Raw genomic sequence first — 55,004 nt, 5'->3', positions numbered from 1 at the left:
CGGGTGGTGCGTGGGGTGGTGGTCATCCCGTCGGCTGGGGGCGTCTCGACCGTGCCGGTGTCGCACCTGCAAACACGCTTTTTCGTTTGCGGGTGTGGCGGCGGTGCGGTAGCCCTCGGCCGGGTCGACGGGATGGCTGCCGCCCCTGCCGGGGTGGTGTGGGGTCGATCCTGGAGGCTGCCGGGGGTGTGGGGGCGGCGAGCGCCCCACGGTTTTCCCGCCGCGCAGCGGCGGGGCCGGCCGGGGGCCGGCTACGCCCCCGCATTGGCAGGTGCCGCGGGCTCGAGCTCACCCGACGCCCGGTCCGGCGGCGGTGAACCTGACAGGTGCTCGCTGGGTCGAGAGCCGGCGGGAGCTGCCCAGGGCGAGCACGTGCAGGAGTGCGCCCCGAAGTCTTTGGCTTTTCGGTTTGACCTGGCGTTTCGGGACGTTCGTACACCGTCAGGTAAACTGTCCGCAGAGCCATCTCGCATGGCTGATCCCGAGTTCAGCGGCGCCCGCATCGCCGAAGAACGTTTGAGGGCAAGGTCCTACGGATCTGCGAATGTTTAGTCCTATCCATGCACTGACCGTGCTCGGAGGATGCGGGGCAACCCGGGCAACGATTCCAGTGATGGAGGACATTCTCATGACCAAGAACGCTGCTCAGAAGCGTGACGCTCGCGCGTATCAGGCTGCGCACCCCGGCGTGACGTTCCACGACGCCATGCGTGCCGTCAAGCGCCCGGCCAAGGGCTCATCTCCCCGGACTTCTCCGGTGTTGAGCGCGATCTCCGGCAGTCTTCGCTCGCTCCAGGGCAAGCGGCTGACGAATGATCCCGAGGAGATCAAGTTCGGCGCGTGGACGCTCGATCTCGACAGCGACCTCGAGTCGGCGGAGGTCTACAACGTCGAGATCGACGACGACACCCTGGATGTTCGGATCCACGAGGTTCTCCCCGACGGCGGCAAGCTCGGCGAAGCGCGCATCAACGCGGTGCTCACCTACGAGGCGCACATCTACAAGGCCGACTACTACGCGGCGACCGCCGACGGGGCTCCTGAGGTGGATTGGTACGTGTTCGACGGGGATGCGAGCGAGCACTATGTGCTCGTTCAGGGCGATGTCGAGGTCGAGCTGATCGCGCATGTGCAGATCAACGGCACCGATGTCGAGCTCGAGTTCCAGGGCGTGAAGGCTCGGTAGACGCCTTCGGGTCCGGTGAATCGGAGGTGGGGGCGGTGCAGTATCGAGGCCGCTCCCACCGTTCGATTACTGGGGAGCCCGGCCCCTAGTCCTTGTTGTTCGCTCCGAAGTAGAAGCCAACTGCGGTGCCCGTCAGGGTCAGGACGGGAGTGAGGATGATGCCGAGTTCCTTGAGCTCGCCCACCTCGAGCCAGCCCGCGATGAAGCTGGCCAGGGATCCGATGGTGACGAGCGCCAGGAGGATGACCAGGATCATCGCGATGGTGCGGCGCGTTTCGTCGTGAAAGGACGGCGGAGGCCCGATCCGGGGAGAGTCGAGGCCTCCCCTGGGCGCAGGCTCGTCGGCTTCGAAGATTGAGGAGTCCACGGCCATCACCGATCGCCCATGTCGCAGAGAATGAAGACCCCGAGCCGGCCATACGGATCGGGGTCTTCAACCTCTTCGAAGTAGGTCGGCTGCGTGTTCTGCGGGCGCGGCACTTCGAGCAACGCGGTTACGCCGTCGAGCCCATTGGGTACCGGGTCATCGTCCTCGGTGAAGCAGAACGCCTCCGTCGCCTCGATGTCGTGGACCTGACTCGGCTGACTGGTGAAGTGCGACGGGGGCTCCTCGGTGAGTGTCAACGATGTGCGGTGAATCCGGTCGGGGCGGAAGCCGGACCAGTGATCGTCGTCTGCGACCACGACGGGGGCCTGCAAGTAACCGAGCGCCATGACGTAGTCCCGGGCTTCCGGGTCTTCGGAGATGTCCACGACGCTGTATTCGATGCCGGCCTTGTCGAGGGCACGGTATGTGGCGTTGCACTGAACGCATTCCGGCTTGACGTACACGGTCACCATCAGTCGCTCCTCTTCACTCTCGCGTTGCGAAGAGAGTGACTGTCCCGTGTAGTCGTCGCCTTCGCCTGACGGAGGTCAGCTCCGGACGATCGAGTCGGAGCACCCCCGCATCCAGTGGCCCTCTCAGACCTCTGCGATATGGAGGGTAACACATGGTGCGCGCAGTTAACGCACTACACCCCCATTGAGTGGTGTTAGAAGACACTTTGGATGTGTGTTTGATGTACATCGAGTGTGTCGATCTGTTGCATAATTCCCCGCGCGTAGTTACAGTGGACGCGTATACGGAGCCGAAACTCCAGGTCAAACTGACTAGACACAGGGGCCGAAGGGCCACCACCATATGCACGTTCCGCTTTGGCGACGGGACATGCCACACAAGATATGAGCCAACCAACCGGCAGACGCTTCCGATTGTGATGAATCGGAAGCATCGCCCTATCTGCACGGTTGAGGCCCCAACGTGCGAGCCGGGATCTTCCCCCTTGTGCTCGCGGAAGTGAGTAACCGATGAGCAGCATCGATCAACGGAAGGCGACCAACAGCGAAACAGCTCGGAGCGGAGACGCCCCGAGCGCCACGAAGTCGATCCGACTGAGTGTGAACATGAACCCCGAGACCGCGGATGCCCTGAAGGAGATCGCCGAAAGCAACGGGATCTCCGTAACCGAGGCGGTGCGCCGCGCCATCTCGGTTGCTCACTTCATCGAGGCCCAGACCCGAGCAGGAAAGTCCGTCCAGATTGAGGACCCCAAGACGGGGAAGGTTCGCGAATTAATCATGATGTGAGACGTGAGCCGCTGCGGCGGCATCGTGAACGCCCGAAGGGTGGTGGTCCAGCAGTCTGGATCACCACCCTTCGGGCGTTTTCGACCGAAGCTGCGGCCCATCGCCAACCTGCGAATCTCAGAACTGTGGCCGCCTCAGCCAGCAGGATCCCGCCTCAGCCAGCAGGATCGGATCGGTCTGTCACTTGCAGGGCCGGACGGCCGCGGCTGGGCACCATTGGTCGACGTCGAGGTGTCCGCGGCCGTTTCCGGTGGGGATCCGAAACTGGATTCGGCAGATCCAGGCTCCGCCCGTGGTTCGGGCCCAGGCGCTCAGGGTCCCGGGGACTTGGAGGTCGAGGGCGAGTCCTTCGGCGCGGACGCGGAGCGGGATCGTGTTGGCGGGGTGCTCGGCGGACTGGCTGATGGCGGTGGCGATGTGCACGATCACCGGTGCTGGCGGGTCGACGACGCGGTGTGGTGGCGGGTCGAACTCGGTCGGCCAGTATTCGAACATATTTTCGAGTTTATGCGATAGAGTTGTCGCCAACACCGGTTGGGTTGCGGAGGGAAGCCGCAGACCAGCCGGTGTTTTTCGTGGCGGCAGCGTGAGCTTGTGGTTCAGTCGCGATGTCCGCTGGGTTCCTTGATCCGGTAGGACTCCTCGACGGCCTTGAGGCTCTGAGTTTTGCTGGCCCGGTCGACTGCGAACACGCCGGCGAACGTGGAGCCGATTGCGGAGATCCAGACGAGAATGATGAGCCAGCTGGGGATGGTCTGTCCGTTCAGCTGGTTGTACAGAGCGAGCCCTGATGCACCTCCGGCGATGGCCGCGGCGGAGCCGAAGTTGATTACGCGGTGACGCAGTGCGGTCACCTGGCTGATGGCCGTGTTCGGCGTGATGCCGACTGGGCTGTAGTTGCGCAGCTGTTGGAGACTGCGGTAGGCCGGGGCGAGGAAAACCGGGGCCAGGACGGCCAGGAGCACCGCTAGGTAGGCCAGCAGGGTGTCGTTCATGAGCGGATCCTGTCATTGGGGTCGGACATGTCTCGCCTGGTTGTGGCCGTGTCGGGGGGTGTGGTTATGGTCTTGCCAGCGGCAGGCAGTGGGCCGCTGCCCATACTCGAATGGTTTGGGGCGCACCGGTCGTCCTGAGCCCGGATCCGGGGAGAGTTCCCTGGATTTGAGGGGCAGCGACTTGCTGCCTTTCTACGTTCGCGGGCCGGTCGGGGGGCAGGCAGTCGGCTCGGTCGCGTCGTTCCGGGACGAGACCGTCAACGGCTTCCCGGTGATCCCGGGCCATCCGGCGACCATGCGTTCGGTCGCGGCGTGGAGTTGGTTGAACTCGTCGACGATGACGCGCAGGAACTCTCCCGGTTCGGCGGTGGGGTCCGGGTAGAACTTGATGGTGTTCTGGTCGTCGATGTCCATGACGTTGTAGTCGTCGAGGTCGAGGCCGTCGGGCCAAATCTGCTTGACTTCGCCGCTCAGCCAGACGTCACCGCTGATGCTGTAGGAGATTTCCAGACTGCTGGGGTGTTCCAACGGCTCGGTGCCGCCGTGCGCGTCGAACTGCGCATCGACCCCGAACATGGGGTCGCCCCAGATGGTGCGATCCCAGGTGATGACGTCGCGCTCGATGGCGGACTGGACGAGGTAGTGGGCGCCGAGGTCTCGGCCTCCCCATCCGATGCAGGGGCCGAGCCGCTCGAGGCGGTCGGTGTGCAGCGTGAGCAGATCCGCGGCGCCGCCACTGTGGGTACTCACTGTGTCCCTCCGTCGGGGGTGGTTAGCGGGGTCCGGGGCGGAGCTTGCCTTCACGCTGGGGGAAGGGTTCGCCGTTGTTGTACTGCTCGCGCAGCTGGGCGTTCTTTTCGAAGAGGGCCTGGTCGAGGAGTTGGGTGAACGTGCGCGGGGCGTTCGGGTTGTCCTTGAGGAAGGCCACGGCGTTGAGGGATTCCTCGAGGATCGACAGGGTGATGGTGACGCTGCGGGTCTTGGTGTCGATGTTGCGGCCGGTGCCGACGGGGCGGCCGATCTTCTTGCCGGCGGTCTTGTCCGACTCGGCGCCACTCCCCTGCCCTTCGGCGGCCGGCGTCTGTGCGGCGGGTTCCGGCGTGGGCGTTGCCAGTGGGTCGACGGGGCTGGCTCCGGAGAGCGAGCTCTTAAGCCTTTGCGGGCGTGCCATTGTTTTCTCCGATCAGTGCGATGGTGATGTCGCTGAAGATGGTGGCGAGGCTGCGGGCACGGGCGGTGCCCCAGTCCTCGAGGCTCCGTTGGGCCTCGGAGGCGTCCTTGATGACGACGGCCTTGGGGATGGGGTAGCCGATGATCTCGGCGTGGGCGGCGATCTCGTCGAGTTGTTCCTGACCGGCGATGGTCTGGGCCTCGTGCAGGTTGATGATGACGCCGCGGAGGGTGAGGTCGGGGTGGTAGCTGCGACGGACGGCGTCGATGGTCCGGCGGAGCCGGTCGAGGCCGTTGGCGCTGAACAGGGCTGATTGGGACACGATGACGACCTGGTCGGCGGCGACGAGGGCGTTGATGGTGAGCTGGTCGAGGCTCGGTGGGCAGTCGATCAGGACGATGTCGTAGTTGGCTCGGACGCTGTCGACGGCGTCACGGAGCCGGTGTTCGCGGCCGGCTCCGGCGAGGACGAGTTCGTCGCGGACCGCGGCGAGGGTTTCGGCGTCGGGGATGGTGGCGGCGAGGTCGACGCCGGGCCAGATTCCGGGGCCGATGATGTCGGTGAGGGTGGCGTCGGATCGGTCACTGAGGACGTCGGCGATTCCGGCGTCACCGGGGTGGATCGGTTCGCCGGTGAGGATCGTCGAGAGGTTGCCTTGGGGGTCCATGTCGATGGCGAGGACCTTGAGCCCGTGGCGGGACAGTGCGGCGGCGAGGTGGAACACGGTGGTCGTCTTGCCGACGCCACCTTTCTGGTTGCAGAAGGCGAGCACGGTCGCTGGCATGGGCTGCGTCCTTTCGTCGGTTTCGAATTATGCCTTAGTCCAGTTAGAAATATCAACTGATTTATAGGGTAATTCGGGTTGTGTTTTTTGGGTTTGTCGCGTTCTGGTCGGTTGGCCGCGGCAGATGGCGCAGGCGGCGGAGCAGGCTCGATGCCTGCTTCGCCGGCTTCGGCCGGCCCGGGCTGCGGGGTGAGGTCCGGGTGTCCGGTCCTCCCCCGCTGCCCTGGGTGGGTTAGCCGGTGATCTTGGGGGTGTTGCCGCAGGCTTGTTCCTCGATCTCGCTGAGGGTGTAGCCGAGGGATTCGATGTAGCGGAGGTAGTGCGCGGTGTCGCTGTAGTAGTTGCGCCAGCAGTGGTTGTTGGTGACGGCTTCGTGTGCGGCGAGGGTCTGGATCCAGGAGAGCACGAGGGCGCGCGCGTCGCTGGCCTTGGCGATGAGGGGGACGACTCCGGGTTCGGGTCGGTAGCTCGTGGTGTCGGCGTCCTTGGTGCCGAGGATGTCGTTGCGGATTCGGCCGGTCCGGTAGCTGGTGAGCAGCTGGGCGCGGGTGGCGAGGGTGTTGGCGATGAAGGCGGCGGCTCCCTTGGGCGCGGTCTTACGGGTGGCCTGCTTCTTGAGCCAGTCCATGCGGACGGTCTCGGCGCTCCCCCACGCCTTGTTGTTGGCGATGACGCGGCGGCGTTCGGCTCGGGCCGCTTCCTTCCCGTCGTCGTCGGTGGCGGCGCCGCCGCTGTGGCCTGGTTCGCGGAGTCCGGCGGCGGCGGGGTCGAGGCAGTAGAACTCCGGAGTCCAGGTGGTGCGCTCCTCGGCGGCGTCGTGGTGGGTATATCCCTCCTCTGCGTCCTCGCCTGTCTCGGCCTCGAAGTCGATGTCGTCGTAGTCGATTTCGTCGCCGGTCTCGGCGAGGTGGTAGGTGGTCTCCTGCTCCATGTAGACGACGAGGTGTTCGTTGTCGACGTTCTCGATGGTGGCCGGGTCGCCGGCCTCGGTGACCAGGCGGTCGAGCGCGCGGGCGGGGCTGCTGTAGGTGGAGGGGCGGCTGTCGAGGTTGGTGATGCCTTGGGCGATGTAGTCGGCAGCGGCGGCGCGGCGGGCTTCGGCTTCGGCGCGGCGGTCGCGGAGTCGCTGCACGGTGTGGTCGAGTCGACCGGCCCGGATGCCGAACTCGAGCTGGCGGGCGGCGTCCTCGTCTCCCTCGAACTCTGCGAATGCTGCGGCCTGGTCGAGGGTGAGGCCGTCGTCGAGGCGTCGGCGTGCGTCGGCGTTGCCGGTAATGGCGAGGGCTGCGTCGACATCCCGGCGCTGGGTCTTGGTGCGCTTGGCGATCTGGGCGGCACTGACTCCCAACAGGCTCAGTTGCTCGATGGTGTCGAGCTTGTCGGCCTCAGCCAGGCCGGTGCGGTGCTCGTTCTCGGACCACTGGGCGACGAGGCGGTCGATGGTGGCGGCGTCGTCGGTGGCCTCGTCTCCGATGACGAGGACCGGGATGGTGGGCAGGGCTGCCTGGACGGCGGCGGCGGTGCGGCGGTGACCGGTACGGACTCGGAGTGCTCCGTCTGCGGTGCGGACGGCGGTCGGCGGCTGGATGACGCCCTGCTCGGCGATGGAGGCGAGGAAGTCGGCGGTCAGCCGCAGGCTTCCGCGAATGTTGATGTCGACCAGGAGTTCGGTGGGGTCGATGTGGACGAGGGCGGGGGTTGCGGTGTTTGTCATGACTTAATTCTAACGTGTTTAAGTCTCGGCAGGTAGGTATATCTCATTATTTCTAACGTAATTATGTGTGAGATGGGCCACTCCAGATTTACCGTCTGACCTGCGGTGATGCGGTCCTCTTACCCGGCCGCTGCGCAGGATCGACATTCCCATCCGGCGGGTTGCCGGGTGCAGGTGCGGCGTTCCTTGCACAGCCAGCACCGCTGGTTACGCCTGCACCTCGCCATCGCGGTCCGGCGTGGAGGCCGGGACGGGCTCGGCGGCGCCTGCCGCGTGGTCGGGGATGCGTGCGGCGTAGATGTCGCGGACGGCACCGTCGCGGTGTGCGATCTCTTCGGCGGTCATCGCCTCGGCGCGGGCGGGTTGGAGCATCGGACCGAATGCCTCGCGGCAGGCGCCGCACACCTGCCCTGCGGCCGCGACAGGGTTCGGGCAGCCGGGCAGGGTGCAGTCGGCGAACAGGTTCGGGCTGGCGGTCATCGGATCGCCTCGGGGGTGCGGCTCCACGCCTTGATGTGGTCGACGGCGGCGGCCTCTCCAGCGGGGCCGTAGTGGCGGCGGGTGCCCATTCCCCGGTTTCCGTCCTCGTCGCGGAGCTCGACAGTGCACGGGTCGATGTCGGGGTCGTAGCCCGGGGAGATGTGCGCCCATCCGCCCTTGGTGTCCGAGAGCAGGGCGACGGACCATCCGACCTCGTCGTGCTCAACGGTGATCTCGGCGCCCAGGCCGGCCAGGCGGGTGCGCAGTTCTGCGGCCTTGGCGGCGGTCCAGCGCATTCGCGCGGCGTCTCGGTCGTCGATGTTTGTCATGACTTAATTCTAACGTGTTTAAATCTGAGGGGGTAGGTATATCCATTATTTACAACTGGATTAAGTGTGTCCTTCGTCACCGCCGATACAGCGGCTGAACTGCGTAAATGGCTCTAGCCCCGACCGTGGGTCAGGGCTAGGCGGCGGGCTCTCAGCCTGCGATCGGTACCGACTCGAGGTCGGCCGAGATCATGCGGGCCACGTCGTCGGCGGCACCGTCGGGGATCGAGCGGGGGGAGAGTTCGGATCCGGCGAGGATCACGGCGCGGCCGCGCGGCCTGCGGCGACGCGGCGGCTGGTCCAGTAGTCATCGACGGCCAGGCGGCCGACACGGATGGTGCGGTCCGTCTCCACGATCAAGGCGGTCACTGTCGCAACGGTGGTCATGGTCTGTCTCCTCCTGCGGGGGTGCGGCGGCGTGCGGGCTGTCCGGTCAGGGGCGCTCGACACGGTCGTGGACGGCGAGCGCGGGAATCCGGTGCCCGACGACGCGCTCGATGAGTTCGCCGAATCGGCTGTCACTGGTCGTGGCGTAGTTGCCACCGGCCATCGACCACCCGTCTGCACGGGCGTAGCGGTGGGCGCTCTCGTCCCACTGGACCGGCACGAGGTGAGCGAAGCGGCCGTCGTCGAACGGGCGGCGGCGGACCTCGATTGCAACGGCGGGTCGGCCGGCCTCGGGTGCGACGACGCGGCTGCACTCGGGCATGGGGGCCACATCGGCGGCGTGGGCGTGCGTGCTGTCGAGGACTCCCACGAGGACCAGGCGAGCGGCGCGGGAGGTGATGCCGCCGAGTGTGCAGTCGCTCCCGGCTGCGTCGCGCAGGACGGAAAGGGAGAGGCCGAGGCGGTGGGATCCGGCGTTTGTCATGACTTAATTCTAACGTGTTTAAGTCTCGGAGGGTAGGTATATCTCCTTATTTCTAACGGATTTAAGTGTGAGCTGTGCCACCGCTCGAAAGGTGGGTTGCGCTGGGGGTTTCTGGTCGCACGGTGGTGTGCGCACAAACTCGCCGGACCCGACGAGCTGTTCGCGCGGTCGGCTTGGGCTGCGCGGTGGTGTGCGCGCAAACTCGCCGGACCCGACGAGCTGTTCGCGCGGTCGGCCTGGGCGGCACGGTGGTGTGCGCACGTTTCGCCGGCCTCGCGCGGGTGACTGTGCGCGGTCCTGATCGTGCGTGCACACAAATGCGATGGACCCGCACCGGGAGTTGGTGCGGGTCCATCGTGAGGCGGGGGGCGGTTAGGCGGTGTTCTCGCCGGGTCGCCGGGTCTTCCGGGTCTGGGGATCGGCAACATCGGTGATGGCGTCGTACTTGACGGTGTCGGTCCAGCTGTATTCGGTCTCGACGCTGACGCTCTTTGCGTTGACGCGCTTGACCTTGTGCCACCGTCCGCAGACCTTGACGAGGTCGCCGGGGTTGATGTCGTCGCGGGCGTAGAGCTTGCGGCCGTCGGCGTCCTGGGCGGCGCGCACTTCCTCCCAGTACCGGATCTGTGCGTCGAATCGTTCGATGCTGTCGCGCAGTTGTGCGCGGCGGCGGCCTACGGCGGGAGTGTTCGTTTCGGTGTGCCGGGTGTCGCCGACGACCCAGATTGTGCGGCTGTAGCCGTCGAGCTCGCGCTGTGCGGCGCGACGGTCGGCGCTGAGTCGCTCGATGCGGCGGGCGATGACTGCCGGGCTGTTGCGGCGGGCCGTGGTGGTCGTAGCTGCGTCTGTGCGGGCGTCCGCTGCGGCGACGGCTTCGGCAGCCTCGATCCGTGTGCGTGTTGCGGCGTGTGCGCGGTCGTGTGCGCGGCGGTGGCGTCCTTCGGAGTGGTGTCCGATCTTGATGGGTTCGCCCATCGGCGGCAGTGCGTTGTGCGCGGCACGGTCTCGGGCTTCGGCGGCCTCGAGCTGGTCGCGGCGGCGGTCCGCCTTGGCGCTGAGTGCGTCGACTCGGTCGGCCTGCCGTTGTGCGCGGTCGGCCTCGACGGTGGCGATGTCCCGTACTCCGGCGTCAATCGTCACGGTGACATCGAATCCGGTCTCGCGTAGTGCGTCGGCGGTGGCGGTGATGACTGAGGTCTTGGGGGCGGCGTCCCGGGTACGGGGGAGGTACCAAGCGCCGAGGTTGCGCGACCAGCGCCAGCCGTGGGCCTTGAGCGCGGCGGCGCTGCCGTCGTTCTTGGCCGTTCCCTCGATCATGGTTCCGCCGGCCTCGGAGTGAGTGATGGTGAGCATGTCGGGCCTTTCGGTTGAAGTGGTCGGTCAGGCGATGCCGCGCTGGATGGCTGCCGCGACTTCCTGTTCGGTGTGGCCGAGACCGAGGGCGAGTGCACGAGCCGCGCCGAAAAGGTCGATCAGCTCGGATACCTCGACGAATCCGCCCCCGTCGTGCGCGGTGTCGAGATCGCGCGCGGCCTGGGTCACGTACTCGATCGGGGTGAGAACCTCGGCGTTTGTCATGACTTAATTCTAACGTGTTTAAGTCCGGCAAGGTAGGTCTATGCCATTTTTTCTAACGTGATTATGTGTGAGGTGTGTCACCGCCGAAAAGTGGGTGTGAGCTGGGGTTTCGTGGTTGCCGGGTGGTGCGTGGGGTGGTGGTCATCCCGTCGGCTGGGGGCGTCTCGACCGTGCCGGTGTCGCACCTGCAAACACGCTTTTTCGTTTGCGGGTGTGGCGGCGGTGCGGTAGCCCTCGGCCGGGTCGACGGGATGGCTGCCGCCCCTGCCGGGGTGGTGTGGGGTCGATCCTGGAGGCTGCCGGGGGTGTGGGGGCGGCGAGCGCCCCACGGTTTTCCCGCCGCGCAGCGGCGGGGCCGGCCGGGGTCCGGCTACGCCACCGAACTGGCCCCCACGATCACCTCCGCCGGTCCAGCTCGGCGCGGGCGCGTGCTGCTGCGACCGCTTCCTGCTGGGCGCGTCGACGTCGTGCGGAGGCAGCGTCGGGGACTGCCGCCATTGCGGCCGCACGAGCCGTGCCTGATGCGGCAGCTCGCCCGACCTCACGCTGGTGACGGCCAAGCTCAAGCGCTGCGGCTGCCGCGCGACGGCGTTCGGCACGCTCGGCAGCATCCTGAGCGCGGGCCGCCTCGTCGAGGATGTGGGGCGGGAACTGGAGGTCGTGACGTGTGAGGAGCCAACGCACGAAGGCCCGAGGGTTGGTGGGGGTGAGTGCGCGGTCGAGGCGGCGGGCCTCCTGGTCGAGCACGTCGTTCAGGTCAGCACCGGTCCACCCGTGCTCGGCCGCATCAGCCAGCACGAGTGACCATTGGTTGACGGTCAGATCTCGTGCCCAGATGGGCGCTCGTTTGTCCCTGAGCCATCTGGCGGCAAGCAATGCACCCTTCTGATCGACCCGAAGCCGGTTGCAGCTGCTGGTGTCATTGCGCCGCGAAGCGGCTCGATCTTTCACAGCTCGGTTTGTAAAAGAACCATTTCCTAAAGGAGAGAGAAGAGAAGAAAAACGACCCCGGCGGGGGTGGGGTGCCACGGAGGTGGAATTGCCGTCCCGAACTCGGGTTTTATCCACAGGCCGAGTGGGGTGCAGGGCGTAGACGCTCGCCCATCCGCGGGCACGATCACCGACCCGCCACGACGCCATCCGTTCGGTTCGCCGGCGGAGTCGGCCGCGTAGGACCTCCGTGGCGACGCCGAGGAGGCGCAGCGCGGTCCGGGCTCGTTGCACGGTTCGCTCTCCGAGGCCGCTCGTGGCCACGATCGTCGCGACGGTCAGGCGTGAGTTCTGGCCGGTTTCCCAGTCCGCGGCCTTCGCCATGACCCGCGCTACGGCGAGAACGCTGTCGAGCGATACCGAAGCGTCGAGCTGCGGCCGGATAGCCAGGTAGCGCCGCTGGTAGGCGGTCCGGACGTCGCACTCGACCCACACCTGTTCGCCGCGCCAGCGGGCGATGCCGCCGTAGGCGCCGTCGCCGAGTTCGAGAGCGACCCGGCAGTACCGAGCGCACGCGGCGTGTGGGCCACCGAGACGCGTCAGCGTCAGCGGGGTGAGCCCGGTGCACTGGTGACCGTGGACGTGGCCGCTGGCGAGCGTGCGCGGCGTCCGTGGTGTGCCGTACCTGGGGTTTGCTGGCGTGCTGCCGCGGTAGCGGAGCAGCCGGGGGGAGTAGAACATCGGTGCGTGCTCGGTGACACGCGCGCGATCCGTTGAACCTGCGTCAGGGTGCGTTGTACCCTGAGACCACTCAGGCAAGAGTGTCCCTTCGGGGAATGCAGTAATCGGAGTCGCGAGCGTCAACTCGCTTCTCATCTACGTCGACGAACCCCTCGCCCCCGCCCGGGTGGGGGGTTCTTCGTGTCTGAGATGACTCGCTGTACTGCGAAACGGTGTGTGGTTGTCGGTCGGCCCCGCCCGGATCGACCGTCTACGCGCTCTCCGTCACGCGGTCAGTGACAACACCTCCTGATCGAGCTCCATGACGAGCTCGGCGTGCCCAGTGGTGGCCGAGAGCAGGTCAGCAACGTACTGGCTGAGGGAGCTGACGCCGGACTCCAGTTGACGGCGCTCCAGCTCATCGAAGACGGCCTTCGGAACACGACTGACGACGCGCTCACGTTCACCCTTATGTGGTGCTGGCATGGCCTCGTCCCTCCGATCTTCCTGACTCTCGTAATCTGATCCAAGCAGTGCCAGATTCGCCGTCTATCTTGTGCCAGATTCCGGCGAACACGGGTGCGACACGCCGAAAAATCTTCTTGGCTACTTTTTCATCCTAGCTTTGCTCATTTTTCGTACATCTTGGCAGGCTGGTCAAGAGGGCTATGCTCCCCTTTGTTAAACACCTGGTAGAGATCAGCAGGCCATCGGGGGTCTGCTTGGCCGTGTAGTCACCTGTGCGGTCCGCCGGGGTACACGAAGGAGAACTGCTCGCATGGCCAATTGGGGGGGCCGCCGGCGAGAAAAGCTCGCGAACGTGTTGTCACGCGTACCTCTAGAGCCACCGTGGACGGTGGGGGAGTTCCTCACGTGGCTGGAGGAAGACTCGGGACGGGCCGTGGAACTCTCGCCCTGGACCGGGTCGCCTCTCGAACCAGAGAACCGCTGTGGGCTTCTGCTGGGTGGCCCGGATCGCTACGTCATCCGCTACGACTCGACCCGGTCTGTGCGCCATCAACGTCAGCAGATCTTCCACGAAGTGGGCCACGTGCTCTGCCAGCATCCTGGCGAGCGGTTCAAGCCGACCGCGGGCGTCCTGACTGACGGCCTCAGTCTCGCCGGCATCGAGTACATGATGCAGCGCTCGACCTTCGACAGCCCGACAGAGGCCGAGGCGGAGTTGGTGGGAACCCAGCTCGCCGTGCTCAGCCGGGGACCGATCGACCTCGACTCGCGTGGCGAGGTGCACCGCATCGCGCTCACCTTCGACAAGCGATGACGAGTCCGTTGCTGGAGCTCGAGGCGACGTCGTCGCTGCCGCCCTGGGCGAGTGATCCGATGCTGGCGATCCTGGCCGTGGTGATCGTCGGCCGCCTCGTGTTCGTACGGGAACGTCAGCTCGATCAGCAGATCACGTGGCTGCTGTTCTGGTGGCTGGGCGCGGCGGTGTTGCGTGAGCCGTGGATGCAGGGCTTGCTCATGGACGCAACCCCACTCACCCTGTCGGATCTCAGGCTGCTCACCCACGCGGCAGCGATGTGTGGCGCAGGCGCCATCTTCTTGATCGTCCGAGCATTCAGCAACGTGCGCCGCGTCCGTCGGCGAGCGTTCGTGCTGGTCTATTCGATCATCGCGGTCGAGGTTGCCCTCCTGGCGTGGATAAGCGCGCCGGCCCGGTCCGCTGGTATCGCCATCGAGGAGCTCCACGATTGGCGTACCGCGGCCTACATGCTGATCTACTCGTCCCAGATGCCGCTCGCGCTGGCGGCCGTGGCCGCGGCGTGCATTCGGGTCTTCCGGCACGGGGATGAGGCGCGGAGCACCCGAATCTGGGCCGTCCTGATCTTGCTCGTCGGCGCCGTGTCTGCGTTCGACCATCTGACCCGGATCGTGAACGGGATCATGTTGGCCTTGAACCAGCACAACGCGTTCACGGTCTGGCGCAGCGAGTCCAATGACGTCCTGTTCCTGCCCGCGGCGACCGCGTTGGCGATCGTGGTGAGTTGGCCGATCTTCACGGCCATCCGAACCCGACGCGCGAACGACCCGTCGTCGGCGGCGGTCGTCGCGCTGACGCCCATGTGGAAGGACTTGTCGACCGCCATGCCGGCGATCTCACTCCAGGCGACGACAAGCACGCTGCCCAGCAGCGTCGAGCGCGAGCATCGGATGCGGATCGAGTGTGAGGACGCGCTTTACGAACTGCTGCCGTACATGAGCGCCGATGACCGCGCCGAGGACGTCGACCCGGCGTCCCGGTGCGCGGCCATCACCGACGCGCTCGAACGAAGAAGAAGCGACCGCCAACCCTCCTCGCCGGTCTCGGCACCGCGTTGGTTGGCGGATGAGGACGAACTGCTGCGTATCGCCGATGCGTGGTCGACACGGCCTGCAACGGCCGGACTTGTGTAGCCACGAAGGGGAGAACCATGACCAAATCGACGATTCCGCATCCGCCCCGCCGGGTTCCGCTGATCGGCGACATCCTCGGAATGGACCGTGAGTTCCCGAACCAGAACACGCTCGTGCGATTCCGGGAGCTCGGTCCGATCTACCGCCGCAGCATCCTGGGGACGGATCTGACGTTCGTCGGGTCGGCCGAGCTGGCGGCGCAGGTGTTCGACGACACCAAGTGGGAGAAGCACATCGGCCGGCCGCTGGAGCAGCTTCGGCCGCTAGTCGCGGACGGCCTGTTCACCGCCTACAACTGGGAATCGAGCTGGAGCCGGGCGCACGAGGTGCTGGTACCGGGGTTCACGAAGGACGCCATGGTGTCCTACCACGGCACGATGGTCGAGGTCGTCGACGAGCTGTGCAAAGACCTGGAGAGCCGATCGGGTGACTTCGTCCCGGTAGTCGACGAGATGGGCAAGCTGACACTCGAGGTCATCGGGCGCTGTGGCTTCGGGTACTCATTCGATTCGTTCGGCGAGTCCGAACACCCCTTCGTGACTGCGATGAGCCGGGCGCTCACGTACGCGCAGGACACCGCGATTCCGCTTCCCTTCATCGGCAAGTGGCTGCGCCGGAATGAGGAACAGCAGAACGAGATTGATCGCCGTCTCCTGGCCGAGACCGTCGATCAGGTCATTGCGAACCGGCAGGAGTCGGGGGAGCGGCGGCTCGATCTGCTCGACCGAATGCTGCACCCGGAGGAGGGTGCGGGGCTCGACGCCGAGAACATCCGCAACCAGGTGCTGACCTTCCTGGTGGCCGGGCATGAGACGTCGGTGAACGCGCTGAGCTTCGCCCTGCACTTCATCGCCCAGAATCCCGAGATCGCGGCGCGGATGCGGGCCGAGGCGTCCGCCGTCATCGGCGCCGGTCCCGTGCAGTACGAGGACGTGCCTCGCCTGCGCTACACCCGGCAGGTCATCAACGAGGCCCTACGACTGTGGCCGACGGCGCCCGGGTTCTTCCGGGCGGCCAAGCAGGACACCGAGGTTGGTGGGCACAAGTTCTCGGCGGGCGAGTGGGTGTTCGTGCTGCTGCTGGCCGTACAGCGTGATCCGGCCTGGGGCGCGGACGCCGAGCAGTTCAACCCGGATCGGTTCGCGCCGGAGGCCAACCGTGGTCGGCCAGCCGAGCTGTTCAAGCCGTTCGGGACGGGGATCCGGTCGTGCATCGGTCGGCAGTTCGCGTTGCATGAGATGACGCTGGCGCTCGCCACGCTCCTTCTTCGGTTCGACATCACGCCGGAGAACGGATACGAGCTGACCGTGGAGGAGACGCTTACCCTGCGCCCGAAGGGGCTTCAGCTGACGTTCACCCGGGTCTGAACCGGGAACCGGTTGACCTCGGCAATCAGCTTTTCGACGTCCTCGCGGGTCATGGCGGTGGCCCGGGCGGCGAAGTGGTTGAGCCCGCGGTCACGGATGGCCGTCCAGAGTCGAAGCCGCTGGTCGATGTCGATGTCCTTGCCGCCGGTAAGCCGCAGGTAGTCGCGGTCGACCCCGAACAGGTCGCAGAGGGCATCTGCGATCGCCACAGGAAGTGACTCGACATCACCCGCCCTGGCGGACTCGAGCAGTGTCACCGCGACCGGCTCGCCAATCCGTTGCCCGACAAGGGTGGCGACCGCCTGGGTGCTGAGCTCCGGCTCGTCCCTGTGGTGGCAGTAGGCGAACAGGCGGTCGAGCTTCTGTCCGAGTGTGGGGGCAAGGTGCTTCATTTGGCCTTCTCCTGTCGTGCTTTCCACTTCGCGACGAAGCGCTGCTCGGTCGCAGTGTCGAGCTCGCCGGCGCGTCCCGTGAGCCATCGGAGGTAGTGGAGCTCGTCCGCGTCCTCCGCGGTCGGCGGCTCGGGCGTCCGGTTGAGGTAGTCGCCCAGCAGCATCTCGATCATCGGATCCCCTCGCAGCGGGGATGGTTCGGTCGTCTTCCGCTCGAGCTGCGCGGTGAGCCAGGCACGCATGATCCTGTCCACCAGCAGATCGAAGTGCTCGTTGATTTCTCGAATTTCGCCGGCGATCTGTTCGTCCTTCACCGTGCCCGCCAGGCGCTCGTAGAGCTTGGCGACGTCGGAGAGGTCGTTGACCACGGCCAGAGAGAGGGTCACGGAGTCCGCGTCGGCATCAACCGCGCTGGGCGTGGACATCCGGGCCGAGGGAATGTCCTCGGCGGGTACCGGCTGTCCCCCGGAGAGGATGCGGGCAGCGGAGCCGTCGAGCCACTGCAAGCCGACGTCGAGTCTGCGCAACGTCCGTGCGCTGGGATCGGGGATCAGTGCCTTCTCGATCTTTCCGGTGGTCACGTCCGACGGGCCGCCGGCCTCCTTGACCTGATCGAGGGTGAGGTTGAGCTGCCGCCGACGCTCGACGACTGCCTCAGCCAAATGCTCGATCCCGTTCCTCACGGGGCTGACCTTACCGGTGAGCCCACTCATCAACGCCAAACGGGACCGCGAAGGAGCTGCGGATTTACGCCGTTTCATGGCCGCCTCCACCAGTGTCACCTGAAAGTTCCTTCGCATTGTTTTGGCTTGTTTTTGGCCTTATTTGAACCTATAGTTTGCCATGACTTCGTTAAAGCCACGAAGACGATCGCCAAATTGGTCTTGCGGCCTGGCTAGCTAGGCCATCGACGGGAAGGAACCCATGAGCACTCGACGCTCACGCGGACAGCACAGAGTGGCCAGCACAGGACTCGGCGTCACCACCCTGGTTCCGGTAGCGGCCGGTCTACTCGTCGCGTTCGCGCCGACGGCGGCTGCCGCTCCGGGCGACGGTGGCGGGCAGTCCGGCATCACGACTGCACCGGAGACCGGCGGAGGACAGGCCGGAATCACGACGGCACCGCAGACCGGCGGAGGACAGGCCGGAATCACGACTCCCGCACCGGAGCCCGCACCGGTCGTCGAGGCTGTGAAGCCGCAGGAGGAGTTCTGGGTCGCGCCTCCGGCGCAGTACAACCAGGGCACGCAGCCATACGTCGAGTACGGCAACACCACCTACGACACCGAGGACGGGAACGGCGGCGGCACGAACTCGGCACCGCCGATCGACTGGACCGCCCCGCGCACCCCCGCCCCGGTTCTGGATCCGACGCTGCCGATCGAGGCTCCGAAGGACAAGATGCGTTTGGGCCGCGTGATCTTCGATCAGCCGAACTGGATTTCGGAAGTCGACGCGAAGCGCACCAACAACCAGACCGCCGTCATCGAGGCGCAGACGACCGACTTCTGGCGTTCGCAAGGCTTCTCCACCGATGAAGCGGCCCGCATCGCCTCCGCGCAGGTCGGCGGCGCGGCCGCTGGTGCCCTGACTGGTGCCACGGCACTGGGCGCACCGGCCGCGGTGACCGGCGCCCTGATCGGCGGCACGATCGGCGGCATCACCAACGGCGCAGCAGCCGCGACCTTCGTGCAGGGCATCGGCTGGGTCGCGGGCGGAACCGTCGGCACCGCGGCCGGTGCGGCAATCGGCGCCGCAGCGGCGGGTGTGCCCGCAGCGGTGATCGGCGGCGTCGGCGGCGGGGTCATCGGTGCAGTTGCCGGGACGGTCTACGGCGGCGGCGAAGGCGCGACACCGATCGAGACCGTAGTTCCTGACGTGGACAGCGCGGCGATCACCGAGCAGGTCGTGACGACGCTGGACGAGTGGCAGGCCAACCCCGTCCTCGCTCCGGTCGCGCAGGCAGCCGAGCAGGTCGTCACCGTCGACGCGCCGTCTTCGACGAGCAGGTGCGCACCTTCGTGGCCGGTCAGCCGGGCGGTGAGCAGGCACTCGGCCGTGTTGACGAGTCTCTGAATGCGTTCTTCAACGACGCGACCCCGGGTCTGGCGTCGCGTCTGGTCAGTGAAGCGGTCGGGGCCGGGATCGTGCCGGCTGGCGATCCGGCCTGAGTCGACGTCGAGAACGGGGGAGGTACCAATGACGAAGAACAAGGACAGCGGATCGACGCGGGTGATCGACGCCGTGCGACCCCCGCACCGGGTGGATCGAAGTCCGGTACCGCCCCCGTCCGCTCTGTCGACCAAGCCGATGTACGAGCAGTTCGGGTCGGCGGCGAAGCCGGGCAAGGCTGCGCGTTCGCGGGTGATCTCGGCGACTGGGCCTCTGCGCGATCCGGAGCAAGTGACGACACCTCAGCGTGAGCCGGCGCGAGTACCGACCTCGTCACCGGGATCTCGGCCGGACAGGCGCCGATACGCGACTTACGCGGGCCTCGGGCTCGGCATCGTCACGGTCGTCGGTCTAGTCGGGTGGGGTGCTACGTCCCTGATCGGACTTGCCGACGACGATTCGTCGGTCGCCAATCGGGTCACCACACCGGCCGCGGCAAAGCCGGTCGTCGAGGAGTCGGTGGCTGACGGGTGTGCCACCGGTGAAGGTGACACCGCGACCGGCGAAGGCGTCATAACTGCCCTCGAACACCGCTACTACCAAATGCGTTCCGGTCAGGCCGTGCGCGAGTTGATGGCTCCGGACACGCAGTGGGATGTCGCTCAGATTCAGGCCGGGATCAACTCGGTCCCGCTGGGCACGACGCACTGCGTCAAGGTCACCGCGATCGGACCGAACGCCTACTCCGCGCAGATCACAGAGCGCCGGCCCGACGGGGATTCCACCTTCAAGCAGCGCGTGGGCACTGTGACGAGCCCTGACGGGCGAGTGCTCATCAAGACGATCAGTGAGGTGAACGAGTAGTGGCAAAGCGAGCAGCTACGGTGCTGACAGCATCCGTCGCCTTGGTGTCGCCGCTGTTGGTGCCGACGACGGCGGCGGCCGCGGGGACTGGTTGCGCCCGGTACATGGCGGTCCTGGTGCCTGGCACCACGGAAACGAGCGTGAACGCGGACCCGTCGACGCCAGCCGGGATGCTCGGCGAGGTCGGATCGGAACTCAAGAAGAAGTACGGCGACCAGATTCAGGTCGTGTACCCGCCGTACCCGGCGGAGGCATTCTTCAACGGCGAGGCGTACGCCTCGTCGAAGTCGGAAGGCGACCGCGCGACCTCCGACGCGATGGCCCAGTGCACTTCCTCCCAGTTCGTGCTCGGCGGATACAGCCAGGGCGCCCACGTCGCAAACGATGTCGCGGTCAACATCGGCCACGGCCTCGGCCCGGTCGCCCCACAGAACGTCCTCTCGGTCGCTCTGCTGGCGAACCCGAAGACCGGCACGGACGGCGCCAAGCTGCTCGGCCCGGCCCAGTCGGGCCAGGGCATCGCCGGGCCGGCGCCCGAAGGGTTCGGTGCGCTGGCAGGCAAGGTCACCGAGATCTGCAACCCCACCGACGCCTACTGCAACACCTCACCGACGGCCAATCCGTTCCTCGCATCGCTGGGCCGGGTAATCGCGAATCCTCCCGGCACGGTGACGGCTACGACGGCTGCGGCCACAACGAACACCGCAACACCGAACGTCGGCGACACCACCACCGTCGCCGCGTCCTCGGCGGCGGGTGACGGGTCGGACTTCCGCGCCGCAATCTCGCCCGGCAAGTGGGGCACCGCGGATCTTTCCGCGGTCGCGGGATCGGCGTCACGTCTTGCGGATTCGGTCGCCAACCTGCAAGGGGCAGGTGGGGCGGTGACCTCGAGCCCGCGGGCAGTCGACATCGCCAGGATCGCGCAGCAGGCCCGGTTGGTGACCGAAACCCTCGAACCGGTCGCGAAGACCCAGACGTGGCTCACCGAGAACCCCGGCGTGCGGGACACTCTCGCGGCGGCCCCGGAGTCGTCGCCGGAGGCGATGACCTCGCAGGTACTCGGCACGGTTGGCAAGCTCGACATCCCGGCGCTGCTCGAGGCGGCATCGTCGGTGCTCGACACCACCGAATCCCTCCTCGGAGCCCGCGCGAGCGGAACGACCACCGGCACGGCGACGTCGTACGACTCGCTCGTCGCCCCGGCGCAGACGTTGGCCTCTGGGACGGGCGCACTCGCGGAGACTCCGGCCGACCAGCTGCGCACCGCGACGTCGGTTCTGTCGGCGCTGCAACCGAAGTCGATCATCGACCAGGTGCTCAACGTGGTCGCCGGGGTGACCTCGGTCGACTATCCGGCTGTCGCGGCCGGGTTGCAGCAGCTCCCCGGCAAGATCGTCGCCGGCGACATTCCCGCCGCCCACAAGCTGGCGGGCGATCTGAACAACCAGCTCTCGCCGCTGGTCAAGATGGCCGCAGGCGTCGACCTGAAAACGGTGTCGCGGCTGGTGGCGATGATCCCGGATCCGTCCGGGACCGCGGCGACGGTGTCGATGGTGGCGGGCCTGCTCGGCAACGTCGACGTGATCCGGTTGGCCCGCAACGTCGGACAGATCCAAGAGATTGCCTGGAAGGTCATCGAGACCGGTAACCCGCTGGCACTGAGCCAGCTTCTGCCGGTCGGCCTCGACCTGGCCACGGTCGCAGCAGGGGTGCTGATGCCGGGCCAGAAGATGTCCGCCGACCAGCTCAACGCGCCGGCCGATCCGGTCGCCGCCCTGATGGGCATGCAGGCCGACAAGTCCGACTTCGTCGGGTTGGGAACATCGGCGGCCTCGCTCGCCTCGTCCGAGGGCGCGGAGTCCGTGGCGCTCCTCGCGAAAGAGGGCCTAACGGCTGCGAACTTCTTCGCCTCGGGCTCTCACCAGTCCTACGCCGAGTGGAAGCCGACAGGAAAGGACACCGCGCTCGAAACGATCGTCGCGCAGTTCACGCGCGCAATCGGGGGATAGCCGGGCGCGCTGCGGACGGTGTGGGTGACACCGGCCGCAGCGCACCGGAGCCGAGCTCGCTCGGCGACACACATGCCTGGGCGGGCATGAGGAAACGACACATGTGAAGGGGGTGATTGGTGATGGCTTCGGCAGGTACGAAGATCGCCGCGGCAACCGGAGCGGGCGTAATCGCCCTGGGTCTGGTGATATTTGGCAGCGCGAACCGCGAGGAGGCGGACAACTGCCTGCCGAAGGCTCCGCGCGGGACGAACCTCGGTCCAAGTGTGCGGGCGGGGGAAAAGACCCTGCCGGTCAAGACCGGCGAATACACCTTCACCTCCGGGTTCGGTGAACGCTGGGGCGCACAGCACCAGGGCACCGACCTCGCCGGACCGATCGGCACCCCGATCTACGCCGCGCTCGGCGGCATCGTCGTCGCGGCCGGCGACTCGAACGAGGGCGGCGCCGGGTTCGGCAACTGGATCATCGTCGACTCCGAGATCGACGGGCGCACCGTGTCCACGGTCTACGGGCACATGTTCACCGACGGCGTCCTGGTCAAGACCGGTGACACAGTGACCTCCGGGCAGAACATCGCCCGCATTGGCAATGCCGGCGAGTCCACCGGCCCGCACCTGCACTTCGAGGTGTGGCCCGGAGGCCGCCTCGACGGCGGCACCGCAATCGACCCGATGCCGTGGCTCGCCGATGCCGTCGACCCCTCCGGCACCGTCCCCGGCCCGGCTGTCTCTCTTGCGGCATCGAGCAAGACGCTGGGTGCCGGATGCTCCGGGCTGTCCCGGCCCGGCGGCTCGAACCTCAAGGCCGGCTCCGTCCCGCCCGAGTTCGAACCGTGGATCCGCAAGGCGGGCCAGACGTGCGCGGCGGTCGACGGGCCCCTGATCGCCTCGCAGCTCTACCAAGAGAACAAGTTCCGGCACGGCGCCGCCTCCCCGGTTTCCCCGTCCGGCGCAGCGGGCCCCGGCCAGTTCATGCCCACGACGTGGGCGGCGATCGGCAAGGACCACGACGGCGACGGGGTCGCGGACGTCAACTCAATCGGCGACTCCGTGATGGCGATGGCCGAATACGACTGCCAGGTAGCCGAGCAGACCCAGGAATGGCTCCGTGAGGGGAAGATCCACGGCGACGCGACCGAGCTGATGCTCTCGGCCTACAACTGCGGCCCCGGAGCCACGCTCGCTGCGGGTGGAGTCTGCGGATTCCCCGAAACACAGCAGTACGTCAAGGTCATCGTCCAGAAGCGCAGCGAGTACCTCTCGGTGACCGCACCGTCCGGCAATGGGTCCGCAGTCGCCGCCGCCGCGATGTCGTGGCTCGGAACCGAATACGCCTGGGGCGGCGGTGACGTGACCGGCCCGACCAAGGGCACCAGCGACGGCGGTGTCGCCGACTCGTTCGGCGACTTCAACAAGGTCGGCTTCGACTGCTCCGGCCTGGTGATCTACGCCGTCGCCCAAGCCACCGACGGCCGGATCGTGCTGCCGCACCTCGACTCCGCGCAGATCGCCGATCCGCGCGGGCAGAAGATCACCCGCGCCGCGGACCTGCGGCCGGGCGACGTCGTCCAACCGCACCCAGGGCACATCTGGATCTGGATGGGCGAGAACAAGGTGATCGAGGCGCCCCAGTCCGGGGGCGTCGTCCAGATCACCGACTGGACACCACCCGAGACGGTCAACGGAGCGCGCTTCGTGTGACCCCGAGAAGAACACCACCAGAGAGAAACAAGGACACCCCGCCCGGGGTGAGCAACCAGAAGGAGAACCAGCGTGAGTGACGAATGGGGGACCGCCGCAGCCGCGGTCACGTCTCTTGCCAAGTCGCAGGACGTGGCGGCGATGTCCACCGCCGATCTGCGGGCCTGGGCCAAGGATGCCGGCGTTCTGTCGAAGTCCCTGTGGGCCAAGGCGAAGCGGGAGCTGTGGAAGCAGACCGGCATCGATTACGACGCACTGCGCGAGCAGGAGTCGGCGGACCGCGCCCGGGTTCTCGCGGAGTCGTCCGCCTCGGCGCCGCAGGTCGAGTTGTTCGCTGCCGGCGACGAACGCGGCTCGTTCGCCGTCGTCGGTGTCGCGGACACCGAGGACACCGCCTGGTACGGCACGTTCCATCCGGACGACAACATCTTCAAGGCTGGCGACCAGACGTCGGCGGACAGCTCGGCGGCGGGTAAGGCGGTGTTCCTGGCCGCCAAGGTCCGCGAGTCCCTCGGTGTCCCGGTGGTGCGCCTGCTCTTGCACATCGGCAACGAGCTCGTCGACGGACCTCGGTTGGCGGAAATGGCCGCCAAGAAGTCGATCGTTCTCGAGCTGGACGTGGTGATGGAGAACCCGGCGACCGAATGGTGCCTGGCGAACGGGTGGCAGGCGTGGCAGGCGATTCGGCTTTCCGATCTGGTGGTGCCCGCATGACCGGCCGCCGCACGGCCGCGGGCCTCACCCTGGCTGCGTCGGCCTTGCTGATCGCGGGATGCGGATCGGACGAGTCACCGGTCCCGGCACTGCCGACGGCAACGCTGACCGCACCGGACTGGCCGCCGCGCAACTCGACCGCCTCGGCCCCCGCCACGGCGCTGCCGACGGTCGGCGCGGAGGTCGACAGGACCTCGCCCTCCGAAGTGGGACAGGCCGTCGTCGAGACCTGGTTCTCCTACGACACCCGCGCCGACGAGAACCGCAACGACGCCGCGGCCCGCGCCGCCGCGCTGCTGACACCGGAACTTCGTGCCCAGGTGACCGGCGGCGGGCAGGGCATCTCACCGGGCGCGGATTGGCGGGACTGGCAGGCAGAAGGCGCAGTGGTCACGGCCACGGCGACCGAGCAGCCCAACCAGGGCCAGGCGAACACCGACACGAAGTACCACGCGGTGTTCGAGGTGGTCCAGACGGTAACGGCCGCATCCGGTGCCGTACTCGAGACCTCGACGAGCTATGTCGCGGTCGTGGTGTCCAAGACGACCGATGGCTGGTCCGTCGCGTCGGTGACCACCCTCTAGGGGACTGTGATGGACGACAACAGCACGAACATCGCCAACTACCACAGCGAAGCGCCGGTCAACCTGCGCGCGCAGCGACTTCGTCGACGTGAACCGGAGCCGGCCACCGAACCGGAGATCGCCGAGATTGCAGCACCGGAACCGGAGACCGTTCCGGATCCGTACCACGTCGGGCAGGCAGCGCTCGTCACCACGCAGGACGCACCGACGCGGCAGCAGCCCGGGCCCGGGCGCCTGTTCGACAGTGAGACCCGTGCGGCCGACGACGCACCGGCCAAGTGGGGGTTGCGCGGCCGCATGAACGCCGCGCTGGGTCTGAAGATGAAGCCGAAGGAGGGCTCGGCCGAGGTCCGGTTCCGGGCATCGGTGGACACGATTCAGCGCACCCTCCCCGGGACCGCGATGGTGACCGTCGCCAACACCAAGGGCGATGCAGGGAAGACGTCAACGCTGCTCACTCTCAGCGCCATCTTCGGTCAGCACCGCGGGGCAGGTGTCGTGGCATGGGACGCGAGCGAATCCGGCGGCACTCTCGGTGCCCGCGCGGCCCGCACCGTCGAGGTCGAGCGGACCGTATGGGATCTGCTCGACAATGCGGCCCGCCTGGTCGGGCCGGATGCGGCGGCGGGGGATCTGGCCGCCTTCCTGCGGCGTCAGCCCACCCGCGACGAAGTTCTGGCCGGGGACACCGACACCAGCCACGACTACACCCTGGGTTGGGACGAATGCGCGGCGATCGCTGCGGTGCTGCGCCGCCACCGTGACCTGATGTTCGTCGACACCGCCAACAACCCTCAGTCTCCGAGCTGGCAGTGGGCGGTCCAGAACTGCGACTTGCTGGTCGTCCCGCTTCCGATGCGCAGCGACATGGCAGGCAAGGCGTACGACATGCTCGAAGGGCTGCTCAAGCGCGGGTTCGAAGATGTCGTGCGCGGCGCCGTGGTGCTGCTGTGCGCCACCCCGGGTTCGTCTGCGGCGCTCGAAGATCGGATCGTCACGGGCTTCGAGGAATTGGGCGTCGAGACCTTCGTGCGGATCCCGTATGAGCCGACCTTCTCGACGGGCGAGCGGATCGACCTGGACAGGCTCACACAGGAATCGGTCGAGGCGTGGACGAACGTTGCGGCGATCGTGGCCGACCGGTTGGGCGATGCGCTCACCGCGCGCCTCCGGCCGGTCGGCGGATCGGGTGGCAGGCCAGTCGCTTCCCGGCCAGCCCCGGAACCGGAGCCGGAACGGGAGCCGGATCTGTCGTGGATGGACGAACCCACCTCCGAGCTCGCCGATCAAGGAATCCAGTTCACCGCGCCGGAACCCACACCGCCGCCGGCAGTGGCTCCAGCTCCGGCGAAGAAGAAGGCCCCGCCGCCGCCAGCCCCGTTCAACCCGTACAACGCCAAGCGCTCCTAAGCCCAGGAAGGCCAACGACAATGCAGATGACCAAGCACACCAAGAGCGTCGCTCGGCGAGCGGCGAGCATCGTTTCGCTCGTCGGCGCCACGATGCTGATGGCCGCCGGCACCGCTGCCGCCGCGACCAATCCACTCGAGGGCATTACTCCCGATATGGGCATCCTCGGCCCCGCGTTCAACAACACCTGGACGCGGATCGCCGCTGCGGTGTGGGGCGTCCTGATCGCGGGCTCGTCGATCAAGCTGCTTACGGCGATCTACAAGATGCGGGCCTCGCGCGCCGGTGGCTACAGCTCGGAGATGACCGACGCCGCACAGGAAGCCAAGGTCGCCGGAATCGCGTTCGGTGCACTGGCCGGTGCCGGCGCCATCATCGCCGCCATCCTCTTCGTCGTCCAGGGCTAGTCGACCCACTCACAAGGAGATTCCGATGCCCGATTTCAGCACCCTGTCCCCGAAAAACAACACGCCGTCCGTCGCCGGTCCGGCTACCGCAGGTTCGGCGAAGCCGTCGTTGTTGGCGAGCATTCCGCGGTGGCAGAAGATCGCCTTCGCCGCGCTCGTCTTGCTCGGCGTGATCGCGATCATCTCGGCGTCGTGCTCGGGTGGCTCGTCCGAGACGTCCTCGGTCCGCACCTCGCACGGTCCGACTGACATCGTCGACGGCGTCCCGACCGGGTACAGCCGGGACGAGGCCGGCGCTCGAACCGCCGCGATCAACTTCATCACTGCGACCGAACAGGCTGCACAGGGCCGGATTTCGATCGAGGCGGTGACCGAGCATTTCGTCGCGTCATCGCCTACGGACTCGCTCAACGCTGTGCTCAAGTCCAGCACCAACCGGCCCGATGCGGAGCGCACCGTCATGAACAGCCAGCCAGCGATCGTGAACCTGGCCGAGTACTCCGACGATGCTGCGACGGTGTCGGTGTGGGCGATGACCGTGGGCCAGTCCGACCTCGACGGAGAGGGCAAGGTCGGCGTCCTGACCACCTGGTCGACGACGACTGTTGGTCTGGTGTGGGAGGACGGGGACTGGAAGGCGAAGGACTGGGCGTTCAAGACCGGCCCGACTCCGGAGCAGGCACGATTCCCGGCCGATGATTCGTCGCTGGCTCAGCTCGGCGCTGGCGGCCTCTACTCGTTCTTCGTGGAGTAGACGATGCGGACCGCGACAAGGATTCTCCTGCTGCTGCTGACGACGCTCCTGGTGAGCGCCGTCGGCGGGGCTGCCGCGTGGGCGCAGCCCGCTGAGCCCGCGGCAACCGGCAAGTTCCCGGTCGGTATGCCGGAGGACCTCAAGCGGTTCTTCACCGACTCCGAGGAGTTCAAGACGGCCGAATGGTCGACCGGAAAGTGCGCCGACAAGGGGGGAGACGTCGGCCAGTACCTCTACCGCGCAATGCAACACGAAAGTCAGCTGGTGTACTGGTCCGCTACCCGTGAGCAGCGTGTGCAGATGGTCAAGCAGCTCGACGACGTCAGCGATCAGGAAGCCGAGGCCGCCGTCCACGAGGGCCGCGAACCGAACAACCTTCCCGACACATTCCCTGCCGGAGACCAGGCGTACTCCCCGGAATCGACCTGTGCGGCCGATCTGGCGAAGTGGGCGACACCAGACACCTCGAATCAGTGGGGGTTCACCTGGACCACCACGCCGGATGACGCATCCATTCAGAAGATGAAGGGGGAGCAGTACGTCGACAAGCTGCCCGGTGACATCTTCACCAACGCCTGCGCGGCGGGACCGCTCTACTGCAACAAGGCGTTCTTCCTGAACTGCGACCAGGCCGTTTCCGGTCAGGAGAACCTACTTTGCCAACAGTGGAACACCCGGATCGGGAAGCTGTTCGGCGGCACCGCGAACTGGGTCGACCAAAACACCAGTTTCAGTGACCGATTCCGAACGGTGCTGGGCTCGGCGGTCCAGAAGTATGACTCGGCACCGTTCTGGCTCAAGGTGGTACTACCGGGTGGCGCTAGCCTCGCGATTGTCTCGGAGCTTGGCGGCCTCGCCAATGCTGCCAAGTTCATCACCGATCCCGCCAGCGTGATCGACGACTGGGCCAACACCTTCAAATCCGGTGCGGTGTCGGTGTCAAAGTCGGTCCTCGATGGACTCGCCAATGTCGGTGAGTTCAATCCCGGCGACCCGGAGTTCCTTCGCTGGTACGCCTTCTCTGCGGGTATCGGCATGTTGACGATGTGTCTGATGACGCTGCTGGCGATCTACAAGTCTTCGGACGGGTCGCGGCCGCCGATGGATCTGGCCAAGGATCTGTTCGGCTACCTACCGGCCGGGCTGGTGACGATGATGTTCGCGCCGGCCATGGCGCAGTGGCTCATCACCCTCGCGCACGAGCTGACCGTCGGGATCAACTCCGTGTTGGGTGAGTCCACGGAAGAAGCGATCAACAACATTTCCACGCAGCTTGGCGAGATGACGGACAAGACCGTCGTCGGCGGTGCGCTCGCCGGGATCATCGGGTTCGGGTTGCTGTTCCTCGGTGCGATGGCGATGTTCTTCGGTCTGCTGATGCACGCTGCGGCCCTACCGGTTCTGGCCGGTTTCTGTGGGATCGCGTTCGGCATGTGGGTGCACCCCAAGTGGCGGAAGAAGGCGCTTCGACCGGTGTACCTGTTCATCGGTCTCGTGTTCTCCAAGCCGCTCCTGTTCCTGGCGATGGGGTTCATCATGGGCGTCATCAACACCGCATCCACGTCGGGCGTCGTGCCGGGTGAGCTGGCGAGCCTGGGCTCGCTGTCGATGATCGCGGTGTGCTTCGTGATCCTCGGCTTGGCGCCGTTCTCCCTGCTCAAGTACGCGCCGTTCACTCCGACCGCGGAGGACAGCGAGGACTTCGGACAGTCCGGGTCCACCTCCGGGCAGACGGTGAGCAGTGCAGTGCAGACAGCGCAGATGGTGTCGAGCTCGTCGTCGTCGCGGCACGCGGACGCGGCGTCGTCGCATTCCGCGCGAACGATGGCGTCGGCCGGCCAGAGTGCAGCATCCTCGTCTCCGTCCCAGGGCGGCGGCCATGCCGGTAGTCACGTCGGCGGCGCGAACGCGGTTGGCGGGCATTCCGGCCCAGCGCACTCATCGGCGCTCGCTGGTTCCGGTGGTGCGCAGAAGAAGCTCGCCGGCGCCGTGGCCGGGGTCGGTTCCACGCTGGCGACCGGCGGCACCGCCGCGGTACTCGTCGGCGCGACCGTGGGCGGTGCGGCAATGAACAAGGCGGCCACGGCCGCACAGAATGCGCCTGAGCGCTCTGACATGGACGGACAGTGACATGAGCGAGCCACGAACATCCATTCTCGGCAACGAGATCGCGCGCCGAGGCTGGCTCGGTGTCCCCGAGCCGGTGCTGGCGGCCTGGGGCGCCACCCTCGTATTCGGTTTGGGCGCGATGTATGCGGTAGGGCCGACGGTTCCGGTCCTGCTCTGCTTCGCAGCGGTTGCGGCGGTGGTGATCTGGATGACGATCGAGTTCGACGGCCGCGAGTCGGTGGGTGCCCGGAAGTTGCGCGGGCTGCGGAACAAGCAGCGCCGCAAGACCGGTGAGCACGTCTACCGCAATATCGACGATCCGCTCTACGGTGTTCCGGGCGCTGATCCCGGGTGGGATATCCCGGTCCCTCTGGGCGAGGTGAAGCCGCTCGACCTGTCGGGTACCGGGCTCGACGCGATGTTCATCCTCGAGCACAAGACCCCGGGAGACAACGACTACTACTCGGTGGTGTTGTCGATTCAGGGCCTCGCGGAGGGCCTGCGCGGGGACCAGGAGTGGGCGGTGACCTCGGCGGCGTTCGGGCGGACCCTCGCTGGGTTCGCACGGCGGTCGTCGCTGATCCGCGGCCTGGGGATGCTCCATCGCAGCGTTCCGGCGGACATGACCCCGCATCTGAACTGGATCACCGAGACGGTCGCGGCGAATCCGTCCGCCAGCGCGGTACTTCCGGCCGTCGAGTCCTACGGTCAGCTCATCGACCAGATCCAGCCGCATTCGGAGGAACACCGCTGCTACGCGGTGCTCAACTTCCCGAAGAGTCCCGATCTGCTCTCGCAGGCCGCAGCGGTGGCCCGCCGCAAGGACGCCGATCTCGTGGGCGGGATCGGTCAGGTGATCCTCGACGAGACGATGCGGGCGGTATCGGCGTTGCAGTCCGCTCGTATGGGGCAGGTCGACGTCCTCGGCGAGCAGCGCGCGTGCGCGGTGTTCCGGGCGTTCCTCGACCCGACCTACCCGTTGGATGCACATGGCGGCACGACGTGGGAGAACTGCTGGCCGAGCTACATCGGTGGGGATCTGAGTGTGGAGGTGGCGGGCCGGTGGCATACCAGGGTTGCTCTGGTACGCCCGGCGTCGATCGAGCCGAAGCCGCTGGACCCGCAGTGGCATTCACCGTTGTTGACCGGTGTCGCGCCCGATCGTGGGGACGACGAGACACCGGCGTCGCCGACCATCCGCACTGTGGCGGTCCGTATGGACTTCGTGGAGTCCGCGCAGGCGCGGACGGCCGCCAAGCGTGACTCCACGCAGGACCGGGCCCGCCAGATCAAGGAAGAACGCCGTGGGCAGATGACCGACGGCACGTCCGACATCCTGGCGTCGGCGTCGGCTCGTCGTCGGGCCGACCTGATGCCGGGAACCGGCCACCACGGCGTGATCTGGTCGATGTCGATCTCTGTAACCGCCCGCGACGAAGACGACGTGCTGCGTGCCTGCGCCCGGGTCGAGCAGTCCGCCGACCAGTCCGCAATCGGGCAGGTCGACTGGCTCGAGGACCGTCACGACGTGGGCATGTTCTTGACGGTGCCACTCGGCCGTGGCCTCGCCGCCACCAAGTTCACGCGGATCCGATAGGGGGAGTGACCTGATGACGATGACAGAACTGGACGTCCGCACCGACGCCGAGGACGCGACCGGGCTCGGCGCTCAGCCTCAGTCCCACGATCAGTCCGTCGCGAGCTCGCAGGGCACGGTGGCACGCCGCCGGCCTCCCAAGCGCAACAAGTGGCTCGACCGGTGGGGCTGGTACGAGATGCGGCCCGAGGGCGCGTGGTCGACCACGCGCCAGGGCGAGGCGTTGAACCTGGCCACGACGCGCCGCTCGACCCGCTACGAGGGCCTGATCACCGGCCTGAACCTGATGTCTCATTCAACGGTGATCGTCGATCCGTTCGCGTTGTACGGATCCGAGATCGAGAACATCAACATCGCCGTCGTCGGCGACATCGGCAAGGCGAAGTCGTCGCTGATCAAGACCGCGACGTGCTGGCGGCAGGTCACGGCCGGGCGGCAGGTTGTGGTCATCGACAAGAAGCGTCAGGGCAACCGCGGCGGCGAGTACAGCGTCATCGCTGATGCTCTGGGTGTTCCGTCTATTCGGTTCAAGACCGGCGGTGATGGCGCTCGGCTGAACCTGATGGACCCGGCGATCAGTGCCGGTGGTGACCACGGTGACGGTGTCGTGCCGGCTGGCCAGGAAGCGCTGATCGCGGCGGTGCTCGAGGACACGATGCAGCGCACCCTCAGCGAGACCGAGATCGCGGCCCTGAACCTGGCGCTGCGCCTGGTCAACGACCGCGCTGCCCGCGACGGGCACGAGCCGATTCTGGCCGAGGTGGCCGAGGTGCTGCTCTCGACTCCGGCGGAGGCGACGGCGGAGTTCGGGGAGGTGTGGACCGAGGATGCCCGGCTCTGGGGACGCGATCCGGGTCTGGCGCTGCGCCGGTTGTGCGAGGGCGATCTCAAGGGCCTGGTGGATTCGGCGACCAGCTCCGATGTCCGGCAGGCGCTCGATTACCCGTTCGTGCACTTCGACGTCTCGGACCTGCCGAACAAGGGCCCCGCGCTGCGGGTGGTGATGACGGTCATCAATACCTGGCTGGCGAATGTCCTCGCGGCTCGGTCCGCGGAGCGCAAGCAAACGTTGCTGATCGTGGAGGAGGGTTGGCACATCGCCGAGGGTTCGACCGGGCGAGTGTTCCGCGACAACATGAAACTGAGCCGCGGTCTCGGCCTGTCGACGGTGTCGGCGTTCCATCACATCTCGGACCTGCCCGAGGACTCGCCCGCCCGCGCATTGATGCGTGAGGCGGGGATCGTGTTCCTCTACGGACAGGACCGGGTCGATGACGCCGCCGACGCCGTCCGCATGTACCACCTGCCGCCGGGATCCGAATCCCTGCTAATGGGCCTCGAGAAGGGGCAGTGCCTCGTCAAGTACGGCAAGGCCGACCCGATCCTCATGCAGCACGTCCGCTCCGAGTTCGAGGTCGCACTGACAAACACCGACGAGGTCATTCGAGGTGCGGCATGACGGCGCCGGTTCCGCCCGTCGGCCCCCAAACTCGGGTCGCCCCGTACTGGTTCGCCCCGGTTGCCGTGATCGTCGGCGGCGTCGTCGTGACGGTCGTTCTCGGCGGCCTTCTGGCTGGCCTGGTCTCTGGCGCCGGTCTGGTCCTGCCCGGCGGCGGGTACGGCATCGTGGCCGTGGTCAAGGGCATCGTGCTCAACCCGGGCGATCCGGGGGCCTCCTGGCCGGCTGAGTCGCGGCCGGGCGGGGCGGTGTCGACCTGGATCTGCCTGGGCCTGGTGGCGTTCGGGTATGCGCTGGCGGTGTCGCTCGTCGCCGCCAAGGTGACGGCGACGAGGATGCACCGCCGTCACCGCGAGCAGGGTCTGGCCGACCGGGGCGAGCTGGCCAAGCGCGGCCTGGACCGCAAGTCGGCGGTGCGCAAGGCCAAGACGAACCGAGCGAGCCTGGCGGAGGTCGCCGACTCCAAGCTCGACGCCGCGACCGTGGCGACCCGGTTGGGCACCCTCTACGGCGGCCGCGGCCGCGACGGCGAGGTGTTTCTCCAGTACCGCGACGGGGTGATGGTCGAGGGTCCGACCGGCTCCGGCAAGACCTGGCGTCTGGCCTGGCAGCGGGTGGTCGAGTCGCCCGGTTTCGTCGTGGCCACGACCACGAAGCCGGACCTGCTGTGGTCGACGGTTGGCTCGCGGCTGGCTGTGGGCCCGGTCGAGGTGTTCGATCCGGAGAGGATCACGGCGTGGCCGTTCCCGATGCGATGGTCTCTCCTCGCTGGCTGCGAGGATCCCGATACCGCGCTGCGGCGGTCGGCGGCGCTGGTCAAGGCGATGCCGATGGGTGACGGGTCGACGAATGCGGCCTACTTCGAGAGCAAGGCCGCGGTCCTGATGCGCTGCTACCTGTATGCGGCGGCGAGACTCGGGAAGGATCTGCGGACGGTGCGGCGGTGGGCGTCTTCCCGCACGGTCAATGAGGTGCAGGCACTTCTCGACGCTGAGCTGCCGGACTGGGGCGCCGAGTTCAGCCAGCTCCTCGGATCCGGGTCGGACTCGGCCGACGACGTGGTCAGCACTGCGTCCCGTCTGCTCGAGCCGCTGGCGTCGCCGCGGCTGATGGACGCGGTCGATGTTGCGCCCGCCGAGTCGGTGGATCTCGAGTCACTGGTTCGGGCCGGCGGCACGGTGTACCTGATCTCGAAGGGCAAGAGCCTCTCGTGCGCTCCGTTCGTGGCGGTGCTGGCGAACGAACTGCACCACATCGCCGAGCAGATCTCGTTGACGATGCCGCAGGAGCGGCTCGATCCGCCGATGCGGATGGTCCTCGACGAGGTCAACAACGTTGCCCCGATCCCGGAGCTGCCCTCGCTCATCACCGATTCCGGCGGCCGTGGCATCTCGATCTGGTGCTTCTCGCACGGCGAAATGCAGAACCGACTGCGGTGGGGTCAGATCGAGGGACAGATGTTCACCACCACCTCCCCGGTCCGGATCGTGCTGCCGGGCCTGGGCGATCAGGCCGAACTCGAATCGCTCTCGCGGCTGCTCGGCACCTATGACGAGTGGATGGCGCCCGGGCACGGGCCGCGCGCCAAGCCGGTGATGTCAGGAGACGAGATCCGCAAGATGCCCGCAGACCAAGCGCTGGTGATCTACCGCGATGCCTCGCCGGCCCTCGTGCATTTGCCGACGGTGTGGGACATTCCGCACCTGGCGCAGCGGGTCAACGACTCGAAAGCGGTCTACGACTGGATCTGCGAGAACGACGAACTGCCCGAGTGGGCCAACGGGACGGCCGAGAGCTCGGAGGTGACACCGTGATCGCACCGGACGACTACCGGCCGGGCCGGTTCACCTGGCGTGAGCTCGACCAGGACCAGGCTGCGCAGCTGTGGGCCGAGCTCGCCGACTGGGTCGAGTGGTTCCGCGACCGGTACGAGTTGGCCGCGCTGATCCTGCCCTGCTGGTTCCGGCACGGCCCGATCGTCGAGGAGCTGACGGCGGCGATGGCCGCTCACCGGGTCGCTTACGAGCACACCAAGGTCTCCTACTCGTTCTCTCCGGCCACCTGGCACTACCAGGTGTACGCGCCTCTGCTCGGGCGATTGAAGTCGTACAAGGACAGCTCGTGCACGAACACCGAATGCGGTCACCGGCCGCTACCGATCACCACGGCACCGGATCTCGCCGAGTTCATTGCCGAGGACGTGGCCGGCCGACCGGAGCAGACGGCCACCTCCTCGCCCAGCCTCCTCGGGGAACTCAACCGAAGCCTCGGCAACGCCGTGTTGGAGAACGGTTCCCCGGTCGGCGGGGTTCCCGAGTCGGTTGATCCGGCTCGGATGATGGACCTCGTCGACGCAGGGGAGGCGGATGCGGAGGATCCAGGCGATGAGTTCGGTCCGGTGACCTGGTCGGGACGGCGGTGGGAGTATTCCGACGCCACCGACATGTTCATCCCCGTCTCGTAAATAGGCTACCGGGCACAGGTTCTCGGGGAGCTCACCCCTCGCCGGACCAGGACTGTGCCCGGTCGACCGAGCCGCCTGCCGGTTTGTCCCCGCCCAGGGACCGTGCGGCAGCTCGGTGCAGGCGCCCCAGCGGAGTACCCATCCGCTGGGGCGTCCTGCAATTTCAGCCGGTCCGCGGAGCCACATATAGGCTCGGTCGACTTCCGTGAGAGGGGAATTGACAAGGGTGAGTGAGTCTGTGGAGCGGAAACCCAGCAAGGAAATGACGCCGGAGAAGGAGGGCGACGACGAACCGTCGCCGATGAGTCCCTGGGAACGATGGACTGCCGGGGCCATCGGTCTCGCGGCAACCGGCGCCGGCACAACAGCGGTCTTCGTCTCGGACAACCAGGCCGGCACCGCTGCGCTCTTCGTCGTTGCAGTCGCCTTCCTCCTGATCGGCGTCCAAGGAACGCCTTTGACCCGATTCGCATCAGGCGACCACAGCGCCGACTTCGCCGCCCGCCGCACTCGCCGCAAGATTAGTCGGGAGGTCATCAAAGATGCGGTAGAGGCGGAAAAATCCGGCGATTCAACCACTGCCGATAGCCTCGTCGAGGTAGCGAAAAGCATCGACCCGTCCGTAGGAACGCTCCCCATCATTCGGGAACGTGAGTACGCGCGACGACTCGAAACGGCGCTGCATCGCCTCGGTATCAAGTACACCATGGACGCACCGCCTGGAGCGGCCTTCATTGTGGAGACGGATGACGGCCGCCAACTCTGCATCAAGACGGTTAGCCGCAGTCGACCATTGGGAGATAAGGACTACTCAATGATCAAGCGCTGGGCCAAGAACTTCGACCGGCCGATCCTTGTGGTGACTGATCAGGAGTATTTCTCCGGCGGCCTGATCGACCGGACCGACGTGGCCAAGTTTGTGCACTGGGACGGCGACTACGCCAACAACGACCTAGTTCATGCGATTGATCGGTTGGCGCGAACCGCGCCTGGCCCCTAGATTTGCCGCCGCTGCTTGCCCATATTGGGCTCGTCCGGTCGTGTGATCGGTTCAATCTGGCGCCGACGACGCTCGTTGACAAGCTGTTCTGCTGCACCTCGGGCGCGTTCGTACTCGGTGCGTCGCCGCTCGACGGCGAGCCAGTCGGAGGCGGCTTCGCCGTTTGCCGGCCGGGGGCCGGTCAGGCTGTCGCGGTCGGTGACGTTGTGGGTGTGGCGGTAGGCGTCGGCGTCGGCAACGACGGTGCGCCACTGGTGCGCGAGGTCCGTGTCGCCGGGCTGTGCGCCCAGGTTGCGGTGCACCCACCCCGGCACCGAGTCGGCGGCAGCGAGGTCGTTGATCCGGTCTCGGTGCATCTCCGCGATCGTCCGGTACTGGTCGTCGAGGCGCTGCGCGGCGGCGGCGTCGACGGTGTGGGCATCCGCCGGGGGAGCGGTGATCCAACTCGGGGCATCGGGATTGGTGAGGGCTCGACCATCTTCGGCGGTCGCGGTCAAGGTGCCGAGCACACGTGCGGTCGGGGCGAACTGGCCTGCGGTCTCCGCGGTCTCGGCGAGCACGGTATCGGTGTCCTTGCCGTTCAGTCTCGCGATCTGTTGGATGCGGGTGGCAATCTCGCGGCGGCGCGGATCCTCGTCCTGTCGTGCGACGGTCGGTAGGTGTGTGGCGAGGGCGTCGGCGTGCTCGGCCAGCCACTCGTCTGCCTGCGTCCGGAGGTTCTCGTTGAGCATCGGCGCAATGTCGGCGGTCAGGGTGGCGGCGGTGATGTCCTTGTCATCGGCGGTGATCCGCTCACCGTGCCAACGCAGCATGTTGACCGGGTCGACGTCGGCGAGGTTCGCGCGACGGAGTAGCCGGCTCAGGCGCCACACCGAACGGTTGCCGGTGATCTCGTCGGCAGTGTCGGCGCCGAACGCTGCGGTGGCGGCGGTGTGAACGCGGTCGGCGTCAAGCGCGGCGAGGCCGTCGCGGTACTCGCGGATCGCCGCCCCGATCGGGTTGGTGTCGGCGGTTTCCCGGTCGAGCGCGGCGGAGTAGCGGGCCGCGCACTCTCGGGCGAAGTCGTGCAGCTGGTGGTCAGTTCCCGCGTCCCGGACCGGCAGCGGCGGCAGCATCGGTGTGCCGGCGCTGTCGAATGTGTGCGCTTGCTCGATGCGGTGGGCCAGTACCCCGGCGACGCTGTCGGCTCCGGCAAGGGGGCGTTCGGCCACGGCGTGCGCGAGGATCTGGCGCACGCTGTGGCCGCGGTCGTGGAGGTCAGCGAGGACCGCTCGGAGGCGGGCGTATCCGGCCGTGTCGGTCCGTAGTTCGTCGGCAATACCGTGCGGGAGCGTGCGTTCGATGGTGCGGTCGATGGCGGTGGTGCGCAGCCTGGTTTGTGCGGCGAGGTATGCCTCGCGGAGTCGTTCGGGGTCGGCGGCGTGGGTTGTCGCCTCGCGCAGTTCCTCGATGGCGGTGCGGTGTCCGTTGTCCTGGTCGAGGATTCCTTCGAGCACCATCCGGCCGGTCTGTTGTGCCTTGTCGACGAGGTGCATCGCCTCGGTGTCGAGGGTGACGTCGACCTCGATGGGGATGTAGATCCGGTTGTCGGTGCGGCCGCGGGTCACCGCGACGTAGAGGCCGGCGCGGTCCATTGCCGGGTTGGTGACGACGTGGCCGGTGTCGACGGTGATGCCCTGGCTTCGGTGCACGGTGCTCGCGTAGCCGAGTTCGGTGCTCGTCGTGAGGTAGCTGGCCGGCAGGACAATGGTGCCGCCGTGGTCGAGCGAGCGCACGGTCGCGCGGCCGTCCGGGTGGACTTCGAGCACCGTCCACAGGTCACCGTTGCGGACGAAGCTGCCAGACTTCTTGCCGCCGACGGGCCGCAGGTCGCGGGCGTTGGTGCGGGTGACGATGGTGTCACCGGCACCTGCCGACAGCTCATCGGAGAGGGTGACCGTGCGGTTCGTGTCGACGGTGCCGCCGCCGCGGTGGTACTCCTGCACGGCCAGGTTCGCGCGGCGGACGTCCTCGACGGTGGGCAGCATGAGGATCGACTGCAACCCTGCCCGGCGGTCGGCCAGGTAGTTCTCCACCGCCGCATCGACCATTTCCGCGGTGGTGCCCTCGGTGACGAGACCGCGTTCGTAGTAGAGGTCGAGGGCGTGATGGTGGCCGTCTCGGATGTCCAGAGAGTTCTCGGCCTGCTCGGTGTCGTCGCCGAATCGGACGACCTCACGCAACCGTGGTGCGTCGGTTTCCTCGGCGAGGAATCGCAATGCGCCGCCGGTCTCGACGGCATCGAGCTGTGCAGGGTCGCCAAGGAGTCGGACGATTGCGCCTCGGCTCCGCGCGATCTCGACGACCGCGGCGAGGTCCTGGGTGGACGCCAGCGATGCCTCGTCGACGAGAAGCATGGTGCCCGGACGGATGTCGATTCCGCCGGGGACGGTGCCGGGCTGGTTGCCGTTCTTGCCGCGCCACGGGTAGGTGAGGGTGGCAATCGTCAGGCCGGGCGTCCCGACCTCGGCGCCCAGCGTCTCGGCCGCGACGGCGGATGGAGCGAGGGCGATCACGTTGTGCCCCGCCGCCCGCCAGGTGTCGACGACGGCCTTCATGGAGGTCGTCTTGCCGGTGCCGGCGGGTCCGATACCGACGGCGACGAGCGCGCCGGAGCCGACGAAGTGCTCGGCGAGTTCGCGCTGTCCGGTGTTCAGAGAACGGCCGGTCGAGGCGGCATTGTCGGTGATGATCCGGTCGAGGAGTTGCTGCTCGACGACGTGCGCGGTGGGCTCGTCCGTGGCGGCCAGGAGTGCGGTCTCGGCGTCGAGGACTGCCTGGGCGGTGTGCTTGAGGGTGCCGTGGCCGGTGAGGATGAACTCGCCGTCGCGCCGCGTGAGAGCGTCGGGCAGCGGCGGTAGTTCCGCCTTCGGCATGGCGATCGAGGCGGCCTCGACGTGCGCGACAAGAGCGTCGACGGCGGCACGGTGCTCATCGTTGGTGGCGAACGTGAAGCCCGCCAGGTGTGCCTCGGCGGCGCTGATGATGTGCGGTGCCTGCCACCGAGAGCGCCGGTCGGCGAGCTGGGACAGGACGGTGCGGGCCTCGGTCTCGAGGGATTCGAGGGTGCGTCCCATGGCCGCTCCGTCGGGCGTCAGAGCGGCTGTGACGACGTGGTCGACGGCCTGTTCGCTGCCCAGGATCTCGGCGGCACGGGTCCTCCACTGTGCACGCATCTCCGCGAGGGACTTGGGTTCGGCCTTGCCTTCCCGGGTGTCGAGGTTGGCCTGCTGGTAGAGCGAGTACATCGCCCGGGCGTCCGGCATCCGCTCATGCTTGGCGCGATACTCGGCGACCAGTTCGTCGCGGCGGACTTCGATTTCGGTGCGGCGGGAGGAGAACAACTCCCGGATCTGCTCGGGGATCGCCGCGATTTCGGTGATCGACTGCTTCCCGTTCCCGAGGTGCCGGGTCGTCAGTTTGAGGCCGAGGTCGGTGTGCATCCGGCGCATGATGGTCGCGTTGTAGCGCTGCGATGCGGCCACGGCGTAGCGGTGCAGGGTGGCTCCGTCGAGGGCTCGCCAGCGGCCGTCGTCGGCGGTTTGCACCTTGATCGACAGGACGCTGTGCGTGTGCAGGTTCGGGTCGCCGGCGCGGCTGTCGTAGTGGTCGTAGAGAGCCGCGACGATGCCGGTGGTGTCGCGCTGTTCCTCGCTCTTGGCGCCGGTACGGGTGAAACATGCCTCCTTCTCGATCCACCTGAGTGCGTCTCGGACCGCCTCGTGGTGGATGCGTTCGACGTCGCTTCGAGTCTCGTTTCCGGCGAGAGCCCACAGCGACGACACGCTCTTGGGTGGAGTAAACACGAGGTCGAACCCCGCTGCCGGGTGCCTGATTCGGCCCTTCTCCGCGGCGATCCAGTTGCGCAGTTCGTTGTCCGTGGCGGCCGCGCGGCCGTGCCTTTCCCGGAAATGCTGGGCACCGATGCGCGTCAGAATCTCGTCGGATTCGGCGGCGGTGGGCCGGCGTCCGTGGGTGGCGGCGAACTCCTCGACGGCCGCCTGGTGGGCGTCGAGGACCGGGATCTCGTTCTTGAAGCTCGGGAACTTGCGTCCGAGCTTGGCGGCGGCGATCCCCTGCGCTCCGGTCATACCGGCCGCCTCGGCGGCTGCCTGGATAGTGTCGGCGTTGGGGTGTAGCCCCTCGCCGTAGAGGGCCTTCATCTGCGCCTCGGTGACCGTCTGATCCGCGGCGATCCGCGCGTCCGGGTCGATGTCGTGGGCGGCTTCGATGTCGGCGAGTCCGTCGAGTCCTGCACCGAACCAGTGGCCGGGCGGAGTGCCGTGTGCGTTGTAGTAGTCGGTCAGTTCCTCGCCACGGGCGCGCTCGCGGTCGGCGTTGGCTACCTGCTTGGTCAGGTACTCGTAGCCGTCCCCTGCGTGCAGCACGTGGAGGGTCATCACACGGCGATGGTAGCGGGTTCCGGTCGCTCACGACACGGCCGGGCCGACGAAGTCTGAAATTCAGCAAGAGGTGTGATCCATATGTCTTGCTCTTGGGAGTCCGTAGGGCTCCTGTCTCGTGGATGTCGGGTGTCTGCGGTATCGTCGGATCTTGTAGCTGACGTGTGCGGCGGCTGTTACTCGGGTTCTCTGGGTGACCGGTGGTCGCGGGATGGACTCAGGAGGGGACTCGATGGCAACCAAACGCAACCTCGTTGCGTCGCGTGAGCGCGCGCGTCAGACGATGGCGGCACGCCGTGAGGCGCTGCTCAACCGCGAGAAGGAGAACGAGGCGGATCTGGCCGAGTTCTTCAAGCAGGATGACGTGATCTCTTCCGCGAAGTCCGAACGTGACGCAGCGATCGCAAAGGCAGAGAAGCGGTTCACCGACGCCACCGACGCGGCCCAGGCAGCATCGGCTCAGTCGCTTCGGCGACTCAAGGACCGCGGCGAGAGTGTCGACTCTCTGCACGAGCTGACCGGCCTGGATCGCACCGAGATTCGGCGGCTGTTGCGTGTCGCGTCTCCCGCCGCCGACGATGCCGAGAAGTCCACCCCGGTCGACGACAGCGACGGTGGATCTCCCGCCGTTACGGCGGCGCCGGACGTCGACGAGCCGGTATCAGCGGCGTCCTGACGTTGCGAGTCGCACCGGGGAGAACACGATGGGTGAGCCACTCGACCCGTTAGTTGGCGGATCGGCGGAGATTGCGCGGTTCCATCGGTTCGTTGTCCAGGGGCCGGCGCCGACGGACTGCCATATCTGGAGGGGCGCGGTCTCTGACGACGGATACGGTCGGTACTGGATCCGGCGCGACGGAAAGCAGCGTGTGGTGCGTCCGAACCGGTACGCGCTCGCGCTTGCACTGGGCCGGCCTTTGCTCGACAGCGAGTTGGCGTTGCATGAAGTGTGCGACAACCCGATCTGCGTTCGCGCGGGCTCGGAACCGTTAGGTCGACCGCATGTGGTGGTCGGTACTCAGTCACAGAATCTCGCCGGCATGGCCGCCAAGGGTCGCGGCGGCGGCCGAGGTCAGATGTGGCACTGGTCCGGCCTCGACCGTGCCGCGCGTGCGGCTCGGTCGCGTGCACTGCGTGACGCGGTACGCGACGGTTGGGACGAGGCTGCGGTGCGATCGGCACTGCTTGCGTCGGACAGCCCGACGCTGTTCTAGTCCTCCATGTCGACGCCCTGCGCGGCATTGCTCAATGCCCGCCGCACAGAGGAGCGACCTACCCGTAGGGTTTCGGCGATCGCCTCGTATGACTTACCTTGCGCTCGGAGCATGGTTGCCGTTTCGATCCGGTCCGGAGTCATCACGGTGGGTCGGCCGCCGACCCGCCCCTCTCGGCGCGCGGCGCCGAGTCCGGCCATCGTTCGCTCCCGGATCATCCGGCGTTCCATCTGTGCGAGAGCGCCGAGGATGTGGAATAGGAATTCGCCACCGGCGGTGGTGGTGTCGAATCCTTCGGTGATGGATCTGAACGCAATACCGCGCTGTCCGAGTGTCGTGACTGTGTCGATCAGGTGCGGCAGACTCCGCCCCAATCTGTCGAGCTTCCATACGACTAGGACGTCGCCTGCGTTGTCGCGTAGGTAGTTCAGGCACTCGGCGAGCTGCGGCCGGTCAGCCTTCGCCCCGGACTCATAGTCGGTGAACACTCGGATCGCACCGGCCTCGGTCAGTGCCTGCTCTTGCAGGGCCGGGTTCTGTTCGAGTGTGGAGACTCGTGCGTAGCCGATGATGCTCATAGCCTCGGTCCGTTCTCGTGCGCGAGGGCGTGCGGCGCCTGGTGGATATTCGGTGGCGCGTGATAGTTCTCGTGGTGGTGTCCAGGTACGCCGTGATGGTCGAGTCGAACCGCGAGATGGTCCAACTCGGCGGTCGCGGTGCGATGCGCGCGGGCTGCGAGAGCCTCACGTCGTCGGAGCGTGCGCTCCTCGTCCTGGGTGGGCCAGGAGTAGGTGCTGTTGTCCTCGTTCTCGATCCGCCGCACCATGTGGTCGAGATGCTGACCCGCGTTCATCAGCGAGTGGCGGTTGAGCTGACCGAGGGTCGAGACGGGAACCTCGTCGACGGGTTTGACGGCTGGGGCGATCACGTCGGTGAGGTTCTTGCCGGCATCGACGACGGCGAAGATGCGGGCGGCGTGAAGGGCGTCGGGGTTGACCTCACGCCAGTCGATTGCCCAGCCAGCGTTGCGGGAGAGCTGGTCGAAGAACGCGGCCTGTGAACGACTGTTCCCGTCTCGGAACGGATGCAGATGACTCGTCTCGCTCCAGTAGCCGCCGAGTTGGTAGGCGAACTCCTCGTGGTCGAGTCCGCGAAGGTGGTCAGCTTTCCCGAGCTCGTCGAACAGGTAGTCGGCCTGACCCTGGATGAACTCGGGTGCCTCGTGCGGGATCTCGATTCTCCCGGGCTGCGTGTTGCTCGTGCGGATCTCGCCGGCCCAGTCGTAGACCTCTCCCAACAGGTAGCCGTGGATGTTCTGAAGGTGCGCGAAGTCGAACCGGCCGTCCACCGGTTGTAGGGCGAGCTCGGCCAGACGGGCGGCGCTGATGACGGCGACCCGCTTGTCCAGCCTCGCCTCGTCACGGATGCCGAACTTGTTGCGCAGGACATTCGTTCCTGGGTAGACGTAGGGGTCGTCTGCACTCACTCGGTGCGGCCTTCGGCTGCCTCCTGCTCGTCGATCTCCCGCAAGCCGCGGGCAATCGCCTCGTCTCCGGTGAGTTCACCGGTGAGGACGGCGCGTGCGGCTTCTTCGGCCTCGGGGGTGAACTCGCTTCCGCCCATTTGCAGCGCGGTGCGGATTCCGGCGAGATGGATGTCGACCTCTGCCGGTGCGAGCGTGCGGCGCACGGGTACGCGAGGAATGTCGGCCGGTGTCCGTGACATGGGTCGTCCCTTTCGGAGAGTGGGGTCGTCAGAGGTTGAGGGATCGGCCGGGGCCGATTCCGTGGTGCGGGTCGTGGATGGCCGGCGGTTGGTGGTGGTTGTGCTCGAGTGGATTTGGCGCGGCATGGTGGCGTTCGATCGCCTCGGTGCGGCGGGCGGTCAGGTGCCGCTCGGCCGGCTGCTCGACGACCCTCGCCCACGCACGTACTTGCTCGGCATCGCGGTCGAGCTGCTGGTGAGTGTGGGCCCCGGCGCCGGCGAGGTAGTCGGGGCGCTGGCGGACCTCCTCGACAACTCGTGCGTAGTCGCGTAGCCATTCGGTCGCGGCCAGAGGAGACAGAGGCCGGGCACGTTCGGCTTCGAGCACCTCGCGGGCGCGGGGACGTTCGGCCCAGTCTCCGTCTCGGTCGCGCTCGTTTCGGTAGACGCGTTCAGCGCGGGTGTAGACGCTGATGCGGTCGACAACGTCTGATGCCTCGAGTGTTTCGAGTACGTGGCCGCTGGTGGCGATGGTGAGATCGTGTGCAGTCGGCGGGGTCCAGCGGGCGCGCACACGCGGCGCGCTGAGGTAGCGATCCTCGATGCTCAACCGACTGACCTCGGGCTGAGTTGCGACAGCGACGACGTGGATCTCGTAGCCCTCCTGTGCGAACTCGTGGGCGGTGGCAAGCACCATCGCCTCGTCGCGGAAGGTGCCCTCCAGAGCGACGCTGTATCGCTGCTGTTTGGCGTGGTCGAGGCTGCGCCGGACCATCGGCCCGGACAGTTCGGCAGTGACAGCCGGCATCCGGGTCGGGTCCTCGGCGATGAGACGCCGGTAGTCGGGGTGGTACTGGCGGAAGTCGTCACCACTGATCACGACCGGGTGGGCACGGGCCGCGTCACGCACGGCCATTTCCATCGCTCGCGTCTTTCCTGCGCCGGGCTGGGCACCGACGAAGATCATGACGGGCCGGTTGGTCTCCGGTCTGACGGCGTCCTCAAATACCTGCCGGCGCACCTTTGTCGCGAAGATGTGGTCGAGGAACTCGGTGGTGATGCGGGGCCTCGGCTGGTTCATCGGGTGCGCAACGTGTCAAGCTCGGCGCTCCAGACGTCCTGTGCGGCGATCAGTCCTGTGCGGGCGGCCAGGTCCGTTCCGAGTGGGAGGTTGCGTCGTGCGGCGCGGACCGCGCGCCGACGTTCGTTGTACCGACGTCGGGTCTCGTCGTCGGTGGCCGCGTCCTCGAGCTCGCCCAGTTCGTACTCGAGCTCGACCGCGTACTCGCGGGTGATGTCGTACAGCGCCACCAGATCGAGCGTGAGCCGTCGATCCTCTGATCCGACCTTTGCCATCTCTCCCCCTCCGAAAGTGTCTCTGCGTTGAGGCGGAGTCTAATCGGCGGGCCGAAAACGTCCAATCGATGGTTTCGGACGGGATAGGTTTCGGCCAATAGTTTCGGACGGCGGATCCGGCTGGCCGGGTCGAGGCGGCCGAAGCGGCCGATTCACCGGCCGCAAACGACCGTTTGCGGCCACGTCAGTCCCGCGGTTCGCTCACGAGCCCTGAGGTGGGCTATCTCGACTTCTACTGATGACCCCATAGTCGCCGGATCAGTTCACGGGCCGGCTGCATCACGCTGGGGGCCGGCGTCAACGAAGACCTTCGAACTGGGCGCCCGTTCTCATCCGGCCGAATCTGCCTCATGATCCTGCCGACTTCGCTTTTCGAAAGTGATAGCTGTCGAGCGATTTCGCGAACCCCCAGCCCTTGGACCGCAAGCGAGAACACCGCCTGTTGCCGCACTAGCTTTCGCGCGAAGGTCGCAGCTTCGAGCGAGATCTCGGCTGCTTCGACAGCAGCCAAGGCAGCGGAATCACGATGGACGCCGAACTCGATCTGAAACGGACCCAGCTCGGTCTTGAGATCCTCGCTCGTCGCCGGATCCCACTTGATGTAGTCGCGGTACCCCTCACCCTGTCCCATGCTTGGGACGGTAACAGCGTCCCAAGCATGGGACAAGGGATTCAGAATCGGTCGATTGCGGACGATCAAACACACGATCGAGCTGGCCCCCTGCGAACGCCGGTACGCCCGAGCCAACAGCGCATCGAGGCGCTGAGTACCGACCGAGAACGCCGACCCTCGCCAGCATCGGGAGCCGTACCCACATTCGACAAAGCTCGTTGAACAGGTGTCGGTCTTTAGACGCGGTGCCTCTAGGGGGGCGGTCCGACCGCAGATCTAACATCACATGCGGACGACTCTTCTCGCGTCCCCCACACCGAAGGAGAGGTCCGTGTCTCGACTGTCCGAACTACTGCGACAGGCACGTAAGGCCGATGCGCAACTCGGAGCCGACCTCGAAGCAGAGATCGCGGCACTGACCAACCGCAGGACGTTCGGGCTCGTATTCGAACGACATCTACCCGAGGCTGTGGAACTGCCTGGACGTGCGGTTCGCCGCGGAGATAAGGTGCGCGTGCTACCGCCACGCGGGGATTCCGCAGCCAAAGACCAACGGCTTTGGCGGGTAACCCGAATCGAGCGGACCGCCGGGAATCGTGTGGCGCATATAGCTGAGTTGGGCCCCGAAACGGCGGAGACTCGGACTGTGCTAGTCGCTGATCTTGTGGTTGTCGCGGAGTTCGATGACCGCATCTTCCCAGGATTGGTCGAGACCGGCCGAGTAGAGCAGGGTGATGAAAAGCCATTCCACAGCGTGATCAACGCAGAGAACTTCCACGCGCTGGAGATGCTGACCTACACCCATAGGCACTCTATTGACGCAATCTACATCGACCCGCCCTATAACACGGGCGCGAAGGACTGGAAGTACAACAATAATTACGTCGAGAACGACGACGACTACCGACATTCCAAATGGCTAGCCTTCATGGAGCGACGCTTGAAAGTCGCCCGCGAGTTGCTCAATCCTGATGATTCGGTATTGATCGTCACTATTGATGAGAAGGAGTATTTGAGGCTGGGACTCCTTCTCGATCAGACATTCCCCGGCATTCCTCGCCAGATGGTTAGCATCGTAATCAATCCAAACGGCGTATCCAGAGGTAGTGAGCTTGCCAGAGTGGAGGAATACGCATTCTTCCTATTCTTCGGCACTGCTGGGCCGAGTCCCGTAGTCGACACCCTATTGGAGTCAAGCGAAGCTACTGAGGCACCTGCTGAAGCGCGATGGGAAAGACTAATGCGTGGAGGGTCGAATTCACGTCGCCAAGACCGACCAAATCTTTTCTATCCAGTATTCGTGAATCCAGAGTCACGGACCATCGCTGACATTGGAACACCTCTACCACTAGGCGAATCCGTGACTTCCGTCCCCGCCCGCGACGGCTTGATTACCGTTTGGCCAATTCGCAACAATGGAGAGGAGGCGAATTGGCGTACGTCTCCCGAGTATCTGAAGGAACTTCGCGACATGGGATATGCCCGAGTCGGGTCGTTCGACAAGAAGAACCAGAGATACTCGTTAGGATATCTCGGCAAGGCTCAGATTCGTCGCATCGAAGACGGTGATCTATCGGTGGTCGGCCACCGTACAGACGGGTCTGCGATAGTGAAGACAACGGGAGACACCCCGCGGCGAACCGCTAAGACAGTTTGGAATCGCCCAGCTCACAAGGCCGGAGAGTACGGAAGCGCTCTCGTTAAGCGAATGCTCGGGGGAAGGTCATTTCCGTTCCCGAAAAGTCTTTATGCTGTGGAGGACTCTCTTCGCATTGCCGTCGGGGGCAAGCCGAATGCCGTGGTACTCGACTTCTTCTCAGGCTCCGGCACTACTGCTCATGCCGTGATGCGGTTGAACAAGCAGGACGGCGGGCGACGTCAGTGCATCTCCGTGACAAACAACGAAGTGTCCGCTGACGAGCAGAAGGCCCTACGGAAGCAAGGGCTGCGGCCAGGCGACGACGGCTGGGAAGCAGTAGGAATCTGTGACTACGTGACGAAGCCGCGGATCAAGGCTGCTATCACTGGACTGACACCGCAGGGTGACCCGATCAACGGCGACTACAAGTTCACCGACGAGTTCCCGATGGCTGACGGGTTCGATGAGAACGCAGTGTTCTTCACCCTCACCTACGAGGCGTCACTATCGGTGCGGCATAACCGCGCGTTCGCGCGGGTCGCCCCGATTCTCTGGCTACGGGCAGGAGCGCAGGGGCAGATCATCACGGATCTCGGAGACTCGGGCTGGGCTGTCGCCGACACGTATGGGGTGCTTGAGAACCTGGACCGGGTGGCGGACTTCGTCCAGCAGATCGCGAAGAGTGAGACGGCCGAACTGGCGTTCGTCGTCACGGACGATGAGTCGGCGTTCCAGATGGTGTGCCGTGACCTGCCCAGTCATGTACTGCCGGTGCGGCTGTACGAGTCCTACCTGCAAAACTTCTTGATCAATACGGGACGGGACCGCTAATGCGCTACACGCTCAAGGACTATCAGTCGGAGGCCGTCCGCGACGTGCTGCGGAACCTTGAACAGGCCCGCGACACCTACCACCGGTACGGGTCGCTGTCCCAGTTCTCGCTGACCGCAACGACTGGTGCCGGCAAGACGGTGATGGCTGCTGCGATTATCGAGGCACTGTTCTTCGGGTCCGACGATTTCGACTTCTCGGCCGACCAGGGCGCCGTTGTGCTGTGGTTCTCGGACGATCCGTCACTGAATGAGCAGTCACGGGCCCGATTGCAGGCAGCGGCCAGCGAGTTGGATTCGCGGCTACGGGTAATCCCGTCCACCTTCTCCGAGCCATCACTGCGCCCTGGTCACGTGTACTTCCTCAATACTCAGAAGCTGAGCAAGAATTCGCGTCTTGTCCGCGGCGAACCGGAGCTTCCGGAAGGTCAGGATCTGCTGTTCAAGCCGCGTCCTGACGATGTGCAGTCCACCATCTACGACGTCATTCGGAATACCGTCGAGAACCAGGATCTGACGCTCTACTTCGTTCTGGACGAGGCACATCGGGGAATGGGGGCCAGCTCGAACGACCGTTCGAGCATTGTGCAGCGACTCATCAACGGACAGGGGAAGGTGCCACCGCTACCGGTGGTGTTCGGTGTCTCTGCCACGGTCGAGCGGTTTCAGACCGCGATGAAGAACGTCGAGGGCCGCGCTGCGCTTCCCGCCGTCGTGGTGGACTCGTCCCTGGTTCAGGCGTCGGGCCTTCTCAAGGACGACATCGTGTTGTCCATCCCCGAGGAGTCGGGCGTGTTCGACACGGTGCTCCTTACCCGGGCAGTCAAGAAGGTCAGGGCATCAACGACTGCCTGGAACCTGTACGCCCAGGAACAAGAAGAGCCCGATCCCGTGGTGCCGCTCCTGGTGGTGCAGGTGGAGGACAAGCCCGCTCAAGAGACTCTGTTGCGTACACTGGATACGATCTACGAGGCGTGGCCGGACCTTTCCTATGACTCGGTGGCGAACGTATTCGGGGAGCACCAGGATCTGGTGATCGGGCAACAGCTGGTGCCGTACGTCGAGCCGCAGCGGGTACAAGACGCCAAGCACATCCGGGTTCTTTTGGCGAAGTCCGCGATTTCGACTGGGTGGGACTGTCCGCGCGCGGAAGTGCTCGTCTCCTTCCGACCAGCGACCGATCGAACACACATCACCCAGTTGCTGGGCCGGATGATGCGGACACCGCTCGCGCGGCGCATCCCCGGCAACGAGCTGCTCAACTCGGTGGACTGTTTACTGCCGTTCTTCGACCGTAAGACCGCCACGGGCGTCGCACAGATGCTGATGAAGGGCGCGACGACCAAGGATGACGAGGACGATGACACCGGTGGTGGTGAGGGCCGGCGTGTCCTGTTTGACCCGGTGTCGCTGTATCCAAACGGTGAGATCACGAAGGAAGTGTGGGAGCGTTTCTCTGCGCTGCCCTCGGTGACGATCCCACGAAAGGGTGTCAAGCCGGTGCGCCGGCTAACTGCCCTTGCCACGGCGTTGTCGAAGGATGACCTGGTTGATGAAGCAGTCGACAAGGCGCACAAGCATCTACACAGCGTGTTGGATGGGCGTGCCGTCCAATACAAGGAGAAGGTTGCACACGCCCGTGAGGATGTTCTCACGATGGACGGTGTGGAAGCTCGGGGCCGGGTCGGCGGGGGGCTGTCATACAAGTCGTTTTCCGAGAGTGCCGACACCCGTGCGATTGAGGACGCATACCGTGCGGCCACCCGTGTGTTAAGCCCTGCGTTGTGTTCGTCTTACGTCGACTACCTCGTTGGTCCGGATGACGACGGCGACGAGCTGTTGGAGGCGAGCATCACCGTTGCGGCGTTGGCGCTGGTTCCAGAGATTGTTCAGGACATCGACGGAGAGGCCGATGACCTCGCCCGTAAGTGGCTGGGCTCGACTCGGATCGCGCGGAAGAGTTTGAGTGACGATCGGCAGGCCGAGTACGACCGCCTGGAGGGCATGTCAACGCACCCGGAGAGAATCAGCCTCGCCCAGCCGAAGACGGCTCAGGCAGACACGAAGGTCCGTCACCCGGATGGCACGGAGACCGAACTGTCCACTCGCCGTATGCATCTGATGGCGACCGACGATGGGACGTATCCAATCGACCTGAACGACTGGGAGCGCAAGGTCGTGGATCATGAGATACAGCAGCACGGGTTCAAAGGCTGGTACCGCAACCCGGAGCGTACGAGCAAGGAATCCTTGGCGATCGCCTTTCAGGATCCTTCGGGGGATTGGAAGGCATTGCGCCCTGACTTCATCTTCTTCGGCACCACTCACGATGGAACTGTGGTGGCCGACCTCGTTGACCCGCACGGTCATCACCTAGCTGACGCATTGCCGAAGCTGCGTGGACTGGCCGACTTCGCTGAGCAGTACGGCGACGACTTCCGTCGAATCGAATCCGTGGCCGAAACTGGTGGTGTGCTGCGCGTTCTCGACCTGACTAAGTCGGCGGTGCGAGCTGCCGTCCGGGATGCCCAGGACGCAAAGCAGCTTTACAAGTCAGGGGTGGCGGTCGACTACTGAGGCACTCACCGTGTCACCAAATTGCCAGCTGGTCGGCGGCGGCCGCCGCGGTGCGCAGGCGGGCGCCGGCCGGTCGTCTGTGTCCGTGACCGGTCACGTCGATCGCAGCGACGATTCCTGCTCTGCAGGCTCGCTCGATCTCGTGGCGCGGGTCCACTCCGGCCAACACGGCTATCGCGATCTTTACCCGCGCCCGCTGCTCGAGTGCTGCGCGACCGGAGTCCGACTCTCGCGATTCCCACTCTTGCCGCCACTGCGGCGAGCCGGGCCACGGCGCACCGAGTACGGCGTCCGTGGCACGTTCGAGCAGGACGTCGATCTTCTCGGCGACCGTCTCTGCAGCCTCAACGACCGCCTCCTCCGACACTCCCCTGGCGCCCATGTGCGCAGTGTAGGGACAGGAACCGACAATCATTCCTCGGCGAAGCGTCCACCGTGCTGGCTGGATACCTACGCCTTGCGGGCGACGATGAGGGAGATTCCGGCGCAGACGAGGCACAGTATCGCGAGGATGGCGGTCAGGTCCGTGATGCGCGAGCTGGCGGAGAGCAGAAACTCCGTGGCGAATGTGAGCACTACGAATACAATTCCGGCGATCATGAGTCCCCGGCCCGCGCGTGCGGCGAATCGCAGCAGGGGGATGTTGATGCGGCCGAGCGGGTCTTGCTCTGACCCGTGGTAGGTCATCGGTAGCTCCGTACGTTCTGGCGGACCCACTGTGGCGCGTGGGCCCGCGGCCGGTGGTTGATTGCGATCGGTGCGAGCCGGTGGAGTCCTGGTGTGCTGAATGCCTTGAGCACGAGACTGCTTCGCCAGGTGCGATGCTTGTATGCCCACATCCAGTGGCCGAACAGCCAGAGTCCGACCCCGGTGGCGAGCCACCCGTAGTGGGCGGGCTGGCGGGCGTTGTCGGTGATTGCGAAGCGGAGCAGGAACTCGAGGACGATGAGTGCGCCGGCCACGCGCGCGATGATCGAGCCGAGCAGCCAGGTGGCAAGGGCGCCGATGGCGAGTAGCGCGAGCATGTTCGTCATCGGCGTGCCTCTCTGAGTGCGGGTGGTTGCCCTCAGTGTGCCCGCCGGCACCGACAGGATTGCGTGGTCATCCTGCGCGGAAGGTGTTGAGTCGGGCGGTGGCTGCGCGTTGTTCGCGGCCGAGTTGGCACATCAGCTCGTAGAGCTGGTCTTCGGGTGCTTCGGCGGCGATCTGGGCGAGTCGGGTTGCTGCGGCGGCGAATCCGCGGCGGTAGGACTGCGACAGGACGATGTCGGCGTAGTGGGTGAGGGCGACGGCGTCGGAACCGGCGAGGGTGGCGTCGGTGAGGGCGCGGCGGAGTCGTTCGCCGGTGTGACCGGCGGCCTTGCCGCCGCGGGTGAGGGTGGCCATGACGGAGACGGGGTCGTGGGGTTGGCCTGCGCTGATGAGTTCGGCGACGCCGGTGAACAGGTCGGCGTAGGTGGGTCGGTGGAAGTCGGTGGGTTCGAGGGCGGTGGTGATGGCGGCCGCGGCTGCGGTGGGGGCGCGGAGCAGGGCGCACAGGAGAAGGGCCTCGGCGTCGTCGCGGGGGTTGTCGTCGAGGTCGGCGGGGGTGATCGGGTCGGTGTCGTCGCGGTCGGCGGGCTGCACAAGAGCCAGTGTGGTGTGCGCGCTCATGGTCTGTGCTCCTTTCCTGTCGGGTGCGGGTCGGGTTAGCCGGCGAGTGCGGCGAGGCGGTCGGGGCGGAAGCCGGCCCAGTGCTCGCCGGTGTCGGTGACGATGACGGGGGCCTGGAGGTGGCCGAGGGACATCACGTAGTCGCGGGCGTCGAGGTCGGTGCTGAGGTCGACGGTCCGGTAGTCGATGCCTGCCTGGTCGAGGGCCCGGTGGGTGGCGGTGCACTGGACGCATCCCGGCTTGGTGTAGACGGTGACCTTCATGGCTCGCTCCCTCTCTCATGGTGTGTGCCAACCGTTTTCCTTCCCCGCTGGCAAGAACCGAATGGTGCGGCGGACGAGGAGCGCAGTACCGCCGGAGGCGGCATTGCCGCTGGTAGAGCGGAGCGGGCCAGGGGTACGCAGCGACGAGCCGCCGCGGATAATGAGGTGCCAGCGGGGAAGGTGACAGGGTGTTGTGGCCGGGCCCCGGAGGGGCCGCGATTCGGTCGTCGTTTCGGGCCGGTGTGGTGTCTGCGGGTCAGGTCAGTACACCGGTACGGACGTAGCCGGCGTCTCGTGCGGCCTTGATGAATTTGTCCCAGCGGCGCATGGCGGTGGAATGGCGCACGCCGCCCACTGCTTCTCCGAGCGCTTCCCAGGTCGCGTCCGGGTGTTCGAGCTTGAGTTCTGCCGTGGCACGCACGACGTGTTCGAGCTTGGCGTCGCTGTTGAGGAACTCGCGGAGTAGTTCGGGGTCAGGCTCGGATTCGGGGTCCGTCGGATGGGCGAACAGTGCGGCGTGGGACGGTGTCTCGGTCGTAGTGGTGGTTGCTGGGGCCGGTGCGATGGTCTCGGCTGCGACGGGTTCGAGCTCGGCGGCGGCGGCCTGGTCCCAGTCCTGCGCGGGGGTAGTGTCGGCCGGTGCGGGTGCGGGCGCGAGCGCGGTCGGAATGGTCTGGGGCGTTTCGGGCTGATGCTGTTCGGGCGCGGGTGCGTGTGGCCTGACAGTGCGCGACTGCCACCGCCGCCGCAGCTGCCACCAGTGAACGGTCGCCTGGGGCGTTTCGGGCTGTACCGGTGCGGGTTGGACGTTTCGGGGTGCGAGGGCGAGGGTCTTGACGGTTTCGGTCATGGCGAGCAGGAAGATCGGGGCGATGGAGGCGATGGCGGCGGCGGTCCAGGACCGCCAGGTGTCGTCTTGTGTTTGGTAGGCGTGGAAGGCGTTTCCGCCGACGGATGCCGCGACGGCGAAGTACTGGAGCGCGCGGACGAATCTCCGGCGGCGCACAGTTTCCTTGTCGGTGTGCTGGGAGAGGGCGAGCACGGCGAGCATGGTTGCGGTGATGGTGCCGTCGACGATGACGGGGAAGTGCCATTCCTTGCCGGCGGGCCAGCCGAAGTCGCGGGCGAGGTCAGCGAGCACGGTGAAGCTGGAGATGAAGGAGACCGTGCCGATGACGATGGTCAAGGCAGCGGCGACGCGGAGAGACCATTTGATGAGTCCGGGGGGAAGCTGGGGCACTGCCGGGTCGATGTCGGTGGTCACGTTCGTGCCTTTCGTGGCGGTGAGACGGGTGCGCGGGGTGGTGGGCGCGGGTGTGGGCCGTTGTCGGCCGCGGCCGCGCCGCCTACTCGGGAAGGTGCTGGTCACTCCCCTGGTTCGGCGCGGCCGCGGCCGACCGCCTCGTTTCGGGTGATGTCGGTGAGGGCGTCGCGCTCGTAGCGGTCAGTGAGGTCGAGGGCGGTGTCTCGGTCGAGCTTTCCGAGTGCATCGGTGCTCATGCCCACGATGAATTCGACGTCGGTGTCGATGGTGATGGTGAGGCGGGGCGGGTGCTCGGCCGCGGCGGCGGGTGCGGTGAGGATGGCGCTTCGGACGGCGTCGGCGGCCGCGGTGACGGCGGCGGCGCGGTCGGTGGCGGTGTCGGCCTCGATGGTGTGGGTGCCGGTGTGGTCGTCGATGGTCAGGGCCCACGAGATCATGTCGGATTTCCTTCGGTGGTGGCGGCTTTGGTGTGGTCAGGATGGCGCGGGGCGGGGCGGCCGGTGTGCTCGGCCGACCACGGGGCCCGGATTCTGTGGATGAATCCGGGCCCTGTGGAATTAGTCGGCGAAGGCGTCGCGGGGGGCTTTGGTGGGGTCCTTCCGGAACTTTGGTCCGTCGGGGAAGATCGCCACGGCGGTCTTGTGGGCGTTCTTCATGTGCGCCAGCAGGTCCTCGTAGCCGACGTGGTCGGTGATTCGCCAGGTGATCGGTCCCATGTGCACGTCGACCCAGTAGACCGTCCGGCGTTCGCGGCCGAGGTATCCCTTTCCTCGCACGACGCTGTAGGTGGGCGGGTAGACCCAGGTGACCGCGAGGGCGTTGTGGGCGAACTGGGCGCCTTCGGGGGTGCGTTCGGGGGCGCGGTTGTCGAGTCCCATCATGGCGGCCTTGACGGCTGCGAAGCCTTCGAGAACGCGCTGGACGGTGTGGGCGCTGGTGAACGTCATCATGAGGTACCCAATGGTGACAGTGAGGCGGGCGCGGTCGGTGCGGGCCTCGTAGACGGCGATGTCGGCGGTCTGATCACCGGCGATGACGGCGGTGCTGTGGGTGACAACTCCGGCGGGGTACGGGGTGGGCATGGTGCGGATTCCGTCCTTTCGGTTCGGTGGTGGGTTGCCCTGCCGCCCGGCGGTTTCCGGGCGGCAGGTGCGATGGTCAGGAGTCGAGGGCGTCGAGGTGTTCGCGCAGGGCGACGAGCACGGTGCCGACGGTTCCGGTGACGCTGAACAGCACGTTGGTGCCATCGGCGGTGTCCTCGGCGATCGACGCGGTCATGTCCCCGACCACGGCGCCGATCGCGTCGGTGCGGATCCGCTCGTCGAGCAGGATCGCGGCCGTCTCGTGGTCGCGCTGGAGCCCGGATCCGGTGAGCAGTGGGGCGTCCTGACCGGCGATGGTGAAGTAGGCGGCTCCGGTGTAGAGGGCCATGCGGTTCTCCTTCGTGTCGGTCGAGATCGCGGGTGCGCCCTCGGTGTTTGTCATGACTTAATTATAACGTGTTTAAGTGGATTGCGGTAGGTGTATACCCTTTTTTCTAACGTGATTATGTGTGAGGTGTGTCACCGCCGAAAAGTGGGTGTGAGCTGGGGTTTCGTGGTTATCGGGTGGTGCGTGGGGTGGTGGTCATCCCGTCGGCTGGGGGCGTCTCGACCGTGCCGGTGTCGCACCTGCAAACACGCTTTTTCGTTTGCGGGTG

The 55,004-nt window shown here is 66.4% G+C and carries 57 protein-coding genes and 1 pseudogene; 24 read left to right on the top strand and 34 right to left on the bottom strand.

What is annotated here, in order from left to right:
• The first annotated feature begins 628 nt into the window (after positions 1-628).
• The gene (locus ACFYVR_RS25195) at positions 629-1,186 is read left to right on the top strand and encodes a hypothetical protein (RefSeq protein ID WP_387478519.1); all 558 of its coding nucleotides are present in this window, start codon (positions 629-631) and stop codon (positions 1,184-1,186) included.
• Positions 1,187-1,271: 85 nt separating this feature from the next.
• Here the strand turns inward: ACFYVR_RS25195 and ACFYVR_RS25190 are convergent, their stop codons facing one another.
• Both ACFYVR_RS25190 and nrdH (ACFYVR_RS25185) read right to left on the bottom strand, forming a co-directional pair.
• On the bottom strand, positions 1,272-1,553 hold the full coding sequence (locus ACFYVR_RS25190; protein ID WP_387478516.1) for a hypothetical protein: 282 nt from the start codon (positions 1,551-1,553) through the stop codon (positions 1,272-1,274).
• Between the two features lie 269 nt (positions 1,554-1,822).
• Positions 1,823-2,029: pseudogene (nrdH, locus tag ACFYVR_RS25185) on the bottom strand (glutaredoxin-like protein NrdH); the annotation flags it as partial.
• 507 nt (positions 2,030-2,536) lie between these two features.
• On the opposite strand from nrdH (ACFYVR_RS25185), the gene ACFYVR_RS25180 reads away from it, so the two are divergent.
• The gene (locus ACFYVR_RS25180; RefSeq protein ID WP_387478513.1) at positions 2,537-2,815 is read left to right on the top strand and encodes a ribbon-helix-helix protein, CopG family; all 279 of its coding nucleotides are present in this window, start codon (positions 2,537-2,539) and stop codon (positions 2,813-2,815) included.
• Positions 2,816-2,995: 180 nt separating this feature from the next.
• Here ACFYVR_RS25180 and ACFYVR_RS25175 read toward each other — a convergent pair whose 3' ends face one another.
• The 14 genes from ACFYVR_RS25175 to ACFYVR_RS25110 all read right to left on the bottom strand — a co-directional run bounded on the left by ACFYVR_RS25175 (position 2,996) and on the right by ACFYVR_RS25110 (position 12,873).
• Entirely contained in the window at positions 2,996-3,310 is a 315-nt protein-coding gene (locus tag ACFYVR_RS25175) for a hypothetical protein (RefSeq protein ID WP_387478510.1), read from the bottom strand.
• 104 nt (positions 3,311-3,414) lie between these two features.
• Complete coding sequence (locus tag ACFYVR_RS25170; RefSeq protein WP_387478508.1) at positions 3,415-3,810, bottom strand: hypothetical protein; 396 nt, start codon at positions 3,808-3,810, stop codon at positions 3,415-3,417.
• A gap of 192 nt (positions 3,811-4,002) precedes the next feature.
• A complete protein-coding gene (locus ACFYVR_RS25165) occupies positions 4,003-4,560 on the bottom strand; it encodes a hypothetical protein (protein ID WP_387478506.1) in 558 nt (185 codons plus the stop codon).
• A gap of 22 nt (positions 4,561-4,582) precedes the next feature.
• Positions 4,583-4,981 carry a hypothetical protein gene (locus ACFYVR_RS25160; RefSeq protein ID WP_387478504.1) on the bottom strand — a complete coding sequence of 133 codons (399 nt, stop codon included), beginning with the start codon at positions 4,979-4,981 and terminating at the stop codon, positions 4,583-4,585.
• Entirely contained in the window at positions 4,959-5,765 is an 807-nt protein-coding gene (locus ACFYVR_RS25155; RefSeq protein ID WP_387478501.1) for a ParA family protein, read from the bottom strand. The genes ACFYVR_RS25160 and ACFYVR_RS25155 overlap by 23 nt, the downstream gene beginning before the upstream one ends.
• Before the next feature lie 232 nt (positions 5,766-5,997).
• Positions 5,998-7,479 carry a ParB/RepB/Spo0J family partition protein gene (locus ACFYVR_RS25150; RefSeq protein ID WP_387478499.1) on the bottom strand — a complete coding sequence of 494 codons (1,482 nt, stop codon included), beginning with the start codon at positions 7,477-7,479 and terminating at the stop codon, positions 5,998-6,000.
• A gap of 207 nt (positions 7,480-7,686) precedes the next feature.
• On the bottom strand, positions 7,687-7,959 hold the full coding sequence (locus ACFYVR_RS25145; protein WP_387478497.1) for a hypothetical protein: 273 nt from the start codon (positions 7,957-7,959) through the stop codon (positions 7,687-7,689).
• Entirely contained in the window at positions 7,956-8,288 is a 333-nt protein-coding gene (locus tag ACFYVR_RS25140; protein WP_387478495.1) for a hypothetical protein, read from the bottom strand. Before ACFYVR_RS25140 ends, ACFYVR_RS25145 begins: the two co-directional genes overlap by 4 nt.
• 258 nt (positions 8,289-8,546) lie before the next feature.
• Positions 8,547-8,675, bottom strand: a complete 129-nt coding sequence (locus ACFYVR_RS25135) for a hypothetical protein (RefSeq protein ID WP_387478493.1) — start codon at positions 8,673-8,675, stop codon at positions 8,547-8,549.
• A 46-nt stretch (positions 8,676-8,721) separates the two neighbouring features.
• Positions 8,722-9,159: a hypothetical protein gene (locus ACFYVR_RS25130; protein WP_387478490.1), complete on the bottom strand. Its 438-nt coding sequence runs from the start codon at positions 9,157-9,159 to the stop codon at positions 8,722-8,724.
• A 372-nt stretch (positions 9,160-9,531) separates the two neighbouring features.
• The gene (locus tag ACFYVR_RS25125; protein ID WP_387478487.1) at positions 9,532-10,512 is read right to left on the bottom strand and encodes a DUF3560 domain-containing protein; all 981 of its coding nucleotides are present in this window, start codon (positions 10,510-10,512) and stop codon (positions 9,532-9,534) included.
• Positions 10,513-10,539: 27 nt separating this feature from the next.
• Complete coding sequence (locus ACFYVR_RS25120; protein ID WP_387478484.1) at positions 10,540-10,737, bottom strand: hypothetical protein; 198 nt, start codon at positions 10,735-10,737, stop codon at positions 10,540-10,542.
• Positions 10,738-11,133: 396 nt separating this feature from the next.
• Positions 11,134-12,408, bottom strand: a complete 1,275-nt coding sequence (locus ACFYVR_RS25115; protein WP_387478481.1) for a replication protein — start codon at positions 12,406-12,408, stop codon at positions 11,134-11,136.
• 264 nt (positions 12,409-12,672) lie between these two features.
• Positions 12,673-12,873 (bottom strand): toxin-antitoxin system, encoded by a 201-nt coding sequence (locus tag ACFYVR_RS25110; protein WP_387478478.1) that lies wholly within the window; start codon positions 12,871-12,873, stop codon positions 12,673-12,675.
• 292 nt (positions 12,874-13,165) lie between these two features.
• Here ACFYVR_RS25110 and ACFYVR_RS25105 point away from each other — a divergent pair, with 292 nt between their 5' ends.
• From ACFYVR_RS25105 to ACFYVR_RS25095, 3 genes are read left to right on the top strand one after another with little or no spacing between them, the layout of a single operon-like run.
• A complete protein-coding gene (locus ACFYVR_RS25105; protein ID WP_387478475.1) occupies positions 13,166-13,669 on the top strand; it encodes an ImmA/IrrE family metallo-endopeptidase in 504 nt (167 codons plus the stop codon).
• Positions 13,670-13,677: 8 nt separating this feature from the next.
• On the top strand, positions 13,678-14,802 hold the full coding sequence (locus tag ACFYVR_RS25100; protein ID WP_387478473.1) for an MAB_1171c family putative transporter: 1,125 nt from the start codon (positions 13,678-13,680) through the stop codon (positions 14,800-14,802).
• A gap of 17 nt (positions 14,803-14,819) precedes the next feature.
• Positions 14,820-16,169 (top strand): cytochrome P450, encoded by a 1,350-nt coding sequence (locus ACFYVR_RS25095; RefSeq protein ID WP_387478471.1) that lies wholly within the window; start codon positions 14,820-14,822, stop codon positions 16,167-16,169.
• Here the strand turns inward: ACFYVR_RS25095 and ACFYVR_RS25090 are convergent.
• Positions 16,145-16,561, bottom strand: coding sequence for a hypothetical protein (locus ACFYVR_RS25090; RefSeq protein ID WP_387478469.1), 417 nt, complete (start codon positions 16,559-16,561; stop codon positions 16,145-16,147). The genes ACFYVR_RS25095 and ACFYVR_RS25090 overlap by 25 nt on opposite strands.
• Positions 16,558-17,343 (bottom strand): hypothetical protein, encoded by a 786-nt coding sequence (locus ACFYVR_RS25085; RefSeq protein WP_387478466.1) that lies wholly within the window; start codon positions 17,341-17,343, stop codon positions 16,558-16,560. Before ACFYVR_RS25085 ends, ACFYVR_RS25090 begins: the two co-directional genes overlap by 4 nt.
• A 175-nt stretch (positions 17,344-17,518) precedes the next feature.
• Between ACFYVR_RS25085 and ACFYVR_RS25080 the strand changes: the two genes are divergently transcribed.
• The 15 genes from ACFYVR_RS25080 to ACFYVR_RS25010 all read left to right on the top strand — a co-directional run bounded on the left by ACFYVR_RS25080 (position 17,519) and on the right by ACFYVR_RS25010 (position 35,750).
• Positions 17,519-18,637, top strand: a complete 1,119-nt coding sequence (locus ACFYVR_RS25080) for an insoluble domain protein (protein ID WP_387478464.1) — start codon at positions 17,519-17,521, stop codon at positions 18,635-18,637.
• 123 nt (positions 18,638-18,760) lie between these two features.
• A complete protein-coding gene (locus ACFYVR_RS25075; protein WP_387478461.1) occupies positions 18,761-19,537 on the top strand; it encodes a hypothetical protein in 777 nt (258 codons plus the stop codon).
• Between the two features lie 20 nt (positions 19,538-19,557).
• A complete protein-coding gene (locus tag ACFYVR_RS25070) occupies positions 19,558-21,549 on the top strand; it encodes a cutinase family protein (protein ID WP_387478458.1) in 1,992 nt (663 codons plus the stop codon).
• Positions 21,550-21,671: 122 nt separating this feature from the next.
• The gene (locus ACFYVR_RS25065; protein ID WP_387478455.1) at positions 21,672-23,252 is read left to right on the top strand and encodes a peptidoglycan DD-metalloendopeptidase family protein; all 1,581 of its coding nucleotides are present in this window, start codon (positions 21,672-21,674) and stop codon (positions 23,250-23,252) included.
• A 72-nt stretch (positions 23,253-23,324) separates the two neighbouring features.
• On the top strand, positions 23,325-23,966 hold the full coding sequence (locus tag ACFYVR_RS25060; RefSeq protein WP_387478452.1) for a hypothetical protein: 642 nt from the start codon (positions 23,325-23,327) through the stop codon (positions 23,964-23,966).
• On the top strand, positions 23,963-24,550 hold the full coding sequence (locus ACFYVR_RS25055) for a hypothetical protein (RefSeq protein WP_387478450.1): 588 nt from the start codon (positions 23,963-23,965) through the stop codon (positions 24,548-24,550). The genes ACFYVR_RS25060 and ACFYVR_RS25055 overlap by 4 nt, the downstream gene beginning before the upstream one ends.
• 9 nt (positions 24,551-24,559) lie before the next feature.
• Positions 24,560-25,960: a MinD/ParA family protein gene (locus ACFYVR_RS25050; protein ID WP_387478447.1), complete on the top strand. Its 1,401-nt coding sequence runs from the start codon at positions 24,560-24,562 to the stop codon at positions 25,958-25,960.
• 26 nt (positions 25,961-25,986) lie between these two features.
• Entirely contained in the window at positions 25,987-26,367 is a 381-nt protein-coding gene (locus ACFYVR_RS25045; protein ID WP_387478445.1) for a hypothetical protein, read from the top strand.
• A 25-nt stretch (positions 26,368-26,392) separates the two neighbouring features.
• Complete coding sequence (locus ACFYVR_RS25040) at positions 26,393-27,121, top strand: hypothetical protein (protein ID WP_387478443.1); 729 nt, start codon at positions 26,393-26,395, stop codon at positions 27,119-27,121.
• A 3-nt stretch (positions 27,122-27,124) separates the two neighbouring features.
• Positions 27,125-29,251, top strand: a complete 2,127-nt coding sequence (locus ACFYVR_RS25035; RefSeq protein WP_387478441.1) for a hypothetical protein — start codon at positions 27,125-27,127, stop codon at positions 29,249-29,251.
• Position 29,252: 1 nt separating this feature from the next.
• Complete coding sequence (locus ACFYVR_RS25030) at positions 29,253-30,827, top strand: hypothetical protein (protein ID WP_387478439.1); 1,575 nt, start codon at positions 29,253-29,255, stop codon at positions 30,825-30,827.
• A gap of 13 nt (positions 30,828-30,840) precedes the next feature.
• Positions 30,841-32,286 (top strand): ATP/GTP-binding protein, encoded by a 1,446-nt coding sequence (locus ACFYVR_RS25025; protein WP_387478436.1) that lies wholly within the window; start codon positions 30,841-30,843, stop codon positions 32,284-32,286.
• Positions 32,283-34,100, top strand: a complete 1,818-nt coding sequence (locus tag ACFYVR_RS25020) for a type IV secretory system conjugative DNA transfer family protein (protein ID WP_387478433.1) — start codon at positions 32,283-32,285, stop codon at positions 34,098-34,100. The genes ACFYVR_RS25025 and ACFYVR_RS25020 overlap by 4 nt, the downstream gene beginning before the upstream one ends.
• Positions 34,097-34,750 (top strand): hypothetical protein, encoded by a 654-nt coding sequence (locus ACFYVR_RS25015; protein WP_387478431.1) that lies wholly within the window; start codon positions 34,097-34,099, stop codon positions 34,748-34,750. The genes ACFYVR_RS25020 and ACFYVR_RS25015 overlap by 4 nt, the downstream gene beginning before the upstream one ends.
• Positions 34,751-34,976: 226 nt before the next feature.
• On the top strand, positions 34,977-35,750 hold the full coding sequence (locus tag ACFYVR_RS25010; protein ID WP_387478428.1) for a hypothetical protein: 774 nt from the start codon (positions 34,977-34,979) through the stop codon (positions 35,748-35,750).
• Here the strand turns inward: ACFYVR_RS25010 and mobF are convergent.
• The gene (mobF, locus tag ACFYVR_RS25005; protein ID WP_387478522.1) at positions 35,747-40,189 is read right to left on the bottom strand and encodes a MobF family relaxase; all 4,443 of its coding nucleotides are present in this window, start codon (positions 40,187-40,189) and stop codon (positions 35,747-35,749) included. The genes ACFYVR_RS25010 and mobF overlap by 4 nt on opposite strands.
• A gap of 235 nt (positions 40,190-40,424) precedes the next feature.
• On the opposite strand from mobF, the gene ACFYVR_RS25000 reads away from it, so the two are divergent.
• Both ACFYVR_RS25000 and ACFYVR_RS24995 read left to right on the top strand, forming a co-directional pair.
• Positions 40,425-40,868: a hypothetical protein gene (locus tag ACFYVR_RS25000; protein WP_387478426.1), complete on the top strand. Its 444-nt coding sequence runs from the start codon at positions 40,425-40,427 to the stop codon at positions 40,866-40,868.
• 28 nt (positions 40,869-40,896) lie between these two features.
• Positions 40,897-41,406 (top strand): hypothetical protein, encoded by a 510-nt coding sequence (locus tag ACFYVR_RS24995; RefSeq protein ID WP_387478424.1) that lies wholly within the window; start codon positions 40,897-40,899, stop codon positions 41,404-41,406.
• Here the strand turns inward: ACFYVR_RS24995 and ACFYVR_RS24990 are convergent.
• From ACFYVR_RS24990 to ACFYVR_RS24965, 6 genes are all read right to left on the bottom strand, one after another.
• A complete protein-coding gene (locus ACFYVR_RS24990) occupies positions 41,403-41,984 on the bottom strand; it encodes a recombinase family protein (RefSeq protein WP_387478422.1) in 582 nt (193 codons plus the stop codon). The two genes, ACFYVR_RS24995 and ACFYVR_RS24990, sit on opposite strands and share 4 nt — an antisense overlap.
• Positions 41,981-42,892 (bottom strand): Fic/DOC family protein, encoded by a 912-nt coding sequence (locus ACFYVR_RS24985; protein ID WP_387478420.1) that lies wholly within the window; start codon positions 42,890-42,892, stop codon positions 41,981-41,983. Before ACFYVR_RS24985 ends, ACFYVR_RS24990 begins: the two co-directional genes overlap by 4 nt.
• A complete protein-coding gene (locus tag ACFYVR_RS24980; RefSeq protein ID WP_387478418.1) occupies positions 42,889-43,131 on the bottom strand; it encodes a hypothetical protein in 243 nt (80 codons plus the stop codon). The genes ACFYVR_RS24985 and ACFYVR_RS24980 overlap by 4 nt, the downstream gene beginning before the upstream one ends.
• Before the next feature lie 28 nt (positions 43,132-43,159).
• Positions 43,160-44,191 carry a zeta toxin family protein gene (locus tag ACFYVR_RS24975; RefSeq protein ID WP_387478416.1) on the bottom strand — a complete coding sequence of 344 codons (1,032 nt, stop codon included), beginning with the start codon at positions 44,189-44,191 and terminating at the stop codon, positions 43,160-43,162.
• Complete coding sequence (locus ACFYVR_RS24970) at positions 44,188-44,466, bottom strand: hypothetical protein (protein WP_387478414.1); 279 nt, start codon at positions 44,464-44,466, stop codon at positions 44,188-44,190. Before ACFYVR_RS24970 ends, ACFYVR_RS24975 begins: the two co-directional genes overlap by 4 nt.
• A gap of 232 nt (positions 44,467-44,698) precedes the next feature.
• On the bottom strand, positions 44,699-45,097 hold the full coding sequence (locus tag ACFYVR_RS24965; protein WP_387478412.1) for a hypothetical protein: 399 nt from the start codon (positions 45,095-45,097) through the stop codon (positions 44,699-44,701).
• A gap of 313 nt (positions 45,098-45,410) precedes the next feature.
• Here ACFYVR_RS24965 and ACFYVR_RS24960 point away from each other — a divergent pair, with 313 nt between their 5' ends.
• Positions 45,411-47,549 carry a site-specific DNA-methyltransferase gene (locus ACFYVR_RS24960; protein ID WP_387478410.1) on the top strand — a complete coding sequence of 713 codons (2,139 nt, stop codon included), beginning with the start codon at positions 45,411-45,413 and terminating at the stop codon, positions 47,547-47,549.
• The gene (locus ACFYVR_RS24955; RefSeq protein WP_387478407.1) at positions 47,549-50,125 is read left to right on the top strand and encodes a DEAD/DEAH box helicase; all 2,577 of its coding nucleotides are present in this window, start codon (positions 47,549-47,551) and stop codon (positions 50,123-50,125) included. Before ACFYVR_RS24960 ends, ACFYVR_RS24955 begins: the two co-directional genes overlap by 1 nt.
• A gap of 13 nt (positions 50,126-50,138) precedes the next feature.
• Here the strand turns inward: ACFYVR_RS24955 and ACFYVR_RS24950 are convergent, their stop codons facing one another.
• The 9 genes from ACFYVR_RS24950 to ACFYVR_RS24910 all read right to left on the bottom strand — a co-directional run bounded on the left by ACFYVR_RS24950 (position 50,139) and on the right by ACFYVR_RS24910 (position 54,790).
• Entirely contained in the window at positions 50,139-50,507 is a 369-nt protein-coding gene (locus tag ACFYVR_RS24950) for a hypothetical protein (RefSeq protein WP_387478404.1), read from the bottom strand.
• Positions 50,508-50,575: 68 nt separating this feature from the next.
• Positions 50,576-50,812: a hypothetical protein gene (locus ACFYVR_RS24945; RefSeq protein ID WP_387478401.1), complete on the bottom strand. Its 237-nt coding sequence runs from the start codon at positions 50,810-50,812 to the stop codon at positions 50,576-50,578.
• Entirely contained in the window at positions 50,809-51,159 is a 351-nt protein-coding gene (locus tag ACFYVR_RS24940) for a hypothetical protein (RefSeq protein ID WP_387478398.1), read from the bottom strand. Before ACFYVR_RS24940 ends, ACFYVR_RS24945 begins: the two co-directional genes overlap by 4 nt.
• Positions 51,160-51,226: 67 nt before the next feature.
• Positions 51,227-51,778: a DnaB-like helicase N-terminal domain-containing protein gene (locus ACFYVR_RS24935; RefSeq protein ID WP_387478396.1), complete on the bottom strand. Its 552-nt coding sequence runs from the start codon at positions 51,776-51,778 to the stop codon at positions 51,227-51,229.
• Positions 51,779-51,813: 35 nt separating this feature from the next.
• Positions 51,814-52,041 (bottom strand): glutaredoxin-like protein NrdH, encoded by a 228-nt coding sequence (gene nrdH, locus ACFYVR_RS24930; RefSeq protein ID WP_387478393.1) that lies wholly within the window; start codon positions 52,039-52,041, stop codon positions 51,814-51,816.
• A 256-nt stretch (positions 52,042-52,297) separates the two neighbouring features.
• On the bottom strand, positions 52,298-53,305 hold the full coding sequence (locus ACFYVR_RS24925) for a DUF2637 domain-containing protein (RefSeq protein WP_387478390.1): 1,008 nt from the start codon (positions 53,303-53,305) through the stop codon (positions 52,298-52,300).
• 101 nt (positions 53,306-53,406) lie between these two features.
• Positions 53,407-53,742 (bottom strand): hypothetical protein, encoded by a 336-nt coding sequence (locus ACFYVR_RS24920; RefSeq protein WP_387478387.1) that lies wholly within the window; start codon positions 53,740-53,742, stop codon positions 53,407-53,409.
• A gap of 120 nt (positions 53,743-53,862) precedes the next feature.
• The gene (locus tag ACFYVR_RS24915; protein WP_387478384.1) at positions 53,863-54,387 is read right to left on the bottom strand and encodes a hypothetical protein; all 525 of its coding nucleotides are present in this window, start codon (positions 54,385-54,387) and stop codon (positions 53,863-53,865) included.
• Between the two features lie 76 nt (positions 54,388-54,463).
• Complete coding sequence (locus tag ACFYVR_RS24910) at positions 54,464-54,790, bottom strand: hypothetical protein (RefSeq protein ID WP_387478381.1); 327 nt, start codon at positions 54,788-54,790, stop codon at positions 54,464-54,466.
• Positions 54,791-55,004 lie beyond the last annotated feature (214 nt).

The organism is Rhodococcus sp. NPDC003318 (assembly GCF_042879035.1).
Lineage (GTDB): Bacteria > Actinomycetota > Actinomycetes > Mycobacteriales > Mycobacteriaceae > Rhodococcus_G.
Note: the sequence above shows the minus strand (reverse complement) of the source record. Positions and strands in the feature narration are given on the sequence as shown.

Bases quoted from the DNA above. Each gene is read 5' to 3' on its own strand.
- ACFYVR_RS25195 (WP_387478519.1), top strand. From the start codon at position 629: ATGACCAAGAACGCTGCTCAGAAGCGTGACGCTCGCGCGTATCAGGCT.
- ACFYVR_RS25180 (WP_387478513.1), top strand. From the start codon at position 2,537: ATGAGCAGCATCGATCAACGGAAGGCGACCAACAGCGAAACAGCTCGG.
- ACFYVR_RS25175 (WP_387478510.1), bottom strand. From the start codon at position 3,310: ATGTTCGAATACTGGCCGACCGAGTTCGACCCGCCACCACACCGCGTC.
- ACFYVR_RS25170 (WP_387478508.1), bottom strand. From the start codon at position 3,810: ATGAACGACACCCTGCTGGCCTACCTAGCGGTGCTCCTGGCCGTCCTG.
- ACFYVR_RS25160 (WP_387478504.1), bottom strand. From the start codon at position 4,981: ATGGCACGCCCGCAAAGGCTTAAGAGCTCGCTCTCCGGAGCCAGCCCC.
- ACFYVR_RS25155 (WP_387478501.1), bottom strand. From the start codon at position 5,765: ATGCCAGCGACCGTGCTCGCCTTCTGCAACCAGAAAGGTGGCGTCGGC.
- ACFYVR_RS25150 (WP_387478499.1), bottom strand. From the start codon at position 7,479: ATGACAAACACCGCAACCCCCGCCCTCGTCCACATCGACCCCACCGAA.
- ACFYVR_RS25145 (WP_387478497.1), bottom strand. From the start codon at position 7,959: ATGACCGCCAGCCCGAACCTGTTCGCCGACTGCACCCTGCCCGGCTGC.
- ACFYVR_RS25140 (WP_387478495.1), bottom strand. From the start codon at position 8,288: ATGACAAACATCGACGACCGAGACGCCGCGCGAATGCGCTGGACCGCC.
- ACFYVR_RS25135 (WP_387478493.1), bottom strand. From the start codon at position 8,675: ATGACCACCGTTGCGACAGTGACCGCCTTGATCGTGGAGACGGACCGC.
- ACFYVR_RS25130 (WP_387478490.1), bottom strand. From the start codon at position 9,159: ATGACAAACGCCGGATCCCACCGCCTCGGCCTCTCCCTTTCCGTCCTG.
- ACFYVR_RS25125 (WP_387478487.1), bottom strand. From the start codon at position 10,512: ATGCTCACCATCACTCACTCCGAGGCCGGCGGAACCATGATCGAGGGA.
- ACFYVR_RS25120 (WP_387478484.1), bottom strand. From the start codon at position 10,737: ATGACAAACGCCGAGGTTCTCACCCCGATCGAGTACGTGACCCAGGCC.
- ACFYVR_RS25115 (WP_387478481.1), bottom strand. From the start codon at position 12,408: ATGTTCTACTCCCCCCGGCTGCTCCGCTACCGCGGCAGCACGCCAGCA.
- ACFYVR_RS25110 (WP_387478478.1), bottom strand. From the start codon at position 12,873: ATGCCAGCACCACATAAGGGTGAACGTGAGCGCGTCGTCAGTCGTGTT.
- ACFYVR_RS25105 (WP_387478475.1), top strand. From the start codon at position 13,166: ATGGCCAATTGGGGGGGCCGCCGGCGAGAAAAGCTCGCGAACGTGTTG.
- ACFYVR_RS25095 (WP_387478471.1), top strand. From the start codon at position 14,820: ATGACCAAATCGACGATTCCGCATCCGCCCCGCCGGGTTCCGCTGATC.
- ACFYVR_RS25090 (WP_387478469.1), bottom strand. From the start codon at position 16,561: ATGAAGCACCTTGCCCCCACACTCGGACAGAAGCTCGACCGCCTGTTC.
- ACFYVR_RS25075 (WP_387478461.1), top strand. From the start codon at position 18,761: ATGACGAAGAACAAGGACAGCGGATCGACGCGGGTGATCGACGCCGTG.
- ACFYVR_RS25065 (WP_387478455.1), top strand. From the start codon at position 21,672: ATGGCTTCGGCAGGTACGAAGATCGCCGCGGCAACCGGAGCGGGCGTA.
- ACFYVR_RS25055 (WP_387478450.1), top strand. From the start codon at position 23,963: ATGACCGGCCGCCGCACGGCCGCGGGCCTCACCCTGGCTGCGTCGGCC.
- ACFYVR_RS25050 (WP_387478447.1), top strand. From the start codon at position 24,560: ATGGACGACAACAGCACGAACATCGCCAACTACCACAGCGAAGCGCCG.
- ACFYVR_RS25045 (WP_387478445.1), top strand. From the start codon at position 25,987: ATGACCAAGCACACCAAGAGCGTCGCTCGGCGAGCGGCGAGCATCGTT.
- ACFYVR_RS25040 (WP_387478443.1), top strand. From the start codon at position 26,393: ATGCCCGATTTCAGCACCCTGTCCCCGAAAAACAACACGCCGTCCGTC.
- ACFYVR_RS25035 (WP_387478441.1), top strand. From the start codon at position 27,125: ATGCGGACCGCGACAAGGATTCTCCTGCTGCTGCTGACGACGCTCCTG.
- ACFYVR_RS25030 (WP_387478439.1), top strand. From the start codon at position 29,253: ATGAGCGAGCCACGAACATCCATTCTCGGCAACGAGATCGCGCGCCGA.
- ACFYVR_RS25025 (WP_387478436.1), top strand. From the start codon at position 30,841: ATGACGATGACAGAACTGGACGTCCGCACCGACGCCGAGGACGCGACC.
- ACFYVR_RS25020 (WP_387478433.1), top strand. From the start codon at position 32,283: ATGACGGCGCCGGTTCCGCCCGTCGGCCCCCAAACTCGGGTCGCCCCG.
- mobF (WP_387478522.1), bottom strand. From the start codon at position 40,189: ATGACCCTCCACGTGCTGCACGCAGGGGACGGCTACGAGTACCTGACC.
- ACFYVR_RS25000 (WP_387478426.1), top strand. From the start codon at position 40,425: ATGGCAACCAAACGCAACCTCGTTGCGTCGCGTGAGCGCGCGCGTCAG.
- ACFYVR_RS24995 (WP_387478424.1), top strand. From the start codon at position 40,897: ATGGGTGAGCCACTCGACCCGTTAGTTGGCGGATCGGCGGAGATTGCG.
- ACFYVR_RS24990 (WP_387478422.1), bottom strand. From the start codon at position 41,984: ATGAGCATCATCGGCTACGCACGAGTCTCCACACTCGAACAGAACCCG.
- ACFYVR_RS24980 (WP_387478418.1), bottom strand. From the start codon at position 43,131: ATGTCACGGACACCGGCCGACATTCCTCGCGTACCCGTGCGCCGCACG.
- ACFYVR_RS24975 (WP_387478416.1), bottom strand. From the start codon at position 44,191: ATGAACCAGCCGAGGCCCCGCATCACCACCGAGTTCCTCGACCACATC.
- ACFYVR_RS24970 (WP_387478414.1), bottom strand. From the start codon at position 44,466: ATGGCAAAGGTCGGATCAGAGGATCGACGGCTCACGCTCGATCTGGTG.
- ACFYVR_RS24965 (WP_387478412.1), bottom strand. From the start codon at position 45,097: ATGGGACAGGGTGAGGGGTACCGCGACTACATCAAGTGGGATCCGGCG.
- ACFYVR_RS24955 (WP_387478407.1), top strand. From the start codon at position 47,549: ATGCGCTACACGCTCAAGGACTATCAGTCGGAGGCCGTCCGCGACGTG.
- ACFYVR_RS24950 (WP_387478404.1), bottom strand. From the start codon at position 50,507: ATGGGCGCCAGGGGAGTGTCGGAGGAGGCGGTCGTTGAGGCTGCAGAG.
- ACFYVR_RS24945 (WP_387478401.1), bottom strand. From the start codon at position 50,812: ATGACCTACCACGGGTCAGAGCAAGACCCGCTCGGCCGCATCAACATC.
- ACFYVR_RS24940 (WP_387478398.1), bottom strand. From the start codon at position 51,159: ATGACGAACATGCTCGCGCTACTCGCCATCGGCGCCCTTGCCACCTGG.
- ACFYVR_RS24935 (WP_387478396.1), bottom strand. From the start codon at position 51,778: ATGAGCGCGCACACCACACTGGCTCTTGTGCAGCCCGCCGACCGCGAC.
- nrdH (WP_387478393.1), bottom strand. From the start codon at position 52,041: ATGAAGGTCACCGTCTACACCAAGCCGGGATGCGTCCAGTGCACCGCC.
- ACFYVR_RS24920 (WP_387478387.1), bottom strand. From the start codon at position 53,742: ATGATCTCGTGGGCCCTGACCATCGACGACCACACCGGCACCCACACC.
- ACFYVR_RS24915 (WP_387478384.1), bottom strand. From the start codon at position 54,387: ATGCCCACCCCGTACCCCGCCGGAGTTGTCACCCACAGCACCGCCGTC.
- ACFYVR_RS24910 (WP_387478381.1), bottom strand. From the start codon at position 54,790: ATGACAAACACCGAGGGCGCACCCGCGATCTCGACCGACACGAAGGAG.